The sequence below is a fragment of the Streptomyces sp. NRRL S-87 genome, assembly GCF_000719335.1.
Classification (GTDB): domain Bacteria; phylum Actinomycetota; class Actinomycetes; order Streptomycetales; family Streptomycetaceae; genus Streptomyces.
On the sequence record NZ_JOGB01000061.1, the window covers coordinates 1 to 41650 of the forward strand.

Genomic DNA, 41650 nt, shown 5'->3' on the forward strand with positions numbered 1-41650 from the left:
AAACGCCCGGTTACATTCCGAACCCGGAAGCTAAGCCTTTCAGCGCCGATGGTACTGCAGGGGGGACCCTGTGGGAGAGTAGGACGCCGCCGAACAATCTTTCAAAAGGACCCTTGGTCCCAGCGTTCACGCTGGGACCAAGGGTCCTTTTTTGTTTTTGCCCCACCCAGATTTGCCGAAGCGCGGCCGGGGGCCGGCTGCGCGAGAATGACAGCGGTACCCCGAAGACAGGAGTCTGACCCATGTCCACCAACTCTCCCGACGATCGTCCGGAGCGCGAGCCGCGTCGACGCGACGGCGGTGACAGGGGCGGCTACCGCGGGGGCTTCCGCCGCGACGACCGTGGTGGCGACCGGCGTGACGACCGCGGCGGCGACCGCGGCGGCGACCGTGGCGGCTTCCGCCGCGACGACGACCGGGGCGGCTACCGCCGTGACGACCGTGGGCCGCGCCGGGACGACGACCGTGGTGGCGACCGCGGTGGCTTCCGCCGTGACGACCGTCCGCACGGGGGCGGGTTCCGTCGGGATGACCGCCCCTCGGGTGGTTTCCGCCGTGACGACCGCGCCCCCCGCCGGGACGACGAGCGTGGGGGCGAGCGCGGCTACGAGCGCCGTGACGACCGCGGCGGCGACCGTGGCGGCTTCCGCCGTGACGACCGCCAGGGCGGCGGCGGTGGCTTCCGCCGTGACGACCGCGGCCCGCGCCGGGACGACGACCGTGGCGGCTTCCGCCGTGACGACCGTGGGGGCGAGCGCGGCTACGAGCGCCGTGACGACCGTGGTGGCGACCGTGGCGGCTTCCGCCGTGACGACCGCCAGGGCGGCGGCGGCGGCTTCCGTCGCGAGGACCGTCCGTACGGTGGCGGTGGCGGTGGGTTCCGCCGTGACGACCGTGCGCCGCGTCGCGACGACGACCGCGGCGGCGACCGCGGTGGGTTCCGCCGTGACGACCGTGGTGGTGAGCGCGGCTACGAGCGCCGTGACGACCGGGGCGGCGACCGCGGCGGCTTCCGTCGCGAGGACCGTCCGTACGGTGGCGGTGGCGGTGGGTTCCGCCGTGACGACCGTGCGCCGCGCCGGGACGACGACCGCGGCGGCGACCGCGGTGGCTTCCGCCGTGACGACCGGGGTGGCGAGCGCGGCTACGAGCGCCGTGACGACCGTGGTGGCGACCGTGGCGGCTTCCGCCGTGACGACCGCCAGGGCGGCGGCGGTGGCTTCCGCCGTGACGACCGCGGCCCGCGTCGCGACGACGACCGCGGTGGTTTCCGCCGTGACGACCGTGGCGGCGACCGGGGCGGCTTCCGCCGCGACGACCGCGGCCCGCGCCGTGACGACGACCGCGGCGGCGACCGCGGTGGGTTCCGCCGCGACGACCGTGGTGGCGACCGCGGTGGCTACCGCGGCCGTGACGACCGTGGCGGCGACCGCGGGGGCTACCGGGGTCGTGACGACCGTGGCGGTTACGGCCGCCGCGACGACCGCGACTTCCGCGACCGCGACCGCGAGCCGATCAAGCGCCTGCCGATCGACGAGGACGTCACCGGCAACGAGATCGACGCGGACGTGCACCAGGAGCTCCTGAGCCTGCCCAAGACGCTGGCCGAGGACGTCGCCCGCAACCTCGTCATGGTCGCCCGCCTCATCGACGAGGACCCCGAGCAGGCGTACGCGTACTCGCGCATCGCCCTGCGGCTCGCCTCCCGCGTCGCCGCCGTCCGCGAGGCCGCCGGCTTCGCCGCGTACGCCAGCCAGAAGTACAGCGAGGCGCTCGCGGAGTTCCGCGCCGCCCGCCGTATGACCGGCTCCGTCGAGCTGTGGCCCGTCATGGCCGACTGCGAGCGCGGCCTCGGCCGCCCCGAGCGCGCGCTGGCGATGGCCGGCGAGCCCGAGGTACAGAAGCTGGACAAGGCCGGCCAGGTCGAGATGCGCCTGGTCGCGGCCGGTGCCCGCCGGGACATGGGGCAGCTGGACGCCGCCATCGTGACCCTGCAGAGCCCGGAGCTCGCCTCCAACTCCGTCCAGGCCTGGACGCCCCGCCTGCGCTACGCGTACGCGGACGCCCTGCTGGCCGCCGGCCGCGAGGACGAGGCCCGCGAGTGGTTCGCCAAGGCGCTCGAGGCGGACAAGGACGGCACGACCGACGCGTCCGACCGGCTCGCCGAGATGGACGGCGTCGAGTTCGTCGACGCGCTCGACGACGACGCCGACGAGACCGAGGGCGAGTCGTACGAGAACGCCGACGACCCGGAGGTCCGCAACGCCCTGCGCGCCTCGGACCAGGCCGAGTACTACGACGAGGACGACGAGGACTACGAGCCGCTCGAGCAGTCCGATGCCGATGCCGACGTCGACGTCGACCTGACCGACGAGGACGCCGGCACCGAGGAGACGGGCGACCGGGACGCGGACCGCCGCGCCTGATCCCCGCAGCACGACGAGACGGGCGGCACCCCCGGCAGGGGTGCCGCCCTTCGGCGTTCCGGAGGCCGACTCGGCCGGTCCCGGCGGGGGAGCGCGGGCGCGCCGGGGCGTCAGTCCAGGGCGCGCAGCACCAGCCCGGTGGCCGGCTTCGGGCCGAACGAGGTGGACTTGCGGGGCATGGTGACGCCCTGGCGGGCGAGGTCGCGTACGACCTCCTCGCGGACCGGGTGCATCAGGACCGCCGTGCCGCCGTGCCGCTCGGCCATCTCCACGGTCGCCGCCGTGTCGTGGATGTACGCGATGTGGTCGGGCTCGTCGGGCACCTGCCAGAGGTGGTCGAGCAGCGCGGCGTGCAGGACCGTCGCGTCGAGCCGGCGCCAGGCCTCGGGCCGGTCGCGGCGGATCGTGCGGTCGAGCAGCTCCGGGTCGGGGTCGGTGACGAGGTGGAAGGAGCCGTCGCCGGTGAGGAGCAGGGCGTTGCCCCGCTCGGCCGCCTCGGCGAGGGCCGCCATGGCGCGCGGCAGCGGGCCCTCGACGGTCCGGACGCGGAAGGAGCCGTCCAGGGCGGCCAGCGCCTCGGACACCGGCAGGCGCCGCAGCATGCGGTGGATCGCGCGGACCTGGAGGGGGTAGCGGGCGGTGTCGACCAGGAGGACCAGGCCGTAGTCCCAGGCACCGGGCTCGGAGTGCTCGGACTGCAGGCGCAGGTACGTGGCCCAGCGGTGGTGGCCGTCGGCGATGAGCGCCTGGCGGTGGTCGAGGTCGGCGGTGACCACGGCCAGCTCGGCCGGGTCGGTGATGGACCACAGGCGGTGCTGGAAGCCGTCCTCGGTGGTCGTGGCGAGCAGCGGCTCACGGGCCACGGTGGCCTCGACGACCCCGGCCGCCCCGGTGCGGGTCCCCTCGCCGAGGTAGGTGAGGAGCAGCGGTTCCAGGTTGGCCGCGGTGGCACGCATGAGGCCGGCGCGGTCGGCGACCACGTGCGGCATGACGTCCTCGTGGGGCAGCACGATGCCCTCGGCGGCGGGGGACAGCGCGAGGGCGCCGATCAGACCGCGCTGGAGGAGGTCGCCCTTGCGCTGCTCGTACACGTACAGGGCGGGCCGCGGGTCCGGGCTGAGGACGCCCTCGGCGAGCCAGTCGCGCAGGGTGCGGGCGGCCTGGGCGCCGCGGGCCTCGGGGGTGTCGGCCTGCGGGAGGATCAGCCGGACGATGTTGTGGGGGTCCGCGGACTCGAGGTGGTTGAGGCCGTCGGGGCGTACGACCACGTCGTAGGGCGGGGAGGTGACGGCGGCCAGACTGCCGACGCGCTCCGGGACATAGCGCAGGCCGTGGAAGGGGATCAGGCGCAGTCCGTGCTCCGCGGTACCGGTTGTGGTCATTGGTGCATCGTAAAGCGCGTCTCGCCATGCGGGATGATCGGGGGAGACGGATTCGGTCGAGATCGGACGAGGGAGCTGGGCGATGAGCCGGGAGACCAGAACCAGGCCTGCGGGCAGCGGGCGGAGCCTGCACCGGGCCTACGACACGGCTCTGCTGGACCTCGACGGGGTGGTGTACGCGGGCGGGCAGGCGATCGCGCACGCGGTCGATTCGCTGGGCGTGGCCCGGGCGGACGGGATGCACCTGGCGTACGTCACCAACAACGCGCTGCGCACCCCGGACGCGGTGGCCGAGCACCTGACGGAGCTGGGCATCGCCACCGCGGCCGGGGACGTCATCACCTCGGCGCAGGCGGTCGCGCGGCTGATCGCCGAGCAGGTGCCGGCCGGGTCGCGGGTGCTCGTGGTCGGCGGCGAGGGGCTGCGGGTCGCGCTGCGGGAGCGGGGGCTCGTACCGGTGGACTCGGCGGACGAGCCGGAGCTGGCGGCGGTGGTGCAGGGGTACGGCGGGCCGGACCTGCCGTGGAGCCGGTTCGCGGAGGCCTCGTACGCGATCGCGCGCGGGGTGCCCTGGTACGCGTCCAACACCGACCTGACGATCCCCAGCGCGCGGGGCATCGCGCCGGGCAACGGGGCGGCGGTGGAGGTGGTGCGCATCGCGACCGGTGCCGAGCCGCAGGTGGCGGGCAAGCCGCTGACGCCGATGCACCGGGAGACGATCCTGCGGACCGGGGCCGAGCGGCCGCTGGTGGTCGGGGACCGGTTGGACACGGACATCGAGGGGGCCGTCAACGGCGGCGTGGACTCGCTGCTGGTGCTCACCGGCGTGACGGACGCGGCGCAGCTGCTGGCGGCGGAGCCGAAGTACCGGCCGACGTACGTGGACGCGGACCTGCGGGGGCTGTTGACGGGGCAGCCCGAGGTGGAGGCGGTCGGTGCCGGGGCCGGCACCGGCATGGCCGGTTTCCGGTGCGGCGGTTGGACGGCGGTGGCCGGCGACGGGGTGCTGGAGCTGCACGGCGCCGGGGACGGGGGGCCGATGGACGGGCTGCGGGCGCTGTGCGCGGCGGCCTGGACGCAGGCGGGCGAGGGGGCGTGCGGGCTGGACGCGGGCAAGGCCCTTTCGCTGCTGGGGTTGTAGGGGCCGCGCGGCCGGGGCGGGGCGGGGCAGCGGGGGCGCTCGACAGCGCTCGGGGGGCTCGTGGGCGTCCACCGGGCCTGCGTTTTCCGAGGGTAGGCTAACCTAACCACGTGTTGGTCGAGAGCCCCCCTGAAACGAGCGCGCCGCCGGGCGCCGCCGTGCCCCGGTCCGGGTCCGCGGTGCGCGCCGCCGGCCTGCTGGCCGCGGTCGCCGTCCTCGTCCTGGTCGCGGCGGCGAGCATCGCCGTCGGTTCCAAGTCGGTGTCCCCGGCCGAGGTCTGGCACGGCCTCTTCCACTACTCCGGCACCGTCACCGACGTGGTCGTGCGCGATTCCCGGGTGCCCCGCACGGTGCTCGGCCTGCTGGTGGGGATCTCCCTCGGGCTGGCCGGCGCGGTCATGCAGGCGCTGACCCGCAACCCGCTGGCGGAGCCGGGCATCCTCGGCGTCAACGCCGGCGCCGCGGCGGCGGTGGTGTCGGCGGTCAGCTTCCTCGGGGCCTCCACGCTGCGGGAGTTCGTCTGGTACGCCTTCGCCGGCGCGGCCCTGGTCTCGGTGCTGGTGTACGTACTGGGCGGGAGTCGCAGCGCCACGCCCGTACGGCTGGCCCTTGCGGGTACGGCGGCCAGCGCGGCCCTGGTCGGCTACATCAACGCCGTCGTCCTGATGGACAGCAAGGCGCTGGACCGGCTGCGGTTCTGGACGGTCGGCTCGCTCACCTCGGCCAACGCCGACACGGTGTGGCAGGTGCTGCCGTTCGTGGCGGTCGGCGCGGTGCTGGCGCTGGCGCTGGGCCGGCCGCTGAACGCGATGGCCATGGGCGACGACACGGCGCGGGCGCTCGGCGCGCACCTGACGCGGACCCGGGTGGCCGCCATGCTGGCCGTCACCCTGCTGTGCGGCGCGGCCACGGCCGCGTGCGGCCCCATCGTGTTCGTCGGCCTGATGGTCCCGCACCTGGCGCGCGTGCTCACCGGCCCGGACATGCGCTGGACCCTCGCCTACTCCGCGGTGCTCTCGCCGGTGCTGCTGCTCGGCGCCGACGTCGTGGGACGGGTCGTCACCAGGCCCGCGGAGCTCCAGGTCGGCATCGTCACCGCGCTCATCGGCGGACCGGTCTTCATCTACCTCGTACGACGCCGGAGGATGGCCCAGCTGTGAGCGTGACTTCACGTGTGGCACCGGGCGGCGGGGCCCCCGGTGCGAAGGGGGCGCGTCCGCGGACCCGGGTGCTGCGGGCACCGGGCGGGACGTCGCTGCGGGTCGAACCCCGCGCGCTGCTGGTCGGCACCGGCCTGGTGGGTCTGGCGCTGGCGGCCGCCGTCGTGCTGATCGGCACCGGCGACTACCCGATCGGGCCGCTGGACGTGGTCCGGACCCTGCTCGGCGCGGGCGCGCCGGCCGACGAGTTCATCGTCAACGACCTGCGGCTGCCGCGGGTGCTGGTGGGCCTGCTGGTCGGCGCCTCGCTGGGGATGGCGGGCGCGGTGTTCCAGTCCGTCACCCGCAATCCGCTGGGCTCGCCCGACGTGCTGGGCTTCGGCTACGGCTCGGCGGTCGGCGCGCTGACGGCGATCGTGCTCTTCCACGCCGGGGCCACCGCCGTCGCGGCCGGCGCGCTGGTCGGCGGCCTGGTCACCGGCGTGGTGATCTACCTGCTGGCCTGGAAGCGGGGCGTGCACGGCTACCGGCTCGTCCTGGTCGGCATCGGTGCCGCCGCGATGCTGCTGGCCGCCGTCAACTACCTCCTGACCAAGGCGCAGATGGTGGACGCCACCCGGGCCATGGTGTGGCTGACCGGTTCGCTCGGCGGCCGCGACTGGGCACAGGTGTGGCCGCTGCTGGCGACCTGCGCCGTGCTGTTCCCGCTCGCCCTCGGCCGCAGCCGGGCGCTGCGGATGATGGAGATGGGTGACGACGCGGCGTACGCGCTGGGCGTCCCGGTCGAGCGCACGCGGATGCTGCTGATGCTGGTGGCGGTGCTGCTCACCACGGCCGCCAGCGCGGCGGCCGGGCCGATCAGCTTCGTCGCCCTGGCCGCGCCCCAGCTGGCCCGCCGGCTGACCCGGTCGCCGGGGGCGAACCTGCTGACGTCCGCGCTGATGGGCGCGGTGCTGCTGCTGGTCTCCGACTGGGCCTCGCAGCGGGCCTTCGGCTCCGACCAGCTGCCGGTGGGCGTGGTCACGGGCCTGGTCGGCGGCGTGTACCTGCTGTGGCTGCTGGTCGGCGAGCGCAGGGCGGGGCGGATATGAACGAGAAGGCAAGGGGTACCCAAGTGCAGCGGCTGACCGCGGAGAACGTCACCCTCGGCTACGACCAGCGGGTCATCGCCGAGAACCTGTCGGTGGAGATCCCCGACCGCTCCTTCACCGTCATCGTCGGGCCCAACGCCTGCGGCAAGTCCACGCTGCTGCGCGCGCTGTCGCGGATGCTCAGGCCGAGTGCCGGGCGGGTGCTGCTGGACGGCCAGGCGATCTCCTCGCTGCCGGCCAAGAAGGTGGCGAAGACGCTGGGGCTGCTGCCGCAGTCCTCCATCGCCCCGGACGGGATCACCGTCACGGACCTGGTCGCCCGCGGCCGCTACCCGCACCAGGGCCTGCTGCGGCAGTGGTCTCCGGAGGACGAGCGGATCGTCCGGGAGTCCATGGCCGCGACCGGGGTGGCCGGCGTGGCCGAGCGGTCCGTGGACGAGCTGTCCGGCGGCCAGCGGCAGCGGGTGTGGATCGCGATGGCGCTGGCCCAGCAGACGCCACTGCTGCTGCTCGACGAGCCGACCACGTACCTCGACATCCAGCACCAGATCGACGTGCTGGACCTGTGCGCGGAGCTGCACGAGGAGCAGGGGCGGACGCTGGTGGCCGTCCTGCACGACCTCAACCACGCCGCCCGGTACGCGACGCACCTGATCGCCATGCGCGACGGCCGGATCGTGGCCGAGGGGGCGCCCGGCGACATCGTGACGGCCGAGCTGGTGGAGGAGGTCTTCGGCCTGCGCTGCCAGGTCATCGACGACCCGGAGACGGGCACCCCGCTGGTCGTCCCGGCGGCGCGGGCGGCGCGGGCGGCGCGGGGGGCGAAGCGGGGCGCGGGCGTCTAGAGGAGGGCGCGCAGGCGGAGCAGGTCGCGGAAGCCCGCCTCCAGGCGGATCCGGCCGGCGGCCCAGGCCTTCGCGAAGTTCAGCCGGCCGGCCACCATGGCCACCAGGTCGTCGCCGGTCATCGCCAGCCGGATGTCCGCCTTCTCGCGGGGCGGTCCGGGCACGGTGGAGCGCACCTCGATCCGGCCGGCCTGGAGCCGGCCGGTGAAGGTGGTGTCCAGGTCGGTGAGGTGGCAGCTCAGGGAGCGGTCGAGCGCGGCCGCGCCGCGCACGTCGCCGTCGGCCCGGGCGAGGTTGTCGGACAGCTGGTCGAGTGCGGCTCGGCACTCCTCGATGGTCGCCATGGTCCGTCGACCGTACCGCAGCGGTGGTGCGGCGCGGTGGGCGCCGGTCGCCGGGCCCGGCCCGGCACGCGGTAGCGTCGGGGTATGACCCAGTCCGAGGCCCCCGAGCAGTACGGGATCCACGCGGCGTCCGCGGCCTCCGCGGCCTCCGCGGCGTCCGAGGCGTCCGAGGCGTCCGCGGCCTCCGAGGCGCTCGACGCCCGCGAGGCGTCGGAGGGCTCCGCCGCTCCGCCGGCGTCCGGGGCCCCCGAGCCGTCCGGGGCCCCCGGCGCCCTCGACGGGGATGCCGTCACTCCCGGCGCCCTCGACGAGCCCGCCGCCCCCGCGCCGCTCGGCGTGCCGCGGGCCCCCACCGGCCGCCCCGAGGTCGACGCCCTCCTGGAGCGGCTGGCCGATGCGGACCACCTCCCGGCGGACGGCCACGTCGAGGTGTACGAGGATGTGCACAGGGGCCTGCGCGACGCGCTGACCGCGCTCGACGCGCGCCCCGCCCCAGGACCGTACGACCACAGGAGCTGAACCGAACGTGGCAGGAGTGGCACGCCGCCGCCTGGACGCCGAACTGGTACGCCGCAAGCTGGCGCGCTCGCGCGAGCACGCGGCCCAGCTGATCGCCGCCGGCCGGGTCACCGTCGCCGGCACCACGGCGACCAAGGCAGCCACCCAGGTCGAGACGAGCGCCGCACTCGTCGTCCGCCAGGACGACAGCGACCCCGACTACGTCTCCCGCGGCGGCCACAAGCTCGCCGGCGCCCTCGAGGCCTTCGTCCCGCGCGGCCTGAAGGTCGAGGGCCGCCGCGCCCTCGACGCCGGCGCCTCCACGGGCGGCTTCACCGACGTCCTGCTGCGCGCGGGCGTCGCGCACGTCGTCGCCGTCGACGTCGGCTACGGCCAGCTGGCCTGGTCGCTGCAGAGCGACGAGCGCGTCACCGTGAAGGACCGGACCAACGTCCGCGAGCTCACCCTGGAGCAGATCGACGACGTACCGGTCGACCTCGTCGTCGGCGACCTGTCCTTCATCTCCATCGGCCTCGTCCTGCCCGCGCTGGTCCGCTGCACCGCCCCGGACGCCGACCTGGTCCTGATGGTCAAGCCCCAGTTCGAGGTCGGAAAGGAGCGGCTCGGCAGCGGCGGCGTGGTCCGCAGCCCCGAGCTGCGCGCCGAGGCCGTGCGCGAGGTCGCCCGCCAGGCCGGCGAACTCGGCCTGGGAGTCCTGGGGGTGACGGCGAGCCCGCTCCCCGGACCGTCGGGTAATGTCGAGTACTTCCTGTGGCTGAGGGCGGGGGCACCGGCGCTCGACCCGGCGGATGTTGACCGTGCAGTGGCGGAGGGGCCGCGGTGACGACTTCTGTGGGACCTGTGGGACGGACCGTGTTCCTGCTCGCGCACACCGGCCGGCCGGCCGCGCTGCGCAGCGCCGAACTCGTGGTGCAGGGGCTGCTGCGCTGCGGCCTCGGCGTGCGGGTGTTCGCGCACGAGGCGGTCAACCTCCCGCTCCCACCGGAGGTCGAGCTCGTCACCGAGCACGCCCCGGGCGTGCTCGACGGCTGCGAGCTGCTGATCGTGCTCGGCGGAGACGGCACCCTGCTGCGCGGGGCCGAGCTGGCCCGCGGCTCCGGCGTGCCGATGCTGGGCGTCAACCTCGGGCGCGTCGGCTTCCTCGCCGAGGCCGAACGCGACGACCTCGACAAGGTCGTCGACCGGGTCGTGACCAAGGCCTACGAGGTCGAGGAGCGCATGACCCTCGATGTGGTCGTGCGCACCAACGGAGACGTCGTCCACACGGACTGGGCGCTCAACGAGGCCGCCGTCCAGAAGGTGTCCCCGGAGCGGATGCTCGAGGTCGTCATCGAGATCGACGGCCGGCCCGTCTCCGGGTTCGGCTGCGACGGGGTGGTGTGCGCGACCCCGACCGGCTCCACGGCGTACGCCTTCTCCGCCGGGGGCCCGGTGGTGTGGCCCGAGGTCGAGGCCCTGCTGATGGTCCCGATCAGCGCGCACGCGCTGTTCGCGAAGCCGCTGGTCACCTCGCCGACCTCGGTCCTGGCGGTGGAGGTGCAGAACGGCACCCCGCACGGCGTGCTGTGGTGCGACGGCCGCCGCACCCTGGAGCTGCCCGCCGGGGCGCGCATCGAGGTGCGGCGCGGACGGGTGCCGGTACGGCTGGCCCGCCTGCACCACGCCTCGTTCGCCGACCGCCTGGTCGCCAAGTTCGCCCTGCCGGTCTCGGGCTGGCGGGGCGCCCCGCACTGACGCGGAGCTCGGGACGGCCACCGAAGCGGTGCTCACCCCGCCTCCGCTCCCCCCGCCTCCGGCTCACCCCGGCACCGGTCCGCTCCCGGCCGCGTCCCGTACTGACGCGCGGGACGGGTCGGCGGCCGGGGTGTGGCATCGCCCGGCCGAAACCTCGGTATGGTCGGGTCCGTGCTGGAAGAGATGCGGATACGGGCCCTCGGAGTCATCGACGACGCTGTGGTCGAGCTGTCGCCCGGGTTCACGGCCGTGACCGGCGAGACCGGCGCGGGAAAGACGATGGTCGTCACGAGCCTAGGCCTGCTGCTCGGCGGCCGGGCCGACCCGGCCCTGGTGCGGATCGGCTCCAAAGCCGCGGTCGTGGAGGGCCGGATCACCCTCGCGCCGGGTGCGGCCGCCGCCGTACGGGCCGAGGAGGCCGGCGCCGAGCTGGACGACGGAGCCCTGCTCATCAGCCGGACCGTCTCCGCCGAGGGGCGCTCGCGCGCCCACGTCGGCGGCCGGGCGGTTCCGGTGGGGCTGCTCGGGGAACTGGCCGAGGACCTGGTCGCCGTACACGGGCAGACCGATCAGCAGGGGCTGCTGCGGCCCGCCCGGCAGCGGCAGGCCCTGGACCGGTACGCCGGTGACGCCGTCGCCGTCCCCCTGGAGAAGTACACCGCCGCCTACCGCCGGCTGCGTGCGGTGGCCACGGAGCTGGAGGAGCTGACCACCCGGGCCCGGGAGCGGGCCCAGGAGGCGGACCTGCTGCGCTTCGGGCTGGACGAGATCGCGGCCGTGGAGCCGGTGGCCGGCGAGGACGTGGAGCTCGCGGCGGAGGCGGAGCGGCTCGGCCACGCCGAGTCCCTGGCCTCGGCCGCCGCACAGGCCCACGTCGCGCTCGCGGGCAACCCGGAGGACCCGGAGGGCGTGGACGCGAACATGCTGGTCGCGGGTGCGCACCGGGCCCTGGAGGCCGTACGGTCGCACGACCCGGCGCTGGCCGCGCTCGCCGACCGGATCTCCGAGATCGGCATCCTCATGGCGGACGTCGCGGGGGAACTCGCGGGGTACGCGGACGACCTCGACGCCGATCCGCTGCGGCTGGCGGCCGTGGAGGAGCGTCGGGCGGCCCTCACCCAGCTCACCCGGAAGTACGGGGAGTCGATCGACGAGGTGCTGGCGTGGGCCGAGCAGAGCGCGGCGCGCCTGACCGAGCTCGACGGCGACGACGACCGCATCGCGGAGCTGACCGCCGAGCGGGACGGGCTGCGCGCCGAACTGTCCGGCCTGGCGCAGGGGTTGACCGCCGCCCGGACCGAGGCGGCCGACCGGTTCGCCTCAGCGGTGACGGCGGAGCTGGCCTCGCTGGCGATGCCGCACGCGCGGGTCAGCATCGACATCCGGCAGACCGAGGACCCCTCGGGCGACGGGGTCGAGGTCGGCGGGCGGCCGGTGCTGTACGGGCCGACGGGCGCGGACGAGGTGGAGCTGCTCCTCGCCCCGCACCCCGGCGCCCAGCCGCGGCCGATCGCCAAGGGCGCCTCCGGCGGTGAGCTGTCCCGGGTGATGCTCGCGGTGGAGGTGGTCTTCGCCGGGTCCGACCCCGTGCCGACGTACCTCTTCGACGAGGTCGACGCGGGCGTCGGCGGCAAGGCGGCGGTCGAGGTCGGCCGCCGGCTGGCGAAGCTCGCGAAGTCGGCGCAGGTGGTCGTGGTCACGCACCTGCCGCAGGTGGCCGCCTTCGCGGACCGCCAGCTGCTGGTGGAGAAGACCAACGACGGGTCGGTCACGCGCAGCGGCGTGACGGTCCTGGAGGGCGAGGACCGGGTGCGGGAGCTGTCCCGGATGCTGGCCGGCCAGGAGGACTCGGAGACCGCGCGCGCCCATGCGGAGGAACTGCTGGCGGCGGCCCGCGCGGACGGGTGACGGGCCGGACGGACCGAACGGACTGATCTGACTGATCTGACTGAACGGGCCGGACGCCGGGCCGTACCCGACGGACTGAACGGGCCGGACGCCGGGCCGTTCCCCACGGGGACTGGACGGACCGGGTCGGACGGACCTGACGGACCGGGTCGGGGCAGCGGGGGACCCGACTCCCTGCCCCGCCGCCGGGCGGGATCCGGGGCAAGGGTCCCGGTTTGTCGCCCATGTGGGTGATCCCGCGGTGAAGATGACGTTTCCTCACACGGGATCCGCACACGGAACGTCCCGCAACGCCGGTGCGGACTGGCATTCTGGGCGGCGGCGCGCGGCCGTGCGTGCCGTCGCCGCCCCTTTTTCTCGCCCTCTTGCATACAGGAGCCCCGGCACGTGAGCAGTACCCCGGCCCCGCCCCCCGCCTTCGGGCGCACCCCGCTGCGCACCGTGCAGGTGCTGGGCGGCGGCAGCGCCGGGAGCTGCGCGCACGTGCGGTCGCTGGCCACCGGCCTCGCGGCGCGCGGGGTGCGGGTCACCGTGTGCGCCCCCGCCGAGACCGAGGACGAGTACGACTTCACGGGCGCGGGCGCCCGCTTCGAGCCGGCGGCGGTCAGCGCGCTGCGGGTCGCGTGCGCCGGCGCGGACATCGTGCACGCGCACGGGCTGCACGCCGGCATGCGGGCGGCCCTGGCCGTCCGCGGACAGCACGTCCCGTTGGTGGTGACCTGGCACTCCGGACCTGCCGGCGAGGGGCCCTTGGGCCAGCTGACCCGGCTGCTGGAGCGCCGGGTGGCGCGGGCGGCCGCGGTGGTGCTGGGCGCCTCCTCCGCCCAGGTGGACCACGCGCGCCGACGCGGTGCGCGGGACGCCCGGCTGGCGGCGGTCTCGGTGCCCGGGGGCGCGGTGCGTGCGGACCCGGGCAAGGTGCGGGCGGAACTGGGCGCGGTGGAGCGGCCGCTGCTGATCGCGGTGGGCAGCCTCGTGCCGCACCGCGGGTACCAGCTGCTGCTGGACGCGGCGCGGGCGTGGCGGGCGCTGGACCCCGTACCGCTGCTGGTGATCGCGGGGGAGGGGCCGCAGCGAGCGGCCCTGGCCCGGCGCATCGAGACGGAGGTCCTTCCGGTACGGCTGCTGGGGCGGCGGCCGGACGTGGCGGAGCTGCTGGCGGCGGCGGACGTGGCGGTCCTGCCGTCCGACTGGGAGGGGCGGTCGCTGCTGGCGCAGGAGGCGCTGCGGCTGGGCGTTCCGTTGGTGGCCACGGCGGTGGGGGGCGTGCCGGAGCTCGTCGGGGACGCGGCCGTGCTCGTGCCCCGCGGTGACGCCGCCGCGCTGTCGGCGGCGGTCGCGTCCCTGCTCGACGACCCCGGTCGGCGGGGTGTCCTGTCCGTCGCCGGGCCGCGGCAGGCGGCGACGTGGCCGACCGAGGACGACACGGTCGCGCAGGTCCTCGCGGTCTACGACGAACTCATGGACCGCCGGCGTCCCTGACCCGGGCCCCCGCGTGTCCGACCCCGGCCCCGGCCTCGACCGGCTGAGGCCCGGACCGTGCGGTCGCCGACCGGGCGCGCGGTCCTAGCGGACACGGTCCGTCCGGCGCGGTCCGTCGCCTCGCGGGACTGGTCCCCTACCCGCCCTTGCCTGAGGCGCGCCCCGGCAGCTCCCAACACACCGCCGGTACCCGTCAGTTCGGCAGTCCCGGGCTTTGTCAGTGGCGCGGCGTACTCTGCACGGAAGGAAGCGGGGGACCGTTCACGCACGGACGCGTGATTCCGGGCACACGACGCGACGCGTGCCCGGCTGCGCCCCCGCGGTTCGATCCTCAGGGGGGATCTTGACCACACCGAACCGCGGACGCCTGCGCATGCTGGCAGCCGGGGGCGTACTCGCCCTGGCCGCCGGCGCCCTGGCGGCCGCCCCGAGCAGCGCCGTCCCGAAGCACCACGCGCCCGGCGCGGCCTTCGCGCGGCCCGTGACCGCCTCGGCCCCGGGGCCGGCCTCCGACGCCGCGCCGCGCCGCCCGGGCGGGCACCCGACCGTCGTCATGCCCGCGCAGGTCGCGCCCACCGCACGGGCGACCACCGCTGCCAAGCCGCGGCACGACGTCGACGGCGACGGCCGCAGCGACCTGATGGACATGGAGTACGACCAGGTCACAGCCGTGTACCTCTCCTCGATCCACGAGTGGAGCGAGTACACGATCTCCAAGACCGACCCCCAGGCCTCGTTCACGGACCTGCTGCCGGTGGGTGACGTCGGCGGCACGACCAAGCCCGAGCTGCTCTCCCTCTCCTTCGACGGGGTCCTCACGCTCTACGAGGCCGGGGTGAAGGCCACGTCCGCACCGCTGTGGACGGGCCGCGGGTGGCAGATCTACAACCGCGTCGTCGCCACCGGCGACCTGACCGGCGACCACCACCCCGACCTGCTGGCCCGGGACTTCGCCGGCGACCTGTGGCTGTACACCGGCACCGGCAGCACCACCAGGCCCTTCAACTCCCGGGTCAAGGTCGCCTCCGGCTGGGGGATCTACGACCAGATCGTCGGCGCCAGCGACGTCGACGGCGACGGCATCGGCGACGTCTACACCCGCACCCTGACCGGCGACCTGTGGTTCCACAAGGGCGCCGCCAGCGCCTCGGCCCCGCTCAAGGCCCGCGTCAAGATCAGCTCCGGCTGGAACACGTACAACGTCATCACCGGCTCGGACGACGGCGACGGCGACGGCAGGAGCGACCTGCTCGCCCGCAACCACGACGGCGTCCAGTACTGGTTCAAGTCGACCGGGAGCGGCAAGCTCGCGGCGCCGTCGTACTTCGGCGACGGCTACGAGAAGAGCAAGTTCCTCGTCGGCGCGGGCACCACGCAGCTGTACGGCAAGGGCGCGAACCTCATGACCCAGTCGTCCGACAACGTCCTGGCCAAGTGGTACGTCCTGGCCAACGACGACTACCTCTCGCCGCCGACCGCCGCCGGCAAGGAGACGCCCGGGTCGCGCAATGCCTTCGCCACCGGGCTCAACAGCCACAACCACGGCAGCTACGTGCAGAACATCGGCACCGACCTGTACATCCGCGGCGTGAAGGTCAGCTCGACGTGGAGCTGCAACCTGATGGTCGGCCCCGGCGACCTCACCGGCGACGGCAAGGGAGACCTGCTCAGCCGCGACTCCGCCGGCGTCCTGTGGCTGCACCCCGGTGACGGCGCGGTCGACACCAAGCTCGGCACCCGCATCAAGGTCGGTACCGGCTGGAACGGCTACAACGCGCTGGTCGGCGCCGGAGACTTCTCCGGCGACGGACGGCCCGACCTGCTCGCCCGGGACACCACCGGCCGGCTGTACCTCTTCAAGGGCACCGGCACCTCCACCGCGCCGTTCGCCGCCCGGGAGCAGATCGCGACCGGGTGGGGCACGTACGACGGCCTGGTCGCGCCCGGTGACATCACCGGGGACGCCAAGGGCGACATCCTCGCCCGCACCGCCAACGGCGACATGTACCTGTACGCCTCGACGGGCAACGCCGGCACCGCGACCTTCTCCGCCCGCGTGAAGTTCGGCACCGGCTGGAACATCTACAAGACCATGCTCTGAGCCGTAACCGCCAGCAGCGGGCCCGTCCACCGGCACCAGTCGGCGGGCGGGCCCGCACCCGTACACCGCCGCACCGTCGACCGGGGCGGGGCGACGGGGTCAGCCGGTGCGGTCCTCCGCGCGCGCCTGGGACACCTGGGTGGCCCGGGGCGGAAGGAGCGGGCGGCCGCCGGAGGCTAGAGGTGGCGGCGGGCCCTGAGGGCGAGGCTGAGGGACAGGACCGTCTCGGGGTCGTCGAGGTCCGTACCGAGCAGCTCGGAGATGCGTGCCAGCCGGTTGTAGAGCGTCTGGCGGTTGAGGTGGAGCTCCCGCGCCGTCTCGGCCTTGCGCCCGGCATGGGCGAGGTACGTCTCCAGGGTGGGGAGGAGCGGCGGTCGGGAGGCGGTGTCGTGGGCCTGCAGCGCGCCGATCGCACGGTCGACGAAGGCCGACAGGTCGGGGTGGCCCCGCAGCCGCCACAGCAGCAGGTCGATGTCCAGACGCCGGGCGTCGTGCCAGGGCCGGTCCGGCAGGCCCTGCGCCGCCGCGGCGGTCTCGGCCGCGTGCCGCAGGCCCGAGGAGGCCGCCGCCCAACCACCCGCCACGCCCACCACGACCACCGGCGGCGCCCCCGCCCGGTCCAGCCCGGCCCGCTCCACGCCCGCCCGCAGGGCCGCGGCCACCCGGTCGGCGACGGCGGTGCGCTCGGTGTCCGAACGGAGCGCGAGCAGCAGCGGGACGCGGCCCTCGATGGGCCGGACGCCGAGGAGGACCGGCACGCCGACGGAGGACAGCTCCTCGGCCACCGCCCGGGCGAGGACGGCCCAGTTGCCGGAGGGCCCGAGGTCCGAGGAGAGCCGCATGACCACCGGCAGCAGCGGCCCCGACCCCGGCTTGAAGCCGAGGACCCGGGCCTGCGCGGGCGCGGCCTCCGCGGAGATCCGGCCCTCGGCGAGGTCGGTCAGGAAGTCGCCCCGGCCGCGGGCCGCCAGCTCCTCCTCCTGGCGGGCCTGCATGAGGACCACGGCGAGCACCCCGGCCGTCCGCTCCGCAGCCATCCGGTGGACCGGCAGGAGCGGGGCGGACACGCCGAGCAGCACCAGGCGGGCGCGGACGGACGCACTGCCCGGACCGCCGCCGGGCACGTCGACCAGGGCGCCGTTCGCCGGCGGCCCCTCCTCGCGCTGGCCGCGCAGTCCCTCCCAGATCTGCAGCGGGTCGGCGACCACCTCCTCGGAGCCGCCGCCGGCCGCGTACAGCAGCTGCCCGTCGGGGGTCTCCAGGAAGACGGGGTTGCCGGTGAAGTCCGCGAGGATGTGCAGCACCTGGGGGATCCCGCCGCCCCCCAGCAGCGCCTCGGTGCAGCGCCGGTGGACCTCCTCGGCGCGCTGGAGCAGCGCGTAGTGGCCGTTGACGATCTCGGTGTGGACCTCCTCCGTGACCGCCACGAAGGGCACCTCGCGGTGCAGTTGGACCAGCGGCAGCCCGGCCGCGCGGGCGGTCTCGACGATCGTCGCGGGCAGCCTGGTGAACCGCGGGCCGAGCTCCACGACCAGGGCCGCGATGCCCCGTTCGGCCAGTCGCCGCACGAACGCGCGCTGTTCGGCCGGGCGGGTGCCGAGGCCGAGGCCGGTGGTCAGCAGCAGCTCGCCGCCCTTGAGGAGCGAGGCGATGTTCGGGACCTCGCCCGCGTGCACCCAGCGCACCGTCCGGCCCAGCCGGTCGGCGCCGGCCACCACCTCCGGCAGTCCGCTGCGCAGACCCGGCAGCTCCAGTGCCCGCTGAACCGTGATCCCGGCGCCGCTCGCGCCCTGGTTGTCCATGTCGTCGGACGCTACCCCGCGCTGTGTTCCAAGAACATCACCCGGCGGTTACGAGCCACCCTCTCCGCTCTGATGGCCCGACAACTCGTCGGCCGGAAGAGGTGATTACCGGACCCCGTGCCGATTGTGGTCTGCGTCACCTGCCATCAGAGTGGCCGCCTCATGTCGGGCACGCAGTGCAAACGGAAGAGGAAGCCCATGTCGAACGGCTCCACCGGCGCCCCCCGATCCACCGGCGAGGTCCAACGCCTCAAGGCCGATTCCGTCGGCCTCGTCGGCGTCGTCTTCATGGCCGTCGCCACCGCCGCTCCCATCACCGCGATGACCGGGAACCTCCCCATCGCGGTCGGCTTCGGCAACGGCACCGGTGCCCCCGCCGGCTACCTCTTCGCCACGGTCGTGCTCACCGTCTTCTCGGTCGGCTACGTGGCCATGGCCAAGCGCATCACCGCCGCCGGCGCCTTCTACGGCTACATCTCCCACGGGCTCGGCCGCATCGCCGGCATGGCCTCCGGGATGCTCGCGGTCCTGGCGTACGTCGTCTTCGAGGCCTCGATCGTCGGTGTCTTCTCGTACTTCGCCAAGACCACCGTCCTCGACCAGCTCGGGGTCGACCTGCCCTGGACCCTGTACGCGGCCGGGATGCTCGCGGTGACCGCCGTCCTGGCGCACTTCGACATCAACCTGACGGCCAAGGCCCTCGGCGTCATGCTGGTCGCCGAGATCGCCGTCCTTTTCGCCGTCGCCACCGCCGTGCTGGTCGCCGGGGGCGGCCCCGACGGGATCCCCGTCGAACCGGTCAACCCCAAGAACGCGTTCACCGGCACGTCCGCCGGGCTCGGCCTCTTCTTCGCCTTCTGGTCCTGGGTCGGCTTCGAGTCCACCGCCATGTACGGCGAGGAGTCCCGCGACCCCAAGCGCGTCATCCCCAAGGCCACCCTGATCTCCGTCGTCGGCGTCGGCCTCTTCTACATCTACGTCTCCTGGATGACCATCGCCGGCAACGGCCTCGCCGGATCCGTGAAGCTGTCCGCCTCCAGCAGCCCGCTGGACCTCTTCTTCGCCCCCACGGACCACTTCATCGGCGCCTGGGCCGTCGACGCCTTCCAGTGGCTGCTGCTCACGGGTTCCTTCGCCTGCGGCATGGCCTTCCACCAGTGCGCCGCCCGCTACCTGTACGCCATCGGCCGTGAGGGCTTCCTGCACCCGGCACTCGGCCGCACCCACCGGCGGCACGGCTCCCCGTACGTCGCGTCCGTCGTGCAGACCGCCGTCGCCGTGCTCCTGGTGGCCGGCTTCGCACTCACCGGCCAGGACCCGTACCTCCACCTGTACACCCTGCTCGCGATCCTCGGCACGATGGCCATCCTGATCGTCCAGACGCTCTGTTCCTTCGCGGTCATCGGCTACTTCCGCCGCAACCACCCCGAGGACCGGCACTGGTTCAGGACCTTCCTCGCACCCCTGCTCGGTGGGATCGGCATGACCGCGGTGGTGGTCCTGCTCGTCCTCAACATGGAGACCGCGGCCGGCGCCGCCGCCGACTCCGTCTTCTTCAAGCTGATCCCCTGGATCGTCGGGGCCGTCTTCTTCGGCGGCCTCGCCCTGGGCCTCTGGCTCAGGGCCAAGGCTCCCGAGCGCTACGACCTCATCGGCCGGATCGTCCTGGAGGACGCCACCGAGCGCACCGACGACGGCCCGCATCCCGGCACCGACGGCAACCCCGACCTGTCCCCGTCCACCGCCAGCGCCTGAGACGTAGAAGGAGCCACTGCCATGGCCCGTACGCCCCTCATGCACGCCCTCCGCCGGCTCGCCGCCGAACACGCCGCCGCCCACCGGCTGCGCCTGCCCGTCGCCGACGTCCGCGGCCTCGGCCGCCGCGAGCTGCTCCGCCGCGCCGCCGCCATCGGCCTCGGCACGGCGGCGGCGGGCGCCGCCGCCACCGTGCCCGCCCGCGCCGCCCAGAGCCCCGTCCCCGACGGCAGGAGGCCGGCGGCCGCCCGCGTCGCCGTGGTCGGGGCGGGCATCGCCGGCCTGACCGCCGCCCTCACCCTCCAGGACGCCGGCATCCCCTGCACCGTCTACGAGGCGGACCCGGCCCGCGTCGGCGGCCGCATGTGGACCCAGCGCGACCACTGGGCGTACGGGCAGACCTCCGAGATCGGCGGGGAGCTGATCGACACCGGCCACAAGAAGATGCTGGAGCTGTGCCGCCGCTTCGGGCTGCAGACCGAGGACTTCCTCGGCGGCGGGCCCAACGGTGCCGAGGAAGTCCTCTGGTTCAACGGCGGGTACTACTCCCGGACGCAGGCCGACGAGGACTTCAAGGCCGTGTACCAGCAGCTCCGCCGCGACCTCCAGGAGTCCGGCGAGGTCGCCTGGAACGCCACCACCCCGGCCGGCACCGCCCTCGACGAGATGACGCTGTACGAGTGGATCGAGAGCCGGGTGCCCGGCGGGCACGGCTCGCCGCTGGGCCGGTTCATGGACGTGGCGTACAACGTCGAGTACGGGGCCGACACCGTCGACCAGTCGGCGCTCGCACTGGTCCTGCTGATGGGCTACCAGCCCAATCCCGGCAACTTCAACGTCTGGGGCCTGTCCAACGAGCGCTACCACATCACCGGCGGCAACGACCGGCTGCCGCGCGCCATCGCCGCCGCCCTGCCGGCCGGTTCGATCGTCATGGGCCGCGAACTGCTCGCCGTACGGGCGAACCCGGACGGCACCCAGACCCTCACCTTCGCCGACTCCGGAGCCACCCGCACCGTCGTCGCCGACCACACCGTCCTGTGCCTGCCGCTGCCGGTCCTCCAGCGCCTGGACACCACCGGCGCCGGCTTCGACCCGCTCATGAGGAACCTCCTCCGGGACGCCCGCATGGGCGCCTGCACCAAGCTCAACATGCAGTTCACCCGCCGCCCGTGGCGCGGCACCGGCCCCTGGCCCGGCGTCTCCTCCGGCGACTGCTTCACCGACTCCGACGTCCAGCAGACCTGGGACACCACCAAGGTCCAGCCCGGCACCGGCGGCATCCTCCTCCAGTACGGCGGCGGCACCCTGGCCCGCTCCCTGAGGCCCGGCACGCCCTTCGCCACCGAGTCCGACCCGTACGTGCGGGCCCTCGCGAGCCGCGTGCTCACCGGCGTCGACGCCTTCTTCCCCGGCACGGGGGCGGCCTGGACCGGGCGCGCCCAGCTCTCCGCCTGGCACCGCAACCCGTACTCCCTCGGCGCCTACTCCTACTGGCCGGTGGGCTACCTGCACCGCTACGCCAAGTACGAGGGCACGGCGCAGGGCAACGTCCACATCGCCGGCGAGCACTGCTCGTACGACTTCCAGGGCTTCATGGAGGGCGGGGCCACCGAGGGCGAGCGGGCGGCGCGGGAGGTGGTCGCGGCCCTGACCTGACACCCCGGGACGGAGTCGTGCCGCACGCGCCCCGGGCCCGGCCGGCCCGGGGCGCCTCCCCGCTGCTGCTCAGAGCGGCTTGACGTTGTGGTTGAAGCGGAAGACGTTGTCCGGGTCGTACTCCCGCTTCACCCGGCCCAGGCGCTGCATGTTCTCCGGCCCCAGGCCGGCCGCGACCCGGTCCGTGCCCTCGTCGCCGATGAAGTTGAGGTACGTCGCCCCCGTGCTCCACGGCGCCACCCCGGCCCGTACGTCCCGCACCCACTCCCGGACCCGCCCGTCGTCGGCCGGGTCCTCCCACAGCCCGAACGGGTGCACCGACCAGGGCGCGTCCCGGTGCGCCAGCGGCCAGTCGCCCGCGCCCTCGGCGATCGCCCCGCCGCCCGGCCACACCACGTGCTGGGTGCCCGTCGGCACCGGCATCGCCTCGCCCAGGGCGCAGAACGCGTCCACGAAGGCGTCGGGGACGCCCGTCAGGTACTCCGCGGACCAGTAGTTCCGCAACCCGGGCGGATCGTCGAGCATGCACTGGAGCTCCGCGTAGGGGAGTTGCATGACCATCTCCACCTCGTGCGGGATCGCCAGCAGCGGCTCGGCCAGCTTGCGCAGCCGGTCCTCGGGGCCGGCGTACGTCAGCAGCGCCCCGCACAGCCGCTGTCCCACCAGGTGCTCGGGGACGAACTCCTCCGGCGGCCCGGTCAGGTAGATCACCCCGCCGGCGGCCTCGACCGGGCCCGCCTCGATGAGGTCGCGGAAGGTGGCGACCAGTTGGGGCCCGTACTCCGGCGTGCTCAGCGTCATCGAGATCGACACGGCCGGCAGCTCGTGCAGGCGCAGCGTCAGGGCCGTGGCGATGCCGAAGTTCCCGCCGCCGCCGTGCAGGGCCCAGAACAGCTCCGGGTTCTCCTCGGCGGTGGCCTCCACCACCCGGCCGTCGGCGGTGACGAGTTCGACGCCGAGCAGGTTGTCCGAGGCCAGGCCGAAGGCGCGGGAGAACCAGCCGTCGCCGCCGCCCAGCACGAAGCCGCCCACGCCGGTGCTGGAGACCCGGCCGCCCGGGGTGGCCAGGCCGTGCGGCTCGCAGGCCCGGTCCAGGTGGCTCATGGTCGCCCCGCCCTGGACCCGCGCGGCCTTCGCGGCCGGGTGGACCGTGACCTCGTGCATCCGGCGCAGGTCCACGACCAGGCCGTTGTCGCACAGGGCCATGCCCGCCACGCTGTGGCCGCCGCCGCGCACCGCGACGGGCAGGTCCAGGTCGCGCGCGAAGCGCACGGCGCGCACCACGTCCTCGGCGTCCGCGCACTGGGCGATCGCGGCGGGCCGGCGGTCGATCATCGCGTTGAAGACCTTCCGGGCCTCGTCGTAGCCGGGGTCGTCGGGCGCGAACACCTCGCCCGTCAGATCCTCGCGGAGTTCCGTGAGCGCCGTCCGGGCCTTGGAGTGGGGAGCCATGACCGCCCCCTTCGGAGAGGTGAACGGGGGAAGGGACCCTTTCAGGCTAGGCGCGCACCGGGGTACGCGCCCCTCAGCCCCCGGGCCCCCCTCAGCCCCCGGGCCCCTCTCAGCCCCCGTACGCCCCGCCCGCCGTCAGCCGCAGCGCCGTGTCGATCAGCGGGACGTGGCTGAAGGCCTGCGGGAAGTTGCCCACCTGCCGCTGCAGCCGCGGGTCCCACTCCTCCGCGAGCAGCCCCAGGTCGTTGCGCAGCGACAGCAGCTTCTCGAACAGCTTGCGGGCCTCGTCCACCCGCCCGATCATCGCCAGGTCGTCGGCCATCCAGAACGAGCAGGCCAGGAAGGCGCCCTCGTCGCCCTCGAGCCCGTCGACGCCCGCCTCCTCGCCGGCCGTCGGGTAGCGCAGGATGAACCCGTCCGGGGTGGACAGCTCCCGCTGGATCGCCTCGATCGTGCCGATGACCCGCTTGTCGTCCGGCGGCAGGAAGCCCATCTGCGGGATCAGCAGCAGGGAGGCGTCCAGCTCCTTGGACCCGTACGACTGCGTGAAGGTGTTGCGCTCGGGGTCGTAGCCCTTCTCGCAGACGTCCCGGTGGATCTCCTCGCGCAGGTCGCGCCAGCGCTCCAGGGGCCCGTCCGCGTCCCCGGACTCGATCAGCTTGATCGTCCGGTCGACCGCCACCCAGGCCATGACCTTGGAGTGCACGAAGTGCCGGCGCGGGCCGCGCACCTCCCAGATGCCCTCGTCCGGCTGGTCCCAGTGGGTCTCCAGGTAGCGGATCAGCTTCAGCTGGAGGAGCGAGGCGTAGTCGCTGCGGGCCAGGCCGGTCATGTGGCCCAGGTGCAGGGCCTCGGTGACCTCGCCGTACACGTCGAGCTGGAGCTGGTGGGCGGCGCCGTTGCCGACCCGGACCGGGGCGGAGTTCTCGTACCCGGGCAGCCAGTCCAGCTCGGTCTCGCCGAGCTCGCGCTCGCCGGCGATGCCGTACATGATCTGCAGGTTCTCGGGGTCGCCGGCCACCGCGCGCAGCAGCCACTCGCGCCAGGCGCGGGCCTCCTCGCGGTAGCCCGTGCGCAGCAGCGAGGACAGGGTGATGGCGGCGTCGCGCAGCCACGTGTAGCGGTAGTCCCAGTTGCGGACGCCGCCGATCTCCTCGGGCAGCGAGGTCGTGGGGGCGGCGACGATGCCGCCGGTGGGGCCGTAGGTGAGCGCCTTGAGGGTGATCAGCGAGCGGACCACGGCCTCGCGGTACGGCCCGTGGTACGTGCAGTGGCCGACCCACTCGCGCCAGAACTCCTCGGTGGCCTCCAGGGCCGCCTCGGGCTCGGGGAGGGCCGGCGGCTCCTTGTGCGAGGGCTGCCAGCTGATGGTGAACGCGATCCGGTCCCCGGGGGCGACGGTGAAGTCGGCGTACGTCGTCAGGTCCTTGCCGTACGTCTGCGTCTCGGCGTCCAGCCACACCGAGTCGGGCCCGGCGACGGCGACCGTACGGCCCTCCGCCCGGTGCACCCACGGGACGACCCGGCCGTAGCTGAACCGCATGCGCAGCGCCGAGCGGACCGGCACGCGGCCGCTGACGCCCTCGACGACCCGGATCAGCTGCGGGGCGTGGTCCTCGCGGGGCGGCATGAAGTCGATCACCCGGACGGTGCCGCGCGGCGTGTCGTACTCGGACTCCAGGATGAGCGAGTCCCCGCGGTAGCGGCGGCGGGTGGCGCGCGGCGGCTCGGCGCCGGCCGGGTAGGCCGGTCCGAGCCGCCAGAACCCGTGTTCCTCGGTGCCCAGGAGCGAAGCGAAGACGGCGTGGGAATCGAACCGTGGCAGGCAGAGCCAGTCCACCGAGCCGTCCCGGCAGACGAGTGCGGCCGTCTGCATGTCGCCGATGAGTGCGTAGTCCTCGATGCGCCCGGACACGTGGTCTCCAGTCGAAACAGCCGTGTCCGCCCGTGCGGGGGCGGCCACTTCGCGGTCTTGGTCGTTTGGCTGGGTCTTGACGAGTTCAAGCTTGCCGGAACGGGCGGGGGTGGTGCCGGTTGCCGGGCCCGCTCGTCAGGGATATCCGAGCAGGATACGTCCAGCACCCTAGTGATCTCCTGGGGGCGGACGGGAAATGCCGTTGGGCCGAACGGGTGAGGGCGGCGTGACGTGGGGGAAACGTGCAGGCGGCGCGGGGGTGACGGGCGGGGAGCGCGGTGAGCCGGGCGGCCCGACCCCGTGGAGGGGCCGCGGCCGCGTGGCCGGAGGCACACCCCGCCGGTCGCTGATAGGCTGGTACCCCGTGGACCGGGAGTCCGCCTGTGCGAATCAGGCGCCCCGAAACCGCAGCTTCGGCACCCCCGGAAACCTGGGGACGCGGCCGGACGCACCTCACTTCGCGACCACGGGAGCCCCCTCTTGGCGATGCCGCCCAAATCCATGACGACCAAGCACATCTTCGTCACCGGGGGTGTCGCTTCGTCCCTCGGCAAGGGCCTGACGGCCTCCAGCCTGGGCGCCCTGCTCAAGGCGCGCGGCCTGCGGGTCACGATGCAGAAGCTCGACCCGTACCTCAACGTCGACCCGGGCACGATGAACCCGTTCCAGCACGGCGAGGTGTTCGTCACCAACGACGGCGCCGAGACCGACCTGGACATCGGCCACTACGAGCGCTTCCTCGACGTCGACCTGGACGGCTCGGCCAACGTCACCACCGGCCAGGTCTACTCGCAGGTCATCGCCAAGGAGCGGCGCGGCGAGTACCTGGGCGACACCGTCCAGGTCATCCCGCACATCACCAACGAGATCAAGCACCGCATCCGGCGCATGGCGACCGAGGACGTCGACGTCGTCATCACCGAGGTCGGCGGCACGGTCGGCGACATCGAGTCCCTGCCGTTCCTGGAGACCGTCCGCCAGGTCCGGCACGAGGTCGGCCGCGACAACGTCTTCGTCGTGCACATCTCGCTGCTGCCCTACATCGGCCCCTCCGGCGAGCTGAAGACCAAGCCGACCCAGCACTCGGTCGCCGCCCTGCGCAACATCGGCATCCAGCCCGACGCGATCGTGCTGCGCGCCGACCGCGACGTGCCGACCTCCATCAAGCGCAAGATCTCGCTGATGTGCGACGTCGACGAGGCCGCGGTCGTGGCCGCCATCGACGCCAAGTCGATCTACGACATCCCGAAGGTGCTGCACACCGAGGGCCTGGACGCCTACGTCGTGCGCAAGCTCGACCTGCCGTTCCGCGACGTGGACTGGACCGTCTGGGAGGACCTGCTCGACCGGGTCCACAACCCCGACCACGAGGTCACCGTCGCCCTCGTCGGCAAGTACATCGACCTGCCCGACGCCTACCTGTCGGTGACCGAGGCGCTGCGCGCCGGCGGCTTCGCCAACAAGGCCCGCGTCAAGATCAAGTGGGTCACCTCCGACGACTGCAAGACCGCCGCCGGCGCCGCCAAGCAGCTCGCCGACGTGGACGGCATCTGCGTCCCCGGCGGCTTCGGCGACCGCGGCGTGAACGGCAAGGTCGGCGCGATCACCTACGCCCGCGAGAACAAGATCCCGCTGCTCGGCCTGTGCCTGGGCCTGCAGTGCGTGGTCATCGAGGCGGCCCGCAACCTGGCCGGCATCGAGGACGCGAACTCCACCGAGTTCGACCCCTCCACCTCCCACCCGGTCATCTCGACCATGGAGGAGCAGCTGGCCTTCGTCGAGGGCGCCGGCGACCTGGGCGGAACGATGCGCCTGGGCATGTACCCGGCCAAGCTGGCCGAGGGCTCCATCGTGCGCGAGGTGTACGACGGCAAGGAGTACGTCGAGGAGCGCCACCGCCACCGCTACGAGGTGAACAACTCCTACCGCTCCGAGCTGGAGAAGAAGGCCGGCCTCCTGTTCTCCGGCACCTCCCCGGACAACAAGCTGGTCGAGTACGTCGAGTACCCGCGCGAGGTGCACCCCTACCTGGTCGCCACCCAGGCCCACCCGGAGCTGCGGTCCCGCCCGACCCGCCCGCACCCGCTCTTCGCGGGCCTGGTCAAGGCCGCCGTCGCCCGCCAGCAGGCCGGGGCCAAGTAAAGGTCCCGCACGGCGATACCGTGGACGGCCGGGGCGCGCACCGCGCGCCCCGGCCGTCGCGCTTCCGCGCGCCACCGCTCACCGGGAGGGACCCCCATGGACATCAAGGACACCGCCGAGGCCTGGCCGGTCCGCGAGCGCCGCACCCCGTTCCGGGGCGCCAAGACCAGCGTCAGCTCCGACGACGTGGTCATGCCCGACGGCTCCGTCGCGCGCCGCGACTACCAGGTGCACCCGGGTTCCGTCTGCGTCCTCGCGCTGGACGGCGAGGGCCGGGTCCTGGTGCTGCGCCAGTACCGGCACCCGGTGCGGCAGAAGCTGTGGGAGCTGCCGGCCGGGCTGCTCGACGTACCCGGTGAGAACCCGCTGCACGCCGCCCAGCGGGAGCTGTACGAAGAGGCGCACGCCAAGGCCGAGGACTGGCGGGTGCTGATCGACCTGTACGCCACCCCCGGCGGCTCCGACGAGGCGATCCGGATCTTCCTCGCGCGGGACCTCTCGGAGGCGGAGGGCGAGCGCTTCGAGGTCTCCGAGGAGGAGGCCGACATGGAGTTCGCGCGGGTGCCCCTGGCCGAGTTGGTCCGGGGGGTGCTGGCGGGTGAGCTGCACAACGTCGCGCTCGTGACCGGTGTCCTCGCGCTGTCCGCCGTGCTCGCGGGCGACGGGGTCGAGTCCCTCCGTCCGGCACTCGCACCGTGGCCGGCGAGGCCGTACGAGGGTTGAGCCGGGCAGCGGTCGGAGCGGCGCCGCCCCCGACCTCTTGCCCGGTCCCGCTTCACCCCCTGACACGGGCCCGTCCGGCTTCACCCCCGACACGGGCCCGTCCGGCTCACCCCTGACTCGGGCCCGCCCCTCAAGGTCGACATGATCACATCGATGTGATCATTTGCTGATCCGATCGGGCGATTTGTCGGCATCGCCCCCGCCGCGCTCCGCCGGGGCCGTAGCGCTGCGTGAACTACGCTCGGACTCCCCGATCTCGGTCCCGCGCGGGACCCTTGGCGGACGCGCCCGCCACCCCCAGGGGAGAGGAGCGGATCCCGTGACGGACGAGGCGCTGCACACCAACGGCCCTGCGGGCGACGCCCCGGCACCCCGGTTCGTCGGCCGGCGGCGGGAACTGAAGGAGCTGCGCGACGACATCGCGCGCACCGGACTCGACACCCTGTCGGGACGCAAGGCCAAGGCCCCCCGCGCCCGCGTCCTGCTCGTGGCCGGCCGCCCCGGCTCCGGCCGCACCGCCCTCGCCGAGGAGTTCGCCCGGCAGATCGCCGAGGACTACCCCGGCGGCCTGCTGCGCACCCGCCTCACCGCCCCCGGCGGCGAGCGCGTCCCCACCGGGCGCACCGCGCGCGAGCTGCTGGAGGCCCTCGGTGAGACCACCCCGCCCGGCGCGGGGGAGGACGAGCTCACCTCCCTGCTGCGCCAGGCCCTGGCCGGCCGCCGCGCCCTGCTGCTGCTCGACGACGCCGCCGACGCCCACCAGGTCGACCCGCTGCTCCCGGACGATCCCGACTGCCTGGTCGTCGCCACCTCCCAGGGACCCCTGACCGGCATCCCCGACGTCCGCCCGTGCACCCTCGGCGGACTCGACACCCCCGCCGCCGTGGAGCTGCTCACCGCGCGGATCGGCAGCGTCCGGGTCACCGTCGACCCGCGGGCCGCCGAGACCCTCGCCGAGGCGTGCGGGGGCCAGCCCGCCGCGCTGGCCCTGGCCGGCGGCTGGCTCGCCGCCCATCCCAAGGCCGCCGTGGCCGACCTGGCCAAGCAGCTGCACGACACCCCGACCGACCGCGGCCCGGTGGCCCGGGCCTTCCGGCTGCTCTACGAGGCCCTCCCGCAGCCCGCCCAGCGGACCCTGCGGCTGCTGCCGCTGGCCCCCGCCGGGGTGGTCGACGCCCACACCGCCTCCGCCCTGGCCGGCTGCTCGGTCGCCGCCGCCCAGTCCACCCTCGACGACTTCGCCGGGCTGGCCCTGCTGCGCCCGGCCGCCGACGGCCAGTACCTGGTGCCCGGCTGCCTGGCCCCGCTGCTGCGCGGCCTGATGGAGGCCAGGGAGCGCACCGCCGAGCTGCAGCTGGCCCGGGCCCGCATGCTCGAGCGCACCGTGCGGCTGCTGACCTCCTGCCGGACCGTGACCGAACCGGAGGGTTCCCCGGCCCGCGGCAGGCTCGCCGGCCTGCCCCGGGCGCTGCGCTTCGCCGACGCGGAGGCCGCCGCGGCCTGGCTGGAGAGCCGGCTGCCCGTCCTGACCGCGGCCGCCCGCATGGCGGTGGCCGACGGGGAGCTCGACACCCTGGCCCGGCGCCTGGTCGCCGCCCTCGTACGCGCCCTGCTCGCGCACCGCGGCACCGAGGCCGCCGCCCCCGAGCTGTACGGGCTGCACGGCCTGGTCCTCGACGTGGCCGAGCGGCGCGGGCTGCACCGGGAGCGGGCCGCGGCCCTGCTGAACCTGGGTGACCTGGACCACGGCACGGGTCGCACCCGGGAGGCCCTGGACCGCTACCGGGCCGCGCTGGACGCGGGACGGGCGGCGGGGGACCCGTACGCGACCGGCCGCGCGATGGAATCCGTAGGGGGTGCGTACCAGGAACTGGAGGACTGGCACCGGGCCGCCGACTGGTACGGCCGGGCCCTGTCCCAGACCCTCGCGCGCGGGGAGCGGGCGGACGAGGCGCGGCTGTACGGACGGCTGGGCAGCGTGCACACCTACGCCGCCCGCTACGGCGAGGCGCTGCGCTGCTGGCGCGCGGCCGCGGCGGGCTACCGGCGGCTGGCCGATGTCCCCGGCCAGGCGCGGGCCTTGAGCGAGATGGCGCGGGTCCAGGAGTACGCCGGCCGCCCCGAGGAGTCGCTGCACACCTGCCGCGCGGCGGTCGACCTCGCGCGCCGGGCCGGCGACCAGCGGCTGCAGGCCGCCCTCCAGGTGAGGATGGCCGACACCCTCGACCGGCTCGGTGATCCGGCGGCCGCCCGGCTGCACCGGGCGACAGCCGACAGACTGCTGGGAGAAGACCCCGCGGCCTACGAAATCCGCAGTGGTTCCGGCTGAGATATTTGCTTTGTAAGGCTAGACAGCGCCTCATCCTTCATTAGACTGGCTCTGCCGCGTTCTTCCGCGGTGCATCCCGTGCGCACTCTTTTTGCCGGGTATGTATGGATTGCCCCCGTTTTATCCCCTGAGTCAAGGACCGTGATCGACGATGAAGGTCGGCATCCCCCGCGAGGTCAAGAACAACGAGTTCCGCGTGGCCATCACCCCCGCCGGTGTCCACGAGCTCGTCCGCAACGGCCACCAGGTCTTCGTCGAGCAGAACGCCGGAGTCGGCTCCTCGATCACGGACGCTGAGTACGTCGCCGCCGGCGCCGAGATCCTCCCTTCCGCGGACGAGGTCTGGGCCACCGCCGACCTGCTGCTGAAGGTCAAGGAGCCCATCGCGGAGGAGTACCACCGCCTCCGCAAGGACCAGACCCTCTTCACCTACCTGCACCTGGCCGCCTCCAAGGAGTGCACCGACGCGCTCCTGGAGTCCGGCACCACCGCCATCGCCTACGAGACGGTCGAGCTCGCCAACCGCGCGCTCCCGCTGCTCGCCCCGATGTCCGAGGTCGCGGGCCGGCTGGCCCCGCAGGTCGGCGCCTACCACCTGATGCGCTCGGTCGGCGGCCGCGGCATCCTGCCCGGCGGTGTCCCGGGCACCCAGGCCGCCAAGGCCGTCGTCATCGGCGGTGGCGTCTCCGGCTGGAACGCCGCGCAGATCGCCATCGGCATGGGCTTCCACGTGACCCTGCTCGACCGCGACATCAACAAGCTGCGCGAGGCCGACAAGATCTTCGGCACGAAGATCCAGACGATCGTCTCCAACGCCTTCGAGCTGGAGAAGGCCGTCCTCGAGGCCGACCTCGTCATCGGTGCCGTGCTGATCCCGGGTGCGAAGGCCCCGAAGCTGGTCACCAACGAGCTCGTCTCCCGGATGAAGCCCGGAAGTGTCCTTGTCGACATTGCGATCGACCAGGGCGGCTGCTTCGAGGACTCCCGTCCGACCACCCACGCCGAGCCGACCTTCGAGGTCCACAACTCGGTCTTCTACTGCGTCGCCAACATGCCGGGCGCGGTGCCGAACACCTCCACCTACGCCCTCACCAACGCCACGCTGCCCTACATCGTGTCGCTGGCGAACAACGGCTGGGTCGAGGCGCTGCGCCGCGACGCCGCCCTGGCGCTGGGCCTCAACACCCATGACGGCCAGGTCGTTTACGGCCCGGTCGCCGAGGCGCACGGCTACGAGCACGTGGAGCTGGACGCCCTCATCGGCTGAGTTTCCGCACCCCGCGTCAACCGTTTGACGCCAATCTCACGCGTCCGGCCGGACCTTGCCCGCAAGGTCCGGCCGGACGCGTTTGGGACCGCCGGAGGACGGGGTACCTCCCGCCCGCACGGGTTGCTGAGAGTGATCTTCAACTCACGCTCAACTCGCCTCGAACGTAACCCTTTAACCGTTTCGCACACCCGCGAAACTTCACAGTGACAGCCCGTACGCCCTTGACAGAGTGGTGTTCGGATGCCGACACATCGTGCCGCGTCCGGCCGATTGTGTTGCTGCGGACCGGTGACACGCCATAGAGTCGCCAACCGTCGGCATGGTGCCACGCTGACCTATCGATAAGTTTCCTGGTCACGTCCGAGGAGGTAAGACGACTTGTGAATGAGTCGACATTTACTCCTGGGGGTGGTCAAGCAGAGCAGTCTGCGCGGGGCCAAGGTCCTGCCGGGCTCGAGGCTGTCGGCTCCGTCGCGGTCCGCACCTTCGCAAACCACCAGCACATGACGACGCCCCAGAAGAGCATGGACGGCCTAGACGTGAACTCCAAGGCCGGCGACCTGAGCGGCCGCGAGCCCACCGGTTTCGCCGACTACGACGAGGTGCCCGAGGGGCACTTCTACGACCCCGACGCCGAGTACGAGCCCGACCCCGAGTACGCGGCCACCCTCGCACCGGACGCTGCGAGACAGCGCCGCGAGCGGATCGGCCCGACCGGACGGCCGCTGCCGTACTTCCCGATCCCGGGTCCCCTGACCGACCACGGTCCCGCGAAGATCATCGCGATGTGCAACCAGAAGGGCGGCGTCGGCAAGACCACGTCGACCATCAACCTGGGTGCCGCGCTCGCCGAGTACGGGCGGCGCGTGCTGCTCGTCGACTTCGACCCGCAGGGCGCCCTGTCGGTCGGCCTCGGCGTGAACCCGATGGAGCTGGACCTCACCGTCTACAACCTGCTCATGGAGCGGGGCATGTCGGCGGACGAGGTGCTCCTGAAGACCGCGGTCCCCAACATGGACCTGCTGCCCAGCAATATCGATTTGTCTGCCGCCGAAGTGCAGTTGGTGAGCGAGGTGGCGCGCGAGTCGACGCTGCAGCGCGCGCTGAAGCCGCTGATGGACGACTACGACTACATCGTGATCGACTGCCAGCCCTCGCTCGGCCTGCTGACCGTGAACGCCCTGACGGCCGCTCACAAGGTCATCGTGCCGCTGGAGTGCGAGTTCTTCGCGCTGCGCGGTGTCGCGCTGCTGACGGAGACGATCGAGAAGGTCCAGGAGCGGCTCAACCCCGAGCTGGAGCTCGACGGCATCCTCGCCACCATGTACGACTCCCGTACCGTGCACAGCCGCGAGGTGCTCGCGCGCGTCGTCGAGGCCTTCGACGACCACGTCTACCACACGGTCATCGGACGGACCGTGCGCTTCCCGGAGACCACGGTCGCCGGCGAGCCGATCACGACGTACGCCTCCAACTCCGTCGGCGCCGCCGCGTATCGCCAGCTCGCCAGGGAGGTGCTCGCCCGGTGTCACGCCGAGTGAGTCTGCCCGGAGCCGACGAACTCTTCCGTACGACAGGGGGGATGGCGCTGCAGGCGTCCTCGCCCCGGCGCCAGGCGGACCCCGTGCACGAGGACGCCGCCGCGGACGACGCGGCGGAGGGGCGTGCGCGGGAGGGCGAGACCGCGGTGACCGCGGCGGTCGAAGCCGTGGTGACACCGCAGCGGCGATCGCAGGAAGGTTCTGCCACCCCGGCCGCGGCCTCCTCGGGCTCGTCCCGGCGCAAGGGGGGCAGCCGCAGCCGCCGCCCCAGCGGGCGCGAGCGGCACGACGAGAAGATCACGGTCTACGTCTCCGCCGAGGAGCTGATGGACCTGGAGCACGCCCGCCTGGTGCTCCGCGGGGAGCACGGGCTGGCCGTGGACCGCGGCCGCATCGTCCGCGAGGCGGTGGCGGTGGTCCTGGCCGACCTCGAGTCGCGGGGCGACGCGAGCATCCTGGTCCGCCGCCTCAGAGGGCGCTGACCCTCCCCACAACCCCCGAGGGTGCACCGCCCGGGGCGCCGGGCCGCGGTGCGGGGCCGCACGAGCGGCCGGGCCGGTAGCCTGCCCGCTGACGCCCGAGCCCCCGGTACCCTGCTCCTCGCCCCTGGACCGCCATGCCCCCGACCGACCCCGTACCGCCCGCCCGCGGCCCGCGACGCCCGCTCGGCCGCGGCCCGGGAGCAGCGCCGGCACCGGCGGCGACTGCGGCGACGCCACCGGCGCCGGGCCCCCGCGAGCGGGAGGAGCTGCCGGTGCCCCCGGGGGCCACCGATCCCGACGGGGCCGAGGTGCGGGTGGAGGCGCCTGAGGGCGCCGTGGAGCGCCTGGCGGCCCCCGGGGGCACCGGGGCGCCGGTCGCGCCGCAGCGGGCCGTCAGCGGGCCCGCAGGGGCCGTAGCGGCCGCTGGGGCCGCAGGGGCCGCAGAGGGTGTCGGGGAGGCCGAGGAGCCCGGTGCCGAACGCGGTTCGGACACGGGAGCGGGCACCGGGGTAGGCACTGGTGCAGGCACCGGAGCGGGAGCCGCGGCGGCCGACGGCACGGGCGACGGTCGGTTCACCGTGCGGCTCGCGAACTTCGAGGGGCCCTTCGACCTCCTCCTCCAGCTCATCGCCCGCCACAAGATGGACGTCACCGAGGTCGCCCTGTCGAAGGTGACCGACGAGTTCATGGCCCACATCCGCGCCATGGGCACCGACTGGGACCTCGACCAGACCACCGAGTTCCTCGTCGTCGCCGCCACCCTCCTGGACCTCAAGGCGGCCCGGCTGCTGCCCGCGGCCGAGGTCGAGGACGAGGCCGACCTGGCCCTGCTCGAAGCGCGGGACCTGCTCTTCGCGCGCCTGCTGCAGTACCGCGCGTACAAGCAGATCGCCGACATCTTCGAGCGCCGCGCCGAGGCCGAGGGCCGGCGCTACCCGCGCACCGTCGGCCTGGAGGAGCAGCACGCGGAACTGCTTCCCGAGGTCGTCATCAGCATCGGCGCGGAGGGCTTCGCCAGGTTGGCCGTCAAGGCCATGCAGCCCAAGGCCAAGCCCCAGGTGTACGTCGACCACATCCACGCCCCGCTGGTCAGCGTCCGCGAACAGGGCGCGTTCCTCGTGGCCCGGCTGCGGGAACTCGGCTCGGCCGGCTTCCGCGAGCTCACCGCCGACGCCCCCGACACCCTGACGGTCGTCGCCCGGTTCCTGGCCCTGCTGGAGCTGTACCGCGAGAAGGCCGTGGCCCTGGACCAGGACGAGGCCCTCGGCGAGCTCACCGTGCGCTGGACCGGCGAGGGCGCGGGCGTGCCCGTGATGACCGACGAGTTCGACCAGGCCGACCGGCCGCAGGAGGAGGCCACCCGATGAGCGTCGCGGAACTGGAGCTGAAGCCGGCCCTGGAGGCCGTACTGATGGTCGTGGACGAACCCGCAACCGAGGCGCACCTGGCCAAGGTGCTCGACCGGCCGGTGCGCGAGGTGGCGCTCGCGCTGCGCGAGCTGGCCGACGAGTACACCGCCCAGCGGCGCGGCTTCGAGCTGCGCGTGGTGGCCGGCGGCTGGCGCTTCTACACCCGGCCGGAGTACGCCGCAGCCGTGGAGGGGTTCGTACTGGACGGCCAGCAGGCCCGGCTCACCCAGGCGGCGCTGGAGACGCTCGCCGTCGTCGCGTACCGCCAGCCGGTGAGCCGTTCGCGCGTCTCGGCCGTGCGCGGCGTGAACTGTGACGGGGTCATGCGCACCCTCCTCCAGCGCGGTCTGGTCGAGGAGGCGGGCACGGAACCCGAAACAGGTGCGATCCTGTACAGGACGACGAACTACTTCTTGGAGCGGATGGGCCTGCGCGGCCTGGACGAGCTCCCGGAGCTCGCGCCCTTCCTCCCGGAGGCGGAGGCGATCGAGGCGGAGACGCAGGAAGGTGTCCCGTCGTTCGATCCGGACGCTCCGGACACAGACGAAGACGACAAGACGACGGACATTTGATGCGAAGCAGCGGCGGCAACGGCGGCAACAGGAACAGCGGCGGCGGTGGCGGCGGGCGTGGGAACGCCCGCGGCGGCAGCTCCGGCGGTGGCGGCGGCTACCGCGGTGGCGGCTCTGGCGGTGGCGGCGGCTACCGCGGCGGCTCCGGCGGTGGCAGCGGCTCCGGCCGCGGAGGCTCCGGCGGCGGTTCCCGCGGCGGCAGCTCCGGTGGCGGGTACGGCCGTGGCGGCAGCTCCGGTGGCGGCTCCCGCGGTGGGTCCGGTGGCGGTTACGGCCGCGGTGGCGGCTCCGGCGGCTCCGGCGGCTACCAGGGCGGCTCGGACTCGCGCGACCGCGCGCAGGCGCCCCGCATCCGCAACCCCCGCCCCGAGGAGCGTCGCTACGACGTGGGCCCCGAGGGCGAGCGCAGCGGTCGCAGCGGCCCGAAGGCGGGCGGCGGCGGTGCCCGCGGTGCGGCCGCACGCGGTGGCGCCAAGGGCGGCCCCCGCAGCAGCTCCAAGACCCCCGGCATCGGAGGGGCGGGCGGCCCGCGCAGCGGCCCCGGCAGCCGCAGCGGCCAGTCGCGCCCCCGCGAGCTGGACGCGCGGATCGAGGAGCGCGTGCGCGAGCGGTACGCCGACAAGCCCGTGATCAAGACCCCGAAGACCTTCCCGGGCGCCGAGCAGGAGGGCGAGCGGCTGCAGAAGGTCCTCGCCCGAGCCGGCATGGGTTCGCGGCGCGCGTGCGAGGAGCTCATCGAGCAGGCCCGCGTCGAGGTCAACGGCGAGATCGTCACGGAGCAGGGCAAGCGCGTCCAGCCGAAGGACGAGATCAAGGTCGACGGCCTGACCGTGGCGACCCAGTCGTACCTGTTCTTCGCGCTGAACAAGCCCGCCGGCGTCGTCTCCACCATGGAGGACCCGGACGGCCGCCAGTGCCTCGGCGACTACGTCAACAACCGTGAGACCCGGCTCTTCCACGTCGGCCGGCTCGACACGGAGACCGAGGGCATCATCCTGCTCACCAACCACGGCGAGCTGGCCCACCGCCTGACCCACCCCAAGTACGGCGTGACCAAGACGTACCTGGCCGCCATCACCGGCCCGCTGCCGCGCGAGATCGGCAAGCGGCTGCAGTCCGGCATCCAGCTGGAGGACGGGTACGCGAAGGCCGACCACTTCCGCGTGGTCGACCAGGTCGGCAAGAACTACCTCGTCGAGGTCACCCTGCACGAGGGCCGCAAGCACATCGTCCGCCGGATGCTGGCCGAGGCCGGCTTCCCGGTCGAGAAGCTGGTCCGTACGGCCTTCGGGCCGATCGAGCTGGGCGACCAGAAGTCCGGCTGGCTGCGCCGCCTGACCAACACCGAGGTCGGCATGCTGATGCGCGAGGTCGGTCTGTAGGCCCGCACGGCTCCCGGCGTCCCGGAGGGCCCCCGCACGTGGTGCGGGGGCCCTCCGGCGTACCCGGGCCCTCCGGCGTACCCGGGCCCTCCGGCGTACCCGGGCCCTCCGGCGTACCCGGGCCCTCCGGCGTACCCGGGCCCGCCGGGCCCGGGGCTTGCCGACAGCACGCGACCCTCTTTATAGTCGGTATGACTATTAAGGGGGTCGGTGCCTGTGGACGGTCGTGATGCGGGAGGTCGCGGGGTCGACGGCTACGACCCGGGTGCGTTCGCGCCCTTCGCGGTCACCGTCGACCTGGCCGTGTTCACCGTGCGCGGTGGTCGCCTGCACGTGCTGCTGATCCGGCGCGGCCAGGAGCCGTACGCGGGCGCCTGGGCGCTGCCGGGCGGCTTCGTGCTGCCGGCCGAGTCCGCCGAGACGGCGGCCCGGCGGGAACTCGCGGAGGAGACGGGGTTGCCGGAGGCGCTGGTCGCCGCCCTGCACCTGGAGCAGCTGCGCACGTACAGCGAGCCCGGTCGGGACCCTCGGATGCGGGTGGTGTCGGTCGCGTTCACCGCTCTGGTGCCGGACCTGCCGGAGCCGGCCGCGGGGGGCGGCGGGGACGCGGAGGGGGCCTGCTGGGTGCCGGTGGGCCCCGGGGGCTCCGCGGACCTGCCGGCGGACTCGGTCGGGACTGCCGGGTCGGTGGGGCCGGTCGGTTCGGGCGGCTCCGTCGGTCCGGTGGGTTCGGTCGGCTCCGTCGGTTCGGGTGGTTCGGGTGGTCGGGGCGTCCTCGCCTTCGATCACGAGCGGATCCTCGCCGACGCCCGCGACCGGGTCGGTGCCAAGCTGGAGTACACCTGCCTGGCGACGGCCTTCTGCGGGCCGGAGTTCACGCTGGGGGAGCTCCGGGCGGTGTACGAGACGGTCTGGGGAACACCACTGGACCGGCCCAACTTCCGGCGCAAGGTGCTGGCCACGCCCGGCTTCGTCGAACCGGTCCCGGGCGCCGCCCGCCTGACCGGCGGCCGCGGCAAACCCGCCGCGCTCTACCGGGCCGGGGCGGCCACGTCCCTCCACCCGCCGCTGCTGCGGCCGGCGGGGGCGCGGGGATAGGCCCAGCCCGCCGCCTCTCGACTCCTCCCCGCACTTCTCGGCGCTTCTCGCGTCTCCCGACGCCCCCCGGCCGCCCGACGGCCGCCCGACGACCGCCTCCGCACGACCCCGGCCCGCGCCCGTGCCTGCACCCGCGCGCGCCCGAGCCCGGACCCGAGCCAGAGTCAGAGCCCGGACCCCAGCCAGAGCCCGAAAGGACGACGCCATGACCGCCACCAACGCCGCCGCCACCCCCCGCACCAAGGGTGCGGCGACCGGCTCGCTCATCGGGCTGGCGCTCGGGGACGCGCTCGGGTTCCCGACCGAGTTCAACGACGTGCCCGGCATCCTCGCCAAGTTCGGCCCGTGGCGGGAGCTGGAGCTGCCCGCGCGGGCGACCGTCTCCGACGACACGCAGATGACCCTCGCCCTCGGGCGGGCCCTGCGCACCGCGATGGAGCGCGGGTACCTCGCGCCGCTGCGGCTGGTGCGCCCGCTGCGCGAGGAGTTCGTGGACTGGTACCACTCGCCGGAGAACAACCGCGCCCCGGGGCGGACCTGCATGGTCGCCTGCCAGTTGCTGGACGGCGACCGGGACTGGCGGCAGGCCAGCCAGATCGGCTCCAAGGGCTGCGGTGCCAACATGAGGGTGGCCCCCGTCGGCCTGGCCCCCGGCCTGACGGCGGACCAGCGGGCCGGCGCGGCCCAGCTCCAGTCGGCCCTGACACACGGCCACCCGACCGCGCTGGCGGCCTCGGACCTCACGGCCCGGGCGGTGTTCCTGCTCGCGCAGGGCACCGAGCCGACCGGTCTGGTCGGGCAGTTGCGCTCGTACGCCCTGGACAACCGCACCCGCTACCAGGAGCGGTGGCTCGGCGACCTGTGGACCCGTTCGCACGACGCCTCGCCCGAGTCCTTCATCGCGCGCGGTTGGGACGAGTGCCTGGGCGTGCTCGACCGGCTCGCGGCGGCCCTGCGTGCGCCCTCCCCCGAGACCGACCCGTGCCTGACCACGGGGGAGGGCTGGATCGCCGAGGAGGCGCTGGCCACGGCCCTGCACTGCTTCCTGCTGTTCCCCGAGCAGCCGCTGCTCGCCCTGCGCCGGGCCGCGGTGACCGCCGGCGACTCCGACTCGATCGCCTGCCTCACCGGCGCCTTCGCCGGCGCCCACCTCGGTGCCGAGGCCTGGCCGGCGCAGTGGGAGGAGCGCATCGAGTACCGCGACGAACTCCTGGCCCTCGGCGCCCTCTGGGACGCGTGAGGTGTACGGGGGCGGCGGAGCCGTGCGGAGCCGGCAGGGCCCCGACGGGCTCGGGGCGCGGAGGGAAGGGCCCCGACGGGCTCGGGGCGCGGAGCGGCTGGCATGATCGGCGCGTGCCGGACCTCCTGAACCTCGACCCCGCCCCGCTCGCCCCCGTCGTCGCCGAGGAGCCCCACCCGGTGCTGTTCGCCACGGTCTCCGGGGCGCACCTGTACGGGTTCCCCTCGCGGGACTCTGACGTGGACCTGAGGGGCGTCCACCTGCTGCCGCTGGAGTCCCTGATCGGGCTGCGCGAGCCGGAGGAGACCCGCGGGCGGATGTGGGACCGCGACGGGGTCGAGATGGACCTGGTGACGCACGACCTGCGCAAGTTCGTCCGGCTCATGCTGCGGCGCAACGGCTACGTGCTGGAGCAGTTGCTCTCCCCGCTGGTGGTGCACACCACGCCCGCGCACGCGGAGCTGCGGGAGCTGGTGCCGGGTGTGCTCACCCGCCACCACGCCCACCACTACCGGGGGTTCGCCGGCACGCAGTGGCGGCTGTTCGCGCGCACCGGCGAGCTGAAGCCCCTGCTGTACGCGTTCCGGGCGCTGCTGACGGGGATCCACCTGATGCGCTCCGGCGAGGTGCAGGCGCACCTGCCGACGCTGCTCGGGGAGGTGCCGGAGGCGCCCGCGTACCTGGCCGGCCTGATCGAGGCCAAGGCCGCGGCGGAGCACGGGGCTGCCGAGGGGCTGGACGCCGCGGGGCTCGAGGCGGACGCGGAGGCGCTGCACACCGTGCTGGACGAGGCGCAGGCGGGCAGCGGGCTGCCGACGGAGCCGACCGGGTACGACGCCCTGCACGACCTGGTCGTCCGTATCCGCACGGCGGGCTAGGAGCCTTCCACCGCCCCGGGTGTTCCGCGGCCGAGCTGGTGCCGCGTCGGACCGCGCGGGCGGGGGGCAAGGGCGGGAGCGGGGGCCGGAACGGGGGCGGGCGGGGACGCCCGGGGCGGCGGACAATGGGCCCATGGCCCGCGATCCTGCCCCGGGCGTGCCGGTTTCCGTCCCGGTCGTTCTCGTTTCTGCCGCGGCCGTGCTGGTTCCCGTTCGGGTTGTGCTCGTTCCCGTTCGGGTTGTGCTGGTTTCCGTCCGGGTTGTGGTGATTTTCGCCCGGGCTGTGCTGGCTCCTGTTCGGGCTGTGCCGGTTCCCGCTCCGGCCGTGCTGGTTCCCGCCGGGGCAGCGCTTCCCGCCGGGGCCGAGCGCGTCTTCGGGCCGTGGCGGCCCGGAGGCCCGTCGTGACGCCGCCGGGGGCCGGTGACGTCGACGGGCTCGGCGTGCTCGACGCCACTGCCCAGGCCGCCCTCGTGCGGACGGGGGAGGTCACCGCCCGGGAGCTCGTCGAGGCCGCCGTCGCCCGCGTCGAGGCGCTCAACCCGCGGCTGAACGCCGTCGTCACCGCCACCTACGACCGCGCGCTGGCACAGGTGGCAGCCGGCCTGCCGGACGGCCCGTTCACCGGAGTCCCCTACCTGCTGAAGGACCTCGTCACGGAGCAGGCGGGGGTCCGCTTCTGCGAAGGCTCGGTCTTCCTGCGCGACCACGTCTCGCTCCGCGACCAGCTGCTCGTACGACGGCTGCGCGCGGCGGGCCTGGTGCTGCTGGGGAAGACGAGCACGTCCGAGTTCGGGATGAGCCCGACCTGCGAGTCCGCGCTGTACGGGGCGACCCGCAACCCCTGGGACCCCGCCCGTACCACCGGGGGGTCCAGCGGGGGATCGGCCGCGGCCGTCGCGGCGCGGATGGTGCCGGCCGCCCACGGCAACGACGTCGGCGGCTCGATCCGTTTCCCCGCCTCCTGCTGCGGGGTGTTCGGCCTCAAACCCACCCGCGGCCGGGTGCCGCTGGGCCCGGAGTACGGCGACGCCTTCGGCGGGTGGGCCGTCGAGCACGCCCTGACCCGTTCGGTACGGGACTCCGCCGGGCTCCTCGACGCGGTCGCGGGCCCCGCGCTCGGCGACCCGTACCCCGCTCCGGCCACCGCGGGGACGTTCGCCGAGCAGGTCGAACGCGACCCGGGGCGGTTGCGGATCGCCTTCACCCCGCGCCCGGCGGACGGGCATCCCGTGCACCCCGACTGCGTTGCCGCCCTGGACGACGCCGTCCGACTGCTGTCCGACCAGGGCCACGAGCTCACGGAGGCGGACCTGCCCGGGCTGACGGAGGAGGTCGGTCGGGCGATCGGCACCGTGTACGGGGCCGGGGTGTGCTGGATCGTGGGCTACTGGATCCGGGTACGCGGACGCGAGCCGGGCACGGGGGAGCTGGAGCCGCTGACCCGGGCGTACTGGGACCTCGGACGGGGCGTCACCGGCGGCGACTACCTGCTCGCCGTCACGACCCTGCAGTCCTTCGCCCGTACGGTGGCCCGCTTCCTCACGCGGTTCGACGCCTGGCTCACCCCCACGCTGGCCCAGCCGCCGCTCCTGCTGGGCGAGATGACGTCGACGCCGGACGACCCGCTGCGCGCGGCCCGGCACAGTGCGCCCTTCGTCGCCTTCCCGGCGGTGGTCGCCAACATCACCGGCGCGCCCGCCATGTCCGTACCGCTGTACTGGAGCGCGGCCGGGCTGCCCATCGGCGTGCACTTCCTGGGGAGGGTGGGGGAGGAGGGCACGCTGCTGCGGCTGGCCGGGCAGTTGGAGCGGGTCAGGCCCTGGGAGGGGCGGCGGCCTGGGGTGGGGTGAGGGGAGTGGGTGAGGGG

At 74.1% G+C, this 41650-nt stretch carries 32 protein-coding genes and 1 rRNA gene; 27 read left to right on the plus strand and 6 right to left on the minus strand.

The features are described 5' to 3' along the window. Nucleotides 1-95, plus strand: a 5S ribosomal RNA gene (gene rrf / locus IF43_RS38390); the annotation flags it as partial. Nucleotides 96-101: 6 nt separating this feature from the next. On the opposite strand, the gene IF43_RS42235 is transcribed toward rrf, so the two are convergent. Continuing rightward, nucleotides 102-1574 carry a hypothetical protein gene (locus tag IF43_RS42235; RefSeq protein ID WP_051796394.1) on the minus strand — a complete coding sequence of 491 codons (1473 nt, stop codon included), beginning with the start codon at nucleotides 1572-1574 and terminating at the stop codon, nucleotides 102-104. On the opposite strand from IF43_RS42235, the gene IF43_RS42240 reads away from it, so the two are divergent. Further along, nucleotides 1569-2426, plus strand: coding sequence for a tetratricopeptide repeat protein (locus IF43_RS42240; RefSeq protein ID WP_037890570.1), 858 nt, complete (start codon nucleotides 1569-1571; stop codon nucleotides 2424-2426). The two genes, IF43_RS42235 and IF43_RS42240, sit on opposite strands and share 6 nt — an antisense overlap. Before the next feature lie 110 nt (nucleotides 2427-2536). Here the strand turns inward: IF43_RS42240 and IF43_RS0129260 are convergent, their stop codons facing one another. Further along, on the minus strand, nucleotides 2537-3808 hold the full coding sequence (locus tag IF43_RS0129260) for a DUF1015 family protein (RefSeq protein WP_030207432.1): 1272 nt from the start codon (nucleotides 3806-3808) through the stop codon (nucleotides 2537-2539). Between the two features lie 82 nt (nucleotides 3809-3890). On the opposite strand from IF43_RS0129260, the gene IF43_RS0129265 reads away from it, so the two are divergent. The 4 genes from IF43_RS0129265 (at nucleotide 3891) to IF43_RS0129280 (ending at nucleotide 8045) form a co-directional block, all read left to right on the plus strand. Continuing rightward, nucleotides 3891-4949 carry an HAD-IIA family hydrolase gene (locus IF43_RS0129265; RefSeq protein ID WP_030207436.1) on the plus strand — a complete coding sequence of 353 codons (1059 nt, stop codon included), beginning with the start codon at nucleotides 3891-3893 and terminating at the stop codon, nucleotides 4947-4949. A gap of 158 nt (nucleotides 4950-5107) precedes the next feature. After that, on the plus strand, nucleotides 5108-6109 hold the full coding sequence (locus tag IF43_RS0129270) for an iron ABC transporter permease (protein WP_234332579.1): 1002 nt from the start codon (nucleotides 5108-5110) through the stop codon (nucleotides 6107-6109). A gap of 14 nt (nucleotides 6110-6123) precedes the next feature. Beyond that, complete coding sequence (locus IF43_RS0129275; protein ID WP_051796396.1) at nucleotides 6124-7200, plus strand: iron chelate uptake ABC transporter family permease subunit; 1077 nt, start codon at nucleotides 6124-6126, stop codon at nucleotides 7198-7200. Continuing rightward, the gene (locus IF43_RS0129280) at nucleotides 7197-8045 is read left to right on the plus strand and encodes an ABC transporter ATP-binding protein (RefSeq protein WP_078910552.1); all 849 of its coding nucleotides are present in this window, start codon (nucleotides 7197-7199) and stop codon (nucleotides 8043-8045) included. Before IF43_RS0129275 ends, IF43_RS0129280 begins: the two co-directional genes overlap by 4 nt. On the opposite strand, the gene IF43_RS0129285 is transcribed toward IF43_RS0129280, so the two are convergent. Next, nucleotides 8042-8389, minus strand: coding sequence for an SCP2 sterol-binding domain-containing protein (locus tag IF43_RS0129285; RefSeq protein WP_030207452.1), 348 nt, complete (start codon nucleotides 8387-8389; stop codon nucleotides 8042-8044). The genes IF43_RS0129280 and IF43_RS0129285 overlap by 4 nt on opposite strands. An 84-nt stretch (nucleotides 8390-8473) precedes the next feature. Here IF43_RS0129285 and IF43_RS43155 point away from each other — a divergent pair, with 84 nt between their 5' ends. The 6 genes from IF43_RS43155 (at nucleotide 8474) to IF43_RS0129315 (ending at nucleotide 16133) form a co-directional block, all read left to right on the plus strand. Further along, nucleotides 8474-8908 carry a hypothetical protein gene (locus tag IF43_RS43155; RefSeq protein WP_234332578.1) on the plus strand — a complete coding sequence of 145 codons (435 nt, stop codon included), beginning with the start codon at nucleotides 8474-8476 and terminating at the stop codon, nucleotides 8906-8908. 7 nt (nucleotides 8909-8915) lie between these two features. Then, nucleotides 8916-9731 carry a TlyA family RNA methyltransferase gene (locus IF43_RS0129295; protein ID WP_030207462.1) on the plus strand — a complete coding sequence of 272 codons (816 nt, stop codon included), beginning with the start codon at nucleotides 8916-8918 and terminating at the stop codon, nucleotides 9729-9731. Nucleotides 9732-9739: 8 nt separating this feature from the next. After that, nucleotides 9740-10642: an NAD kinase gene (locus IF43_RS0129300; RefSeq protein ID WP_107048617.1), complete on the plus strand. Its 903-nt coding sequence runs from the start codon at nucleotides 9740-9742 to the stop codon at nucleotides 10640-10642. A 159-nt stretch (nucleotides 10643-10801) separates the two neighbouring features. Continuing rightward, nucleotides 10802-12550, plus strand: a complete 1749-nt coding sequence (gene recN / locus IF43_RS0129305) for a DNA repair protein RecN (protein WP_030207468.1) — start codon at nucleotides 10802-10804, stop codon at nucleotides 12548-12550. 387 nt (nucleotides 12551-12937) lie between these two features. After that, nucleotides 12938-14032: a glycosyltransferase family 4 protein gene (locus IF43_RS0129310; protein ID WP_030207470.1), complete on the plus strand. Its 1095-nt coding sequence runs from the start codon at nucleotides 12938-12940 to the stop codon at nucleotides 14030-14032. A gap of 343 nt (nucleotides 14033-14375) precedes the next feature. Next, the gene (locus IF43_RS0129315; RefSeq protein WP_158939550.1) at nucleotides 14376-16133 is read left to right on the plus strand and encodes a VCBS repeat-containing protein; all 1758 of its coding nucleotides are present in this window, start codon (nucleotides 14376-14378) and stop codon (nucleotides 16131-16133) included. Nucleotides 16134-16309: 176 nt separating this feature from the next. Here the strand turns inward: IF43_RS0129315 and IF43_RS0129320 are convergent, their stop codons facing one another. Then, on the minus strand, nucleotides 16310-17935 hold the full coding sequence (locus tag IF43_RS0129320; RefSeq protein ID WP_030207474.1) for a PucR family transcriptional regulator: 1626 nt from the start codon (nucleotides 17933-17935) through the stop codon (nucleotides 16310-16312). Between the two features lie 198 nt (nucleotides 17936-18133). On the opposite strand from IF43_RS0129320, the gene IF43_RS0129325 reads away from it, so the two are divergent. Further along, nucleotides 18134-19690 carry an APC family permease gene (locus tag IF43_RS0129325; RefSeq protein WP_051796398.1) on the plus strand — a complete coding sequence of 519 codons (1557 nt, stop codon included), beginning with the start codon at nucleotides 18134-18136 and terminating at the stop codon, nucleotides 19688-19690. Nucleotides 19691-19711: 21 nt separating this feature from the next. Then, entirely contained in the window at nucleotides 19712-21349 is a 1638-nt protein-coding gene (locus IF43_RS0129330) for an NAD(P)/FAD-dependent oxidoreductase (protein WP_030207478.1), read from the plus strand. Between the two features lie 69 nt (nucleotides 21350-21418). Here the strand turns inward: IF43_RS0129330 and IF43_RS0129335 are convergent, their stop codons facing one another. Continuing rightward, nucleotides 21419-22801 (minus strand): FAD-binding oxidoreductase, encoded by a 1383-nt coding sequence (locus tag IF43_RS0129335; RefSeq protein ID WP_030207480.1) that lies wholly within the window; start codon nucleotides 22799-22801, stop codon nucleotides 21419-21421. Nucleotides 22802-22910: 109 nt separating this feature from the next. Beyond that, nucleotides 22911-24716 (minus strand): glycoside hydrolase family 15 protein, encoded by a 1806-nt coding sequence (locus tag IF43_RS0129340; protein WP_030207484.1) that lies wholly within the window; start codon nucleotides 24714-24716, stop codon nucleotides 22911-22913. 486 nt (nucleotides 24717-25202) lie between these two features. Between IF43_RS0129340 and IF43_RS0129345 the strand changes: the two genes are divergently transcribed. The 13 genes from IF43_RS0129345 (at nucleotide 25203) to IF43_RS0129405 (ending at nucleotide 41633) form a co-directional block, all read left to right on the plus strand. Continuing rightward, nucleotides 25203-26858 (plus strand): CTP synthase, encoded by a 1656-nt coding sequence (locus IF43_RS0129345; protein WP_030207488.1) that lies wholly within the window; start codon nucleotides 25203-25205, stop codon nucleotides 26856-26858. Between the two features lie 96 nt (nucleotides 26859-26954). Continuing rightward, nucleotides 26955-27581 (plus strand): NUDIX hydrolase, encoded by a 627-nt coding sequence (locus IF43_RS0129350; protein WP_030207492.1) that lies wholly within the window; start codon nucleotides 26955-26957, stop codon nucleotides 27579-27581. 319 nt (nucleotides 27582-27900) lie between these two features. Next, nucleotides 27901-29910 carry a tetratricopeptide repeat protein gene (locus IF43_RS0129355; RefSeq protein WP_030207495.1) on the plus strand — a complete coding sequence of 670 codons (2010 nt, stop codon included), beginning with the start codon at nucleotides 27901-27903 and terminating at the stop codon, nucleotides 29908-29910. A 151-nt stretch (nucleotides 29911-30061) separates the two neighbouring features. Then, nucleotides 30062-31177, plus strand: a complete 1116-nt coding sequence (gene ald, locus IF43_RS0129360; protein ID WP_030207499.1) for an alanine dehydrogenase — start codon at nucleotides 30062-30064, stop codon at nucleotides 31175-31177. Nucleotides 31178-31560: 383 nt separating this feature from the next. Further along, a complete protein-coding gene (locus tag IF43_RS0129365; RefSeq protein ID WP_078910553.1) occupies nucleotides 31561-32721 on the plus strand; it encodes a ParA family protein in 1161 nt (386 codons plus the stop codon). Beyond that, nucleotides 32706-33203 carry a hypothetical protein gene (locus IF43_RS0129370; protein ID WP_078910554.1) on the plus strand — a complete coding sequence of 166 codons (498 nt, stop codon included), beginning with the start codon at nucleotides 32706-32708 and terminating at the stop codon, nucleotides 33201-33203. The genes IF43_RS0129365 and IF43_RS0129370 overlap by 16 nt, the downstream gene beginning before the upstream one ends. A 134-nt stretch (nucleotides 33204-33337) precedes the next feature. Next, a complete protein-coding gene (locus IF43_RS0129375; RefSeq protein ID WP_030207510.1) occupies nucleotides 33338-34570 on the plus strand; it encodes a ScpA family protein in 1233 nt (410 codons plus the stop codon). Continuing rightward, the gene (scpB, locus tag IF43_RS0129380; protein WP_030207513.1) at nucleotides 34567-35184 is read left to right on the plus strand and encodes an SMC-Scp complex subunit ScpB; all 618 of its coding nucleotides are present in this window, start codon (nucleotides 34567-34569) and stop codon (nucleotides 35182-35184) included. Before IF43_RS0129375 ends, scpB begins: the two co-directional genes overlap by 4 nt. Next, nucleotides 35184-36566: a pseudouridine synthase gene (locus tag IF43_RS0129385; protein WP_030207518.1), complete on the plus strand. Its 1383-nt coding sequence runs from the start codon at nucleotides 35184-35186 to the stop codon at nucleotides 36564-36566. The genes scpB and IF43_RS0129385 overlap by 1 nt, the downstream gene beginning before the upstream one ends. Before the next feature lie 216 nt (nucleotides 36567-36782). Continuing rightward, nucleotides 36783-37664, plus strand: coding sequence for an NUDIX hydrolase (locus tag IF43_RS0129390; RefSeq protein WP_030207521.1), 882 nt, complete (start codon nucleotides 36783-36785; stop codon nucleotides 37662-37664). A 205-nt stretch (nucleotides 37665-37869) separates the two neighbouring features. Then, nucleotides 37870-38904, plus strand: coding sequence for an ADP-ribosylglycohydrolase family protein (locus IF43_RS0129395; RefSeq protein WP_030207525.1), 1035 nt, complete (start codon nucleotides 37870-37872; stop codon nucleotides 38902-38904). A gap of 113 nt (nucleotides 38905-39017) precedes the next feature. Beyond that, nucleotides 39018-39782 carry a nucleotidyltransferase domain-containing protein gene (locus tag IF43_RS0129400; RefSeq protein WP_030207527.1) on the plus strand — a complete coding sequence of 255 codons (765 nt, stop codon included), beginning with the start codon at nucleotides 39018-39020 and terminating at the stop codon, nucleotides 39780-39782. Between the two features lie 402 nt (nucleotides 39783-40184). Beyond that, nucleotides 40185-41633 carry an amidase gene (locus IF43_RS0129405; RefSeq protein WP_078910555.1) on the plus strand — a complete coding sequence of 483 codons (1449 nt, stop codon included), beginning with the start codon at nucleotides 40185-40187 and terminating at the stop codon, nucleotides 41631-41633. The last annotated feature ends 17 nt before the right edge of the window (nucleotides 41634-41650 follow it).

Excerpts from the sequence above, each read along its gene's own strand:
- IF43_RS0129260 (WP_030207432.1), bottom strand. The coding sequence starts at position 3,808 with ATGACCACAACCGGTACCGCGGAGCACGGACTGCGCCTGATCCCCTTC.
- IF43_RS0129265 (WP_030207436.1), top strand. The coding sequence starts at position 3,891 with ATGAGCCGGGAGACCAGAACCAGGCCTGCGGGCAGCGGGCGGAGCCTG.
- IF43_RS0129280 (WP_078910552.1), top strand. The coding sequence starts at position 7,197 with ATGAACGAGAAGGCAAGGGGTACCCAAGTGCAGCGGCTGACCGCGGAG.
- IF43_RS0129285 (WP_030207452.1), bottom strand. The coding sequence starts at position 8,389 with ATGGCGACCATCGAGGAGTGCCGAGCCGCACTCGACCAGCTGTCCGAC.
- IF43_RS43155 (WP_234332578.1), top strand. The coding sequence starts at position 8,474 with ATGACCCAGTCCGAGGCCCCCGAGCAGTACGGGATCCACGCGGCGTCC.
- recN (WP_030207468.1), top strand. The coding sequence starts at position 10,802 with ATGGTCGGGTCCGTGCTGGAAGAGATGCGGATACGGGCCCTCGGAGTC.
- IF43_RS0129320 (WP_030207474.1), bottom strand. The coding sequence starts at position 17,935 with ATGGACAACCAGGGCGCGAGCGGCGCCGGGATCACGGTTCAGCGGGCA.
- IF43_RS0129325 (WP_051796398.1), top strand. The coding sequence starts at position 18,134 with ATGTCGAACGGCTCCACCGGCGCCCCCCGATCCACCGGCGAGGTCCAA.
- IF43_RS0129330 (WP_030207478.1), top strand. The coding sequence starts at position 19,712 with ATGGCCCGTACGCCCCTCATGCACGCCCTCCGCCGGCTCGCCGCCGAA.
- IF43_RS0129335 (WP_030207480.1), bottom strand. The coding sequence starts at position 22,801 with ATGGCTCCCCACTCCAAGGCCCGGACGGCGCTCACGGAACTCCGCGAG.
- IF43_RS0129345 (WP_030207488.1), top strand. The coding sequence starts at position 25,203 with ATGCCGCCCAAATCCATGACGACCAAGCACATCTTCGTCACCGGGGGT.
- IF43_RS0129350 (WP_030207492.1), top strand. The coding sequence starts at position 26,955 with ATGGACATCAAGGACACCGCCGAGGCCTGGCCGGTCCGCGAGCGCCGC.
- ald (WP_030207499.1), top strand. The coding sequence starts at position 30,062 with ATGAAGGTCGGCATCCCCCGCGAGGTCAAGAACAACGAGTTCCGCGTG.
- IF43_RS0129375 (WP_030207510.1), top strand. The coding sequence starts at position 33,338 with ATGCCCCCGACCGACCCCGTACCGCCCGCCCGCGGCCCGCGACGCCCG.
- scpB (WP_030207513.1), top strand. The coding sequence starts at position 34,567 with ATGAGCGTCGCGGAACTGGAGCTGAAGCCGGCCCTGGAGGCCGTACTG.
- IF43_RS0129385 (WP_030207518.1), top strand. The coding sequence starts at position 35,184 with ATGCGAAGCAGCGGCGGCAACGGCGGCAACAGGAACAGCGGCGGCGGT.
- IF43_RS0129395 (WP_030207525.1), top strand. The coding sequence starts at position 37,870 with ATGACCGCCACCAACGCCGCCGCCACCCCCCGCACCAAGGGTGCGGCG.